At 42.5% G+C, this 57,671-nt stretch carries 55 protein-coding genes, 1 pseudogene, 1 riboswitch and 1 other annotated feature (1 of these 58 only partly in view); of the genes and pseudogenes, 22 read left to right on the forward strand and 34 right to left on the reverse strand.

What is annotated here, in order from left to right; genetic code table 11:
- Positions 1-75: 75 nt before the first annotated feature.
- Both gltD and gltB read right to left on the reverse strand, forming a co-directional pair.
- Positions 76-1,557 carry a glutamate synthase small subunit gene (gene gltD / locus LQ188_RS23055; protein WP_230178473.1) on the reverse strand — a complete coding sequence of 494 codons (1,482 nt, stop codon included), beginning with the start codon at positions 1,555-1,557 and terminating at the stop codon, positions 76-78.
- 16 nt (positions 1,558-1,573) lie between these two features.
- Complete coding sequence (gltB, locus tag LQ188_RS23060; protein ID WP_230178475.1) at positions 1,574-6,124, reverse strand: glutamate synthase large subunit; 4,551 nt, start codon at positions 6,122-6,124, stop codon at positions 1,574-1,576.
- 133 nt (positions 6,125-6,257) lie between these two features.
- On the opposite strand from gltB, the gene LQ188_RS23065 reads away from it, so the two are divergent.
- The 3 genes from LQ188_RS23065 (at position 6,258) to LQ188_RS23075 (ending at position 8,514) form a co-directional block, all read left to right on the forward strand.
- The gene (locus LQ188_RS23065) at positions 6,258-7,160 is read left to right on the forward strand and encodes a LysR family transcriptional regulator (RefSeq protein ID WP_076370054.1); all 903 of its coding nucleotides are present in this window, start codon (positions 6,258-6,260) and stop codon (positions 7,158-7,160) included.
- A gap of 131 nt (positions 7,161-7,291) precedes the next feature.
- Complete coding sequence (locus tag LQ188_RS23070) at positions 7,292-7,786, forward strand: spore coat protein (RefSeq protein ID WP_230178477.1); 495 nt, start codon at positions 7,292-7,294, stop codon at positions 7,784-7,786.
- A 128-nt stretch (positions 7,787-7,914) separates the two neighbouring features.
- Entirely contained in the window at positions 7,915-8,514 is a 600-nt protein-coding gene (locus tag LQ188_RS23075; protein WP_230178478.1) for a hypothetical protein, read from the forward strand.
- Positions 8,515-9,060: 546 nt separating this feature from the next.
- Here LQ188_RS23075 and LQ188_RS23080 read toward each other — a convergent pair.
- From LQ188_RS23080 to LQ188_RS23130, 11 genes are all read right to left on the reverse strand, one after another.
- A complete protein-coding gene (locus LQ188_RS23080; protein WP_230178480.1) occupies positions 9,061-9,702 on the reverse strand; it encodes a hypothetical protein in 642 nt (213 codons plus the stop codon).
- 48 nt (positions 9,703-9,750) lie between these two features.
- Positions 9,751-10,398 (reverse strand): hypothetical protein, encoded by a 648-nt coding sequence (locus LQ188_RS23085; RefSeq protein WP_230178482.1) that lies wholly within the window; start codon positions 10,396-10,398, stop codon positions 9,751-9,753.
- Positions 10,385-11,026: an ABC transporter ATP-binding protein gene (locus LQ188_RS23090; RefSeq protein ID WP_230178483.1), complete on the reverse strand. Its 642-nt coding sequence runs from the start codon at positions 11,024-11,026 to the stop codon at positions 10,385-10,387. The genes LQ188_RS23085 and LQ188_RS23090 overlap by 14 nt, the downstream gene beginning before the upstream one ends.
- 11 nt (positions 11,027-11,037) lie before the next feature.
- Complete coding sequence (locus LQ188_RS23095) at positions 11,038-11,760, reverse strand: DUF2705 family protein (RefSeq protein WP_230178485.1); 723 nt, start codon at positions 11,758-11,760, stop codon at positions 11,038-11,040.
- Positions 11,753-12,484 carry a WxPxxD family membrane protein gene (locus LQ188_RS23100; protein ID WP_101225552.1) on the reverse strand — a complete coding sequence of 244 codons (732 nt, stop codon included), beginning with the start codon at positions 12,482-12,484 and terminating at the stop codon, positions 11,753-11,755. Before LQ188_RS23100 ends, LQ188_RS23095 begins: the two co-directional genes overlap by 8 nt.
- Positions 12,474-13,238 carry a DUF2705 family protein gene (locus tag LQ188_RS23105; RefSeq protein ID WP_101225553.1) on the reverse strand — a complete coding sequence of 255 codons (765 nt, stop codon included), beginning with the start codon at positions 13,236-13,238 and terminating at the stop codon, positions 12,474-12,476. The genes LQ188_RS23100 and LQ188_RS23105 overlap by 11 nt, the downstream gene beginning before the upstream one ends.
- Before the next feature lie 70 nt (positions 13,239-13,308).
- Positions 13,309-13,800, reverse strand: coding sequence for a DUF2712 domain-containing protein (locus tag LQ188_RS23110; RefSeq protein WP_230178487.1), 492 nt, complete (start codon positions 13,798-13,800; stop codon positions 13,309-13,311).
- A 257-nt stretch (positions 13,801-14,057) separates the two neighbouring features.
- Positions 14,058-17,225 (reverse strand): Ig-like domain-containing protein, encoded by a 3,168-nt coding sequence (locus LQ188_RS23115; RefSeq protein WP_230178489.1) that lies wholly within the window; start codon positions 17,223-17,225, stop codon positions 14,058-14,060.
- A gap of 333 nt (positions 17,226-17,558) precedes the next feature.
- Positions 17,559-19,973, reverse strand: coding sequence for a leucine--tRNA ligase (leuS, locus tag LQ188_RS23120; protein ID WP_101225555.1), 2,415 nt, complete (start codon positions 19,971-19,973; stop codon positions 17,559-17,561).
- 53 nt (positions 19,974-20,026) lie between these two features.
- Positions 20,027-20,257 (reverse strand) — a binding site (T-box leader).
- A 153-nt stretch (positions 20,258-20,410) separates the two neighbouring features.
- Complete coding sequence (locus tag LQ188_RS23125) at positions 20,411-20,674, reverse strand: DUF2524 family protein (protein WP_101225556.1); 264 nt, start codon at positions 20,672-20,674, stop codon at positions 20,411-20,413.
- A gap of 95 nt (positions 20,675-20,769) precedes the next feature.
- Entirely contained in the window at positions 20,770-21,276 is a 507-nt protein-coding gene (locus LQ188_RS23130) for an SMI1/KNR4 family protein (protein WP_063234889.1), read from the reverse strand.
- Between the two features lie 168 nt (positions 21,277-21,444).
- On the opposite strand from LQ188_RS23130, the gene LQ188_RS23135 reads away from it, so the two are divergent.
- The 3 genes from LQ188_RS23135 to LQ188_RS23145 all read left to right on the forward strand — a co-directional run bounded on the left by LQ188_RS23135 (position 21,445) and on the right by LQ188_RS23145 (position 23,504).
- The gene (locus LQ188_RS23135) at positions 21,445-22,404 is read left to right on the forward strand and encodes a TIGR01212 family radical SAM protein (protein ID WP_230178490.1); all 960 of its coding nucleotides are present in this window, start codon (positions 21,445-21,447) and stop codon (positions 22,402-22,404) included.
- Positions 22,401-22,973, forward strand: a complete 573-nt coding sequence (locus LQ188_RS23140; RefSeq protein WP_230178491.1) for a class I SAM-dependent methyltransferase — start codon at positions 22,401-22,403, stop codon at positions 22,971-22,973. Before LQ188_RS23135 ends, LQ188_RS23140 begins: the two co-directional genes overlap by 4 nt.
- A 135-nt stretch (positions 22,974-23,108) precedes the next feature.
- Complete coding sequence (locus LQ188_RS23145; protein WP_230178492.1) at positions 23,109-23,504, forward strand: hypothetical protein; 396 nt, start codon at positions 23,109-23,111, stop codon at positions 23,502-23,504.
- 66 nt (positions 23,505-23,570) lie between these two features.
- On the opposite strand, the gene LQ188_RS23150 is transcribed toward LQ188_RS23145, so the two are convergent.
- Entirely contained in the window at positions 23,571-24,374 is an 804-nt protein-coding gene (locus LQ188_RS23150) for an alpha/beta hydrolase (RefSeq protein WP_101225561.1), read from the reverse strand.
- 210 nt (positions 24,375-24,584) lie between these two features.
- Here LQ188_RS23150 and LQ188_RS23155 point away from each other — a divergent pair, with 210 nt between their 5' ends.
- Positions 24,585-25,103, forward strand: a complete 519-nt coding sequence (locus tag LQ188_RS23155; RefSeq protein WP_230178523.1) for a gamma carbonic anhydrase family protein — start codon at positions 24,585-24,587, stop codon at positions 25,101-25,103.
- 405 nt (positions 25,104-25,508) lie between these two features.
- Here the strand turns inward: LQ188_RS23155 and metK are convergent, their stop codons facing one another.
- Entirely contained in the window at positions 25,509-26,702 is a 1,194-nt protein-coding gene (gene metK, locus LQ188_RS23160; protein ID WP_101225562.1) for a methionine adenosyltransferase, read from the reverse strand.
- 163 nt (positions 26,703-26,865) lie between these two features.
- A riboswitch (SAM riboswitch) is annotated at positions 26,866-27,027 on the reverse strand.
- Positions 27,028-27,444: 417 nt separating this feature from the next.
- On the opposite strand from metK, the gene pckA reads away from it, so the two are divergent.
- The gene (gene pckA, locus LQ188_RS23165) at positions 27,445-29,031 is read left to right on the forward strand and encodes a phosphoenolpyruvate carboxykinase (ATP) (protein WP_101225563.1); all 1,587 of its coding nucleotides are present in this window, start codon (positions 27,445-27,447) and stop codon (positions 29,029-29,031) included.
- 858 nt (positions 29,032-29,889) lie between these two features.
- Here pckA and LQ188_RS23170 read toward each other — a convergent pair.
- Genes LQ188_RS23170 through LQ188_RS23180 form a run of 3 tightly spaced genes read right to left on the reverse strand, consistent with a single transcriptional unit; the run spans position 29,890 to position 33,778 of the window.
- The gene (locus tag LQ188_RS23170) at positions 29,890-31,191 is read right to left on the reverse strand and encodes a nucleotide sugar dehydrogenase (RefSeq protein WP_101225564.1); all 1,302 of its coding nucleotides are present in this window, start codon (positions 31,189-31,191) and stop codon (positions 29,890-29,892) included.
- Positions 31,192-31,232: 41 nt separating this feature from the next.
- Positions 31,233-32,549, reverse strand: a complete 1,317-nt coding sequence (locus LQ188_RS23175) for a glycosyltransferase (RefSeq protein WP_101225565.1) — start codon at positions 32,547-32,549, stop codon at positions 31,233-31,235.
- Positions 32,550-32,572: 23 nt separating this feature from the next.
- On the reverse strand, positions 32,573-33,778 hold the full coding sequence (locus tag LQ188_RS23180; RefSeq protein ID WP_363320614.1) for a glycosyltransferase family 4 protein: 1,206 nt from the start codon (positions 33,776-33,778) through the stop codon (positions 32,573-32,575).
- A 189-nt stretch (positions 33,779-33,967) separates the two neighbouring features.
- Here LQ188_RS23180 and wecB point away from each other — a divergent pair, with 189 nt between their 5' ends.
- The gene (wecB, locus tag LQ188_RS23185; protein ID WP_290370145.1) at positions 33,968-35,110 is read left to right on the forward strand and encodes a UDP-N-acetylglucosamine 2-epimerase (non-hydrolyzing); all 1,143 of its coding nucleotides are present in this window, start codon (positions 33,968-33,970) and stop codon (positions 35,108-35,110) included.
- Positions 35,111-35,379: 269 nt separating this feature from the next.
- A complete protein-coding gene (locus LQ188_RS23190; protein ID WP_101225568.1) occupies positions 35,380-35,787 on the forward strand; it encodes a VOC family protein in 408 nt (135 codons plus the stop codon).
- Between the two features lie 72 nt (positions 35,788-35,859).
- On the opposite strand, the gene LQ188_RS23195 is transcribed toward LQ188_RS23190, so the two are convergent.
- Positions 35,860-36,630, reverse strand: coding sequence for a TSUP family transporter (locus LQ188_RS23195; protein ID WP_230178494.1), 771 nt, complete (start codon positions 36,628-36,630; stop codon positions 35,860-35,862).
- Positions 36,631-36,668: 38 nt separating this feature from the next.
- Positions 36,669-37,124: pseudogene (locus tag LQ188_RS23200) on the reverse strand (DUF523 domain-containing protein).
- A 115-nt stretch (positions 37,125-37,239) separates the two neighbouring features.
- Here LQ188_RS23200 and LQ188_RS23205 point away from each other — a divergent pair.
- Together LQ188_RS23205 and LQ188_RS23210 are read left to right on the forward strand one after the other, a co-directional pair.
- Positions 37,240-37,431 carry a hypothetical protein gene (locus LQ188_RS23205; RefSeq protein ID WP_230178495.1) on the forward strand — a complete coding sequence of 64 codons (192 nt, stop codon included), beginning with the start codon at positions 37,240-37,242 and terminating at the stop codon, positions 37,429-37,431.
- A gap of 101 nt (positions 37,432-37,532) precedes the next feature.
- Positions 37,533-37,796, forward strand: coding sequence for a hypothetical protein (locus tag LQ188_RS23210; protein ID WP_230178497.1), 264 nt, complete (start codon positions 37,533-37,535; stop codon positions 37,794-37,796).
- Positions 37,797-37,881: 85 nt separating this feature from the next.
- On the opposite strand, the gene LQ188_RS23215 is transcribed toward LQ188_RS23210, so the two are convergent.
- Positions 37,882-38,124, reverse strand: coding sequence for a DUF2584 domain-containing protein (locus tag LQ188_RS23215; protein ID WP_101225571.1), 243 nt, complete (start codon positions 38,122-38,124; stop codon positions 37,882-37,884).
- A gap of 48 nt (positions 38,125-38,172) precedes the next feature.
- The gene (locus tag LQ188_RS23220; protein ID WP_230178498.1) at positions 38,173-38,961 is read right to left on the reverse strand and encodes a prolyl oligopeptidase family serine peptidase; all 789 of its coding nucleotides are present in this window, start codon (positions 38,959-38,961) and stop codon (positions 38,173-38,175) included.
- Positions 38,962-39,141: 180 nt separating this feature from the next.
- On the opposite strand from LQ188_RS23220, the gene LQ188_RS23225 reads away from it, so the two are divergent.
- From LQ188_RS23225 to LQ188_RS23235, 3 genes are read left to right on the forward strand one after another with little or no spacing between them, the layout of a single operon-like run.
- Positions 39,142-40,098, forward strand: a complete 957-nt coding sequence (locus LQ188_RS23225; RefSeq protein WP_101225594.1) for an ABC transporter substrate-binding protein — start codon at positions 39,142-39,144, stop codon at positions 40,096-40,098.
- A gap of 27 nt (positions 40,099-40,125) precedes the next feature.
- Entirely contained in the window at positions 40,126-40,896 is a 771-nt protein-coding gene (locus tag LQ188_RS23230) for an ABC transporter ATP-binding protein (protein ID WP_101225573.1), read from the forward strand.
- On the forward strand, positions 40,886-41,677 hold the full coding sequence (locus LQ188_RS23235; RefSeq protein WP_230178500.1) for an ABC transporter permease: 792 nt from the start codon (positions 40,886-40,888) through the stop codon (positions 41,675-41,677). The genes LQ188_RS23230 and LQ188_RS23235 overlap by 11 nt, the downstream gene beginning before the upstream one ends.
- A gap of 140 nt (positions 41,678-41,817) precedes the next feature.
- Here the strand turns inward: LQ188_RS23235 and ytkD are convergent, their stop codons facing one another.
- The gene (gene ytkD, locus LQ188_RS23240) at positions 41,818-42,288 is read right to left on the reverse strand and encodes an RNA deprotection pyrophosphohydrolase (protein ID WP_101225575.1); all 471 of its coding nucleotides are present in this window, start codon (positions 42,286-42,288) and stop codon (positions 41,818-41,820) included.
- 105 nt (positions 42,289-42,393) lie between these two features.
- Positions 42,394-42,738: a hydrolase gene (locus LQ188_RS23245; RefSeq protein ID WP_101225576.1), complete on the reverse strand. Its 345-nt coding sequence runs from the start codon at positions 42,736-42,738 to the stop codon at positions 42,394-42,396.
- A 241-nt stretch (positions 42,739-42,979) separates the two neighbouring features.
- Here LQ188_RS23245 and LQ188_RS23250 point away from each other — a divergent pair, with 241 nt between their 5' ends.
- On the forward strand, positions 42,980-43,237 hold the full coding sequence (locus tag LQ188_RS23250) for a DUF6154 family protein (RefSeq protein ID WP_034310524.1): 258 nt from the start codon (positions 42,980-42,982) through the stop codon (positions 43,235-43,237).
- Between the two features lie 96 nt (positions 43,238-43,333).
- Here LQ188_RS23250 and LQ188_RS23255 read toward each other — a convergent pair whose 3' ends face one another.
- Complete coding sequence (locus tag LQ188_RS23255; RefSeq protein WP_048686502.1) at positions 43,334-43,774, reverse strand: DNA starvation/stationary phase protection protein; 441 nt, start codon at positions 43,772-43,774, stop codon at positions 43,334-43,336.
- A gap of 124 nt (positions 43,775-43,898) precedes the next feature.
- Here LQ188_RS23255 and ytzI point away from each other — a divergent pair, with 124 nt between their 5' ends.
- The gene (gene ytzI, locus LQ188_RS23260; RefSeq protein ID WP_230178502.1) at positions 43,899-44,054 is read left to right on the forward strand and encodes a YtzI protein; all 156 of its coding nucleotides are present in this window, start codon (positions 43,899-43,901) and stop codon (positions 44,052-44,054) included.
- A 36-nt stretch (positions 44,055-44,090) separates the two neighbouring features.
- Here ytzI and LQ188_RS23265 read toward each other — a convergent pair whose 3' ends face one another.
- On the reverse strand, positions 44,091-44,564 hold the full coding sequence (locus tag LQ188_RS23265) for an S-ribosylhomocysteine lyase (RefSeq protein ID WP_034310515.1): 474 nt from the start codon (positions 44,562-44,564) through the stop codon (positions 44,091-44,093).
- A gap of 191 nt (positions 44,565-44,755) precedes the next feature.
- Here LQ188_RS23265 and yidD point away from each other — a divergent pair, with 191 nt between their 5' ends.
- The 3 genes from yidD to LQ188_RS23280 all read left to right on the forward strand — a co-directional run bounded on the left by yidD (position 44,756) and on the right by LQ188_RS23280 (position 46,603).
- Positions 44,756-44,995: a membrane protein insertion efficiency factor YidD gene (gene yidD / locus LQ188_RS23270; RefSeq protein WP_101225578.1), complete on the forward strand. Its 240-nt coding sequence runs from the start codon at positions 44,756-44,758 to the stop codon at positions 44,993-44,995.
- A 121-nt stretch (positions 44,996-45,116) separates the two neighbouring features.
- Positions 45,117-46,076 carry a zinc ABC transporter substrate-binding protein gene (locus tag LQ188_RS23275; protein WP_230178504.1) on the forward strand — a complete coding sequence of 320 codons (960 nt, stop codon included), beginning with the start codon at positions 45,117-45,119 and terminating at the stop codon, positions 46,074-46,076.
- A 359-nt stretch (positions 46,077-46,435) separates the two neighbouring features.
- Positions 46,436-46,603 (forward strand): hypothetical protein, encoded by a 168-nt coding sequence (locus LQ188_RS23280; RefSeq protein WP_230178506.1) that lies wholly within the window; start codon positions 46,436-46,438, stop codon positions 46,601-46,603.
- A 59-nt stretch (positions 46,604-46,662) separates the two neighbouring features.
- On the opposite strand, the gene LQ188_RS23285 is transcribed toward LQ188_RS23280, so the two are convergent.
- Positions 46,663-47,727, reverse strand: a complete 1,065-nt coding sequence (locus LQ188_RS23285; protein WP_230178508.1) for a DctP family TRAP transporter solute-binding subunit — start codon at positions 47,725-47,727, stop codon at positions 46,663-46,665.
- A 140-nt stretch (positions 47,728-47,867) separates the two neighbouring features.
- On the opposite strand from LQ188_RS23285, the gene LQ188_RS23290 reads away from it, so the two are divergent.
- Positions 47,868-49,478, forward strand: a complete 1,611-nt coding sequence (locus LQ188_RS23290; RefSeq protein WP_230178509.1) for a sensor histidine kinase — start codon at positions 47,868-47,870, stop codon at positions 49,476-49,478.
- Positions 49,471-50,166: a response regulator gene (locus tag LQ188_RS23295; RefSeq protein ID WP_230178511.1), complete on the forward strand. Its 696-nt coding sequence runs from the start codon at positions 49,471-49,473 to the stop codon at positions 50,164-50,166. Before LQ188_RS23290 ends, LQ188_RS23295 begins: the two co-directional genes overlap by 8 nt.
- Positions 50,167-50,214: 48 nt before the next feature.
- On the opposite strand, the gene LQ188_RS23300 is transcribed toward LQ188_RS23295, so the two are convergent.
- The 7 genes from LQ188_RS23300 to LQ188_RS23330 form a co-directional block, all read right to left on the reverse strand.
- Positions 50,215-50,364, reverse strand: coding sequence for a hypothetical protein (locus LQ188_RS23300; RefSeq protein WP_230178513.1), 150 nt, complete (start codon positions 50,362-50,364; stop codon positions 50,215-50,217).
- A 477-nt stretch (positions 50,365-50,841) separates the two neighbouring features.
- Positions 50,842-51,945 (reverse strand): o-succinylbenzoate synthase, encoded by a 1,104-nt coding sequence (gene menC, locus LQ188_RS23305; RefSeq protein WP_230178514.1) that lies wholly within the window; start codon positions 51,943-51,945, stop codon positions 50,842-50,844.
- On the reverse strand, positions 51,942-53,423 hold the full coding sequence (locus LQ188_RS23310) for an o-succinylbenzoate--CoA ligase (RefSeq protein WP_230178515.1): 1,482 nt from the start codon (positions 53,421-53,423) through the stop codon (positions 51,942-51,944). The genes menC and LQ188_RS23310 overlap by 4 nt, the downstream gene beginning before the upstream one ends.
- A gap of 86 nt (positions 53,424-53,509) precedes the next feature.
- Positions 53,510-54,328, reverse strand: a complete 819-nt coding sequence (menB, locus tag LQ188_RS23315; protein ID WP_053347924.1) for a 1,4-dihydroxy-2-naphthoyl-CoA synthase — start codon at positions 54,326-54,328, stop codon at positions 53,510-53,512.
- A 1-nt stretch (position 54,329) separates the two neighbouring features.
- A complete protein-coding gene (gene menH, locus LQ188_RS23320) occupies positions 54,330-55,151 on the reverse strand; it encodes a 2-succinyl-6-hydroxy-2,4-cyclohexadiene-1-carboxylate synthase (protein ID WP_230178516.1) in 822 nt (273 codons plus the stop codon).
- A complete protein-coding gene (menD, locus tag LQ188_RS23325; protein ID WP_230178517.1) occupies positions 55,148-56,899 on the reverse strand; it encodes a 2-succinyl-5-enolpyruvyl-6-hydroxy-3-cyclohexene-1-carboxylic-acid synthase in 1,752 nt (583 codons plus the stop codon). The genes menH and menD overlap by 4 nt, the downstream gene beginning before the upstream one ends.
- Positions 56,892-57,671: the 3' portion of an isochorismate synthase gene (locus LQ188_RS23330; RefSeq protein WP_101225586.1), read on the reverse strand. The gene runs 630 nt beyond the window's last position; the window shows 780 of its 1,410 coding nt (coding positions 631-1,410); its start codon lies beyond the right edge, outside the window — the gene reads right to left on this strand; its stop codon occupies positions 56,892-56,894. The genes menD and LQ188_RS23330 overlap by 8 nt, the downstream gene beginning before the upstream one ends.

Genomic DNA, 57,671 nt, shown 5'->3' on the forward strand with positions numbered 1-57,671 from the left:
GCGCTTTTACTCGTAAGCACATTTTTCCCACCACACAAAAAAAGAAGCGCCATAATGGCACTTCTTTTTTTGAAATTAAGGCAATACCGATGCGCCCATCAAGTAGCGGTCCACTTCCCGCGCTACTTCACGGCCTTCATTGATGGCCCAAACGATGAGGCTTTGCCCTCTCCTTGCATCTCCGGCAGCGAAAACTCCTTCGACATTCGTTCTGTAATCGCCATAAATGGCATCAATTTTTTGATGCACTGTTTCTACGCCAAATTGAGTTAATAGCGGCATTTCCGTTCCTTCAAATCCGATTGCGATGAAAACGAATTGTGCAGGCCATACTCTTTCAGTTCCTGGTACTTCCCGGAAAATGTACATTCCGTCATCGCCTTTGATTTTTTCCATTGAGATTGTGTGCAGTTCTTTAACGTTGCCATTTTCATCGGCTACGATTTTTTTTGTTTGGATTGAATATTGACGCGGATCTGCACCGAATTTCGCTTCCGCTTCCTCATATGCATAATCAAGGGAAAACACATTCGGGTAGGCTGGCCACATATTATCAGATGTACGGGCTGTCGGAAGGATTGGATGCTTCCCGAATTGTACGACGCTCTTACATTCCTGGCGAAGGGCAGTCGCGACACAGTCAGCTCCTGTATCCCCGCCGCCGATGACGATGACGTCCTTCCCCTTAGTGTCTAAAAACTTGCCGTCTTCAAAATTGGAGTCCAGCAGGCTTTTAGTCGAAGTCGTCAAGTAATCCATTGCAAGGTGAATGCCTGTTGCTTCACGTCCTTCAATTTTCAGGTCACGCTGCTTTTGGGCACCTGTGCAAAGGATGACTGCATCATACTGATCTTGCAGTTCTTCAGCTGTTATATCTTTGCCTACTTCTGTATTGGTAATGAAATCAATGCCTTCCTGGGTCAATAATTTGATCCGGCGTGCAACGACATCTTTTTCAAGCTTCATGTTCGGGATGCCGTATGTCAACAGCCCGCCTGCACGGTCTGAACGCTCATAAACCGTGACCGAATGACCTGCTTGATTCAACTGGTCGGCACTCGCCAATCCTGCCGGCCCTGAACCGATGATGGCAATTTTCTTGCCGGTCCTGCTTTCAGGGATGCGAGGCGTGATCCAGCCATTTTCAAATCCTTTATCGATGATGGTCCGTTCAATGTTCTTGATGGTAACGGCAGGATCGCTTATCGCTACCGTACAAGACCCTTCACAAGGGGCCGGGCAGACGCGCCCGGTGAATTCAGGGAAATTATTCGTTTTCGATAAACGGTCCAATGCTTCTTTCCATCTGCCGCGATACACCAAATCATTCCACTCCGGAATCAGATTATGAATCGGACAGCCCGTTGTGACTCGGTTCAATTCCATGCCCATATGGCAGAAAGGGGTGGCGCAGTCCATACACCGCGCTCCCTGTGTACTTAACTTTTCATCAGAGAAAGGAGCTGTATACTCTCTCCAGTCGTTTAAACGAGTGAGAGGATTCCGGTCTTTTGGTTTTTCTCGCGGATAATCCATAAATCCTGTTGCTTTTCCCATCTTTCTCTCCCCTTCCTTACTGCATCACAGCTTGTTTAGTGATTTTTTTATCTTGAACGGCATTTGCTTGAAATGCACTCATGATCGCTTCTTCATCCGTCAGCCCTGCACGCTTCTGCTCATTGATGCTTTTGATCATCCGTTTGTAATCTTTCGGAATGACTTTTACGAATTTCTTAGCGAAATCCTCCCAGTTCTCCAGTACATACGATGCTTTGGCACTTTCTGTATAATGAAAGTGGCTGTAAAGCATTTCTTTTACCTCGTTGGCATCATCCATATTATCAAGCGTCTCGAATTCTATCATTTCACCATTGCATAATGCCTTGAATTCTTCTGCATCATCAGCAAGTACATAAGCGATGCCGCCTGACATGCCTGCCGCAAAGTTTTTGCCGACGTCGCCCAGGATGACCACGCGTCCGCCTGTCATATACTCACAGCCATGGTCTCCAATTCCTTCAACGACGACATTGACTCCACTGTTCCGTACGGCAAATCGTTCCCCTGCACGGCCATTAATGTAGGCCTCGCCGCTTGTTGCACCATATAAGGCGATATTTCCGGCAATTACATTGTCCCCGGCCTCGATCTGATTGCCAGAAGGTGCCGTGACAATGATCTTCCCGCCAGATAAGCCTTTCCCAACATAGTCATTGACATCACCTGTCAAATACATCGACATCCCTTTTGGAATGAACGCTCCGAAGCTCTGGCCCGCCGATCCCGTAAAACGAAGTGTGATCGTATCTTCAGGCAACCCTTCCTCACCGTAGCGTTTGGATACTTCACTGCCGACAATCGTTCCGACCACACGGTTCACGTTGGTAATCGGGAAGCTGACATCCACCTGGGTTTGGTCATTTAAAGCAGGCTCCACAACAGGTAAAATCTCACGGATATCCAAGGATTCTTCTATTTTATGGTTTTGAGGAAGTTGATACGTACGAATCCCCTCCGGTTGGAAAAGAAGTGTCGTCAAGTCCAGATGCTTCGCTTTCCAATGGTTTTGCGCCCGCTCGCTCACTTGTAAAACATCAGTGCGGCCGACCATTTCTTCCAATGTTCTAAAACCAAGCTCAGCCATCGTTTCCCGGACTTCCTCAGCGATGAAGCGCATGAAATTCACGACATGATCGGGATCTCCAGTGAATTTGCTGCGAAGCTCAGGGTTTTGAGTAGCTACCCCGACAGGACATGTATCCAAATGGCAAGCACGCATCATGACACAGCCAAGGACCACAAGCGGTGCTGTAGCGAAGCCGAATTCTTCCGCTCCAAGGATAGCTGCCATGACCACATCGCGTCCCGTCATTAATTTTCCATCCGTTTCAAGGACTACACGGCTGCGCAGGCCATTCAGCATCAATGTTTGGTGTGCTTCGGCAAGGCCCAGCTCCCAAGGAAGACCAGTATGTTTGATACTCGTTTTTGGTGATGCGCCCGTACCGCCATCATACCCGCTGATAACGATGACATCTGCGGCTCCTTTGGCCACACCGGCTGCAATCGTGCCTACTCCTGCTTTTGACACAAGCTTGACGCTGATTCTGGCATCACGGTTCGCATTTTTTAAATCATGTATCAGTTGTGCCAGATCTTCAATCGAATAGATATCATGATGCGGAGGCGGTGAAATAAGGCCGACGCCCGGTGTGGAACCACGGACCTCTGCGACCCAAGGGTATACTTTGTTTCCAGGCAGCTGGCCGCCTTCACCCGGCTTTGCACCTTGCGCCATTTTGATTTGAAGTTCATCGGCATTAACAAGGTAATGGCTTTTCACTCCAAAACGACCGGACGCAATTTGTTTAATTCCGCTGCGGCGGTCATCGCCGTTTTCATCCAGTTGGTAACGGCTAGGGTGCTCCCCGCCTTCACCGCTATTGCTTTTTCCGCCTAAACGGTTCATCGCAATCGCTAATGTTTCATGTGCTTCCTGACTCAATGAACCGAATGACATCGCGCCCGTTTTGAATCGGCTGACGATGGATTCCACGGATTCAACTTCATCTATAGAAATGCTTTGGCGTTTTTGGTCGAACGAGAATAAATTCCGTAAAAAACCGAGTCTCTCTTCATTTGCCAAGTTTGAATATTGCTTAAATAAATTATAATCGCCTTTCCGGCAGGCCCATTGCAGTGTATGGATCGTTTTCGGATTGAAAGCATGATGTTCCCCTGTTTTTCTCCATTGAAAATCACTTCCGCTTTCAAGTGTTTGGTCAAGGGAATCAGCTGCAGCTTTTCTATGACGAATCAACGCTTCATCTGCGATCGTTTCCAAATCGATCCCACTAAGCTGCGATGCCGTACCGCTGAAATAGCGTTCAATCACATCAGCACCGATTCCGACCGCTTCGAAAATTTGCGCTCCGCGATAACTTTGAATCGTTGAAATCCCCATTTTCGACATTACTTTTACGATGCCTTCCGTCAACGAGCGTACATATTTCCTCACCGTTTCTTCGTAGCTGATGGCCAAACTGCCTTCCAATACGGCCTGCTTATATGTTTCATAAGCAAGGTACGGGTAAATCGCATCCACTCCATACCCGATCAGGGACGCATAATGATGGACTTCCCTCGCTTCCCCGGATTCAACGATAATGCTCACTTTTGTACGGTTCCCATGACGGATCAGCTCCTGATGAAGGGCGCTCGCAGCCAGCAGGGAAGGTATCGCAGCCTTTTCCTTGCTCATATCCTTGTCAGATAAAATCAAAAGGCTTACTCCATCAGCGATTGCTTGTTCCGCTTCACGACAGATGCGATCAAGTTCACTCTCTAAATCTTCTGAAAATAAAGTGTGAATGACTTTGCTCCTGAATTCAGGATAGGCGTTTCCTTTCAACTGCTGCATTTGACCTGGCGTCAAAACAGGTGAATCCAATTGAATGCGGCGGCTGTTCGTTTCATCCGGTTTCAACAAATCTCCTTCCGCACCGAGGAATGTCATCGTTGACGTGACGATCTGTTCACGAAGCGAATCGATTGGCGGGTTGGTTACCTGTGCAAAGGATTGCTTGAAATAGTTGAATAGCGATTGCGGGCGATCTGATAAGACCGCTAACGGAATGTCATTCCCCATGCTGCCCAGTGGATCTTTGCCTTCGTTAATGACCGGCAGTAAATATTTTTGGACATCTTCATACGTGTATCCAAACGCTTTTTGCCTGAATAACAAATCACTCAATGGCTCCCCTTCGAGCACAGGTTCTTCGTCACTTAATTGTACAAGCTGTTCGTCCAACCATTGCTGGTATGGGTTTTCCTGAGCCATTTCCGACTTGATCTCTTCATCGGAAACAATACGGCCTTCCTCTAAATCTATTAAAAGCATTCTGCCTGGGCTTAAACGATCTTTATATAATACATTCTCCGGCTCCACATCGATCACGCCGACTTCAGAGGAGAAAATGATGTAATCATCTTTTGTCACATAATACCTTGCAGGCCTTAAACCATTTCGATCCAGGATGGCACCGATTTGCTTGCCATTCGTAAAGGATATGGCCGTCGGCCCATCCCATGGCTCCATGAGCATGCTATGATATTCGTAAAATGCCTTCTTTTCCTTCGTCATATGCGGATTTTCCGTCCACGGTTCAGGGATCAGCATCATCGCCGCATGTGCCGGTTTACGCCCGGCAAGCACGAAGAATTCAAGTGCATTATCAAGAATCGAGGAATCACTGCCGTCTATATCAAGAATAGGCAGCACCTTTTGCAGGTCATCCCCGAATGCTTCCGAAACAAACTGCTGCTCACGAGCTTTCATCCAATTCACATTACCTCTAAGCGTATTGATTTCGCCATTATGGATCAGGTAACGGTTTGGATGTGCCCGTTCCCAACTAGGAAATGTATTCGTGCTGAAGCGGGAATGCACTAAAGCGAAAGCCGAAACGAAGGACTCCTGTTGAAGGTCAAGATAAAAAGCATCCACCTGCTCAGGCGTCAACAATCCTTTGTATACGATCGTAGCACTTGAAAGGCTGGCAAAATAAAAACGATTGCCGCGTTCACGAGCCCAGTTTTCAGCTTGTTTTCTGATAATGAACAATTTACGCTCAAAAGCTAAATCATCAGTCATCCCTTCGCTTGCCCCGATGAATACTTGGCGAATCGTCGGACATGTCTCCTTGCCGACCTCTCCGATTTTCGTTGCATCAACAGGAACCGTTCTCCAGCCTAATAACGTTTGGCCTTCTTGTTCGATAAATGCATTCAAACGAGCTTCGATTTCATTCCGTTCATCATCATTGTTAGAGAAAAAGAGCATGCCTACACCATAGCGTCCTTTTGCCGGCAAATTCATTTCCGGGCATGCCAGCCTGAAATATTCATCAGGAATCTGTACCATTAATCCTGCGCCATCTCCTGTAAGCGGATCGCTGCCTTGTCCGCCGCGATGATCTAATTGGCACAGCATATTCAGTCCTTGTTTGACGATGTCATGTGTAGCAAGCCCTTTTAAATGAGCATATAAACCGATCCCACATGCATCATGTTCAAATTCAGGATGGTAGAGCCCTTGTGCTTTTGGTATTTGATTGTATGTCATATTAATCGCCCCCATCGTATTCTTACACCGTTATGTCACTTACATTTATTCTAGGTTTTCAAATCGATATAAACAATATATAATTCTAGTAGAATCCATCTCAATTTGAGATGAATGGCAGGAGGATGAATAAATGGAACTACGACAATTACGTTATTTTGTTGAAGTCGCCGAGAGAGAACACGTCTCAGAAGCCGCAGAGCACCTGCATATCGCACAATCTGCAATCAGCCGGCAAATATCCAGATTGGAAGATGAACTTGGCGTTCTGTTATTCGAGAAAATCGGCCGGAATATCCAATTAACTCCAATTGGTAAAATTTTCTTAATCCATGCCAAAACGGCGATACAGGCGATTGAATATGCTAAATATCAAATTGAGGAGTTTTTGGACCCTGAACACGGAAGCATTAAAATCGGGTTCCCGACCAGCCTTTCCACCCATTTACTTCCTACCGTCATTTCCGCTTTTAAAGATGAGCAGCCAAATATCGGCTTCCACTTAAGACAGGGATCTTATTCCTCTTTAAAGGAAGCTGTCAAAAATCGCGAAATCGGATTAGCCTTTCTTGGGCCGATTCCGACAAACGATCCAGATATTGAAGGTCATATCCTGTTCACGGAAAACATATCGGCTTTACTTCCCATCACTCACCCTTTGGCTGAAAGAAAGAGTCTGCGCCTAAGTGATTTAAGAAATGATCCCTTCGTCTTGTTTCCCAAAGGATACATCTTTCACACTATTGCACTCGAGGCGTGCAAAGCAGCCGGTTTCGCACCGAATATCGCCTCGGAAGGTGAAGACATGGATTCCATAAAAGGGCTCGTTTCTGCCGGAATCGGAGTCAGTCTGCTCCCTGACAGTACTTTTTATGAAGTCATTCCAAGACTGACTGTCAAGATCCCGATCGATACACCCGAAGTCAAACGGACTGTCGGCATCATCACTCCTAAAAACAGGGACTTGGCTCCATCAGAAAAACTTTTTTACCAATTTGCCAAAAAGTTCTTCTCTGTTCTCGAGCAATATCAATAAAATATGGCCTTCTAAACGGTTAATGGTAATCGTAGATGGGACCAGTTCTTCCCATAAATATTTCTAGACAACTTGCCTATAGCCCACTGAACGAATAATGTATCAAGATTATTCGTTCAGGAGGAATTTAAATGCAACCCACCTATCCACATCTTGCTTGGCATGAAACACTCGAGCTTCATGAGTTGGTTGCCGCTCAGTCCAATGCCCTTATGAAATTTAAAAAAGCTTACCCAAAAATAAAAGACCCAATTCTAAAAACGATTTATAAGCAAACGATCGATACCCTTACCCAAAACATCATGGAGCTGCTGCAATTTTACCCATTGACGCCTAAAGCGCACCGGGATGACGATGTATCAAGAGATGACGCATCGGCAGCTGCTGCCGGGGAATTGCTGGGCTTTGCCAAATCATCGATCAAAGATTACGCACTGGCGATTACGGAAACAGCCACCCCTTCCCTTCGAAAGGTATTTAAGAGACATTTAAATGGAGCCATCGATACCCATGCCAAGATATTTAACTACCTATATGAAAGAAACCTCTATCCTGCTTACGACTTGAACCAATTGCTTCAAAATGACGTCGATGTTGCCAATAAGGCTCTTTCCCAACCTTTCTAAATGCAAAAAAGGCAAGCATACCGATCGCTCGCCTTTTTTGCCGCGTTCCGATTCCGTTTTTCAATATAATGTTATAATATATAAGAATTGGATTTAATTAGGTCCTCAGTATTCAAGAGGTGATAATCATGAAAAAGATCTATTTATCCATCATCCTATCCCTGCTCTCATTTTCTTTAGTTGCCTGTAAGGCCGATGAGCCAAAATCCGAGAATATCCTTTCAGTACCTGAGCTGACAGCAAGGGAAAAGGCCATCCTGGAGAATTCAAGTGAACATTCCTTTCTTATCGATTTCAGTGTGGATGATACATACAAGGAGATGTCCGTCTGGGTCGAAAAATATGAATTTGGCAAACTTGTCGAAGAGGAAAAAGGCCGTATGACAACTGGGGTTGAAAAGAATGGGACAATCATCTTCACCACATCCAAAACGGATGCTGATCAAAAACGATCGATGTTCACCGTCAGCATTCAAAACGATGATGGTACGGATACGTTTACTTATCCTGAAGCCATTGATGAAATGGATTCCAGCGTATGGGGCAGTGCTGGCAAACTCAAAATAAACAGCATAAACAAGCTTGCATTGGCGAGTATATGTTACTCAAGCGGAAATGAAGGCATACGTTCACTTTCCACTGATTTTTATGGTGATATGGAAGGACATATGGACGAGTTGAAGGAATACGATGTAGTCTACCTCCTGAGAAGTGAATTCACTAAATGAGCTGACAAATGCAGGGACAAGTTTGTTTTAGCACGATACTATTGCAAAAGTGAACGTTAAACTCTATGAATTCGAGAAAGTAAATGAGGCGTTTGAAGAATCAAAAAAGGGTTGTCATCTAATGGTTGATGATGAAAAAACCATTGGATGACTGATTTTGCTCATTTGATAGATGAGTAAGTCCAAGTTATAGGATGGATGTAAATTTTTCTACATTTAAAAAAGGGGTTGAAGGAAGAGGAATTTGGGTGTAATCTTTAAAAATAATAAAACGGAAAGAAGATCATTAATTTGAAGAAAATCATCCTCCTCTTTGCAGCAGTAGTCATCGCGAGCTCTCTCGGACATCAAATAACCGGCGGATATAATGACCCTCGAAAATCCCGCCCTAGGTATATACATTTGAAATAAGGAATCCGCTTTTGAGCTTGATTCCTTATCATTTCGGTAGGCAATAAATATTAATATTTTAGGAAGCGATCATGGAATTTGAATCTAAGAAAACTTATCACTCAATTAAGCTGGTATTAAATCCCCTTAAATTCCTCAGTCCTCATTATTTCTCTCCAATATTAGATCACCTTCATTCGATATATAACCATCTTTTCCCGTTTTATCGATATATACGTTATAGCCCTTTTTCAGTTCGATCACGATTGGCTTTTTCACTTTTTCGTCGATATCCCATTGAATCGTTTGCAAGCTTTCGGTTTCCGTTTCATCTTTTATATCGACAAATACTCGGATTTTATCGGTTGTCCTTGATAGTACATAATTCCCCGCTGGGATTTCTGTACCGACCACATAATGACCAGGATCTTTCATGATGATTTGTTGATTTTTTTTCACTGTTTTTTTAAATTCAGAAGGCTTGAATTCAATCTTCCCTTTAATCGAGAATGTCACATTCATATGATATGGCTCTGCATGTAAAACAGCATTTTTGTGCATTTTATCGCTACCAACTACCGCTTCATTATCGAGGGCTTTAATATCATAATAGCCCTGATCGATATCCTTTCCGACAAGGATGTTTTGTGACTCCAACACCTTATAGGAGGCAGCATTATTTTCTGTATTTCTATTAGCGGCACTCATCGCTGATGGAACAATGTACATTTTATAGATAAGGAATCCGCCTACTAATATGAATAAACTAATCGCGGCTATTCTTTTATTTAAAGTCAAGGACGATCCCTCCAATCTATACTCAGCTGAAAATACTTTAATATATCCTTAATTACTTTCTTGATCATTTACCTCCAATATCAAATCACCTTCATTCGATATATATCCATCTTTTCCCGTTTTTTTGATATACACGTTATAGCCCTTTTTTAGTTCGATCTCGATTGGTTTTTTCACTTTTTCGTCGATATCCCATTGAATCGTTTGCAAGCTTCCAGATTTTGTTCCATGTCTAATATCGACAAACACTCCAATTTTATCGCTTGCTCTTGATAGTACATAATTCCCCGCTGGGATCTCTGTACCGACCACATAATGACCAGGATCTTTCATGATGATTTTTTGATTTTTTTTCACGACTTTTTCAAATTCAGAAGGCTTGAATTCAATCTTCCCTTTAATCGAGAAATTTTCATTCATATATGAAGGCTCTGCATGCAGTACAGCATTTTTGTGCATTTTATTGCCAGCAACTACAGCTTCATTATCGAGAGCTTTAATATCATAATAACCCTGATCGATATCTCTCCCGACAATGATGTTTTGTGATTCCAACACCTTATAGGAAGCAGCATTATTTTCCGTATTTCTATTAGCGGCACTCATCGCTGATGGAACAATGTACACTTTATAGATAAGGAATCCGCTTATCAATACGAGTAAAGTTAACGCGGCTATGCTTTTATTTAGAGTCAAGGACGATTCCTCCATTATCCATCTTTACATACTCATCGGCTAATTCCTCCAGGTCCTGTTTATGATGGCTTGTCAACAGAATGAGGGCGCCGCGCTCTTTTTCTTCCTTCAAGATCTGATAAACTAGCGTAACACCTTCTTCATCGATGGCATTTGTCGGTTCATCCAATAATAAAATGTCCGGTTTTTCAAATATCGCTTGGGCGACGCTTAGACGCTGCTTCATTCCTAACGAAAATTTTCCAACCTTCATTTTTGATTCCGGATCAAGGCCGACTCTTTTTATATTCAGTTTAATATCTTCATCAGTGGCGATATTCCTGATTTTTGCTAATATTTTCAGATTTGTATAAGCGTCAAATTGGTGCAGTAGGGAAGTGTTTTCAATAATGACACTACTATTAGCAGGAAAGGAAATATCTTTATGAAGGATTTTTTCGTCTATGGCAATTTCTCCTGAGCTTGGCATGATTAATCCTGCAATCGCTCTAAGCAGCATCGTTTTACCAGAGCCATTTCTTCCATACAAACCATAAATTTTCCCGCCGTTAAACTCATAATTGATATCATGCAAAAGTGTCTTCTTCCTCATCTTTTTATGTAAAGAGCTAATTCGTATTTTTGTCATTGTGCACCTCGTTAAATTAAATCGATTTTCTTTAATCGTCTATAGGTTAAAACAGTTAAAATGATCGTCATTACGGTTAAAACGATATAAGCATTTACTGTTGATATTCCGCCAGTTTCAAGTACATCACTTCTTACATACATGCCGAAATTGGGAAGCAAAAAATATAAAATCCACGTCAGCTTTTGTGTAGATAATAGAACTCCGCCTAATGTAACCGAAAAAAGCACATAAACATTTATCAGCAATAAAGATACTTCCTCCGTAAAATGAAGTTCGAGTGCCATTTGAATGAAAATCAGGACAATATTGGACATCATATAAAGACCCGCTATACAAATCAATGATGGCAAATCATGATAAAAAAAGGTCTGATCGACATTATTTATAAAAGCGAATACGATCGAGATAAGAAATTGAATTAAAGATAATCCAGATATAAGGATCATTAAGTTCCCGATTCTTCTAAACCCAAGTTTCACCCTGCTTTTTTCCCTGATCATCAGGTAGACCCCATAACCGGAAATATATTGCCGCAAATAACCTAACGACAAAAAACTCAATCCAGAAAAGAACATATACCATGTTCCCAATACAACAAACTTATTACTGATCGGAACTCCGCTAACGATCATATATTCCGTAAGATCGGCTTTAGAGCCATCGAAATAATCAAATAGTAAAATTTGTAACAAAATGACGATCAACATCGTTAAGAAGATTCGTTTAGTCATCAGAAACACCAAACATGAAATCTTTTTTCTCGATTGCGAAAAGCCCAAGTAAAACCATCACGAGAGATAGAAATAATTCTTTTCCAATCATGATTAGCGAATAATATCCTGTAATTCCGCTGCTTAATATAGGATCGATAACATTTGCGGAGCTGGCAGGACCCCAATGAATATTCAGCTGACTCTTCATCACATATAAGAGAAAACAGATACAAAAGGTTGCTGCCGTCGCTATGATTGAATTGGAATAATCAAAAATGAAATAATAAAGCAGGCCAATCGAGAAATATATACACGTCAATAGGGCTAAATTAAGAAGAGATAAGTTCCAATATTTTGATGATATAAAGTGAAATCTATCGAATATGAAAACAGCTGCGAAATTAATCAATAAAATGATGAACGCAAAGATAAACGAACTTATAAAAACTTGGATGGTCCGTCTCCGATACATGTCGATTCTTGATTGTAAGCGAACGATAATGTGTGGATGCTCATCTTCAATAAAAAAACGATAAAATAGTAACAAAGGAACAATATATGTGATCAATAAATTTTTAACCGAGAGATAGCCTTCTACACTCGCACTTACATCACTGATCAATTGATACGCTGGGTCTAGCTGCTTTATTTTTAAATAATGAATATTATAGGTCATCCATAAACATCCAAATAAAAGAACAAGCAGCAGTGATACATATACTTTTTTTTGATTAGACTTCATCACTTTTCACCTTATAAATGAACCCAATAATGATGATCGCTAAAAAAAGGATGGTCGATCTAAAGGAAATCAAAATGAAAGCTTCTAAGGTCACTTCGTTAAAAGGCTGGATGATCATTGCTAATGAATAATTCAGTCCTAAAATTTGTGAAAACCAAATAACAAAGCTTAACGGATACGTATACTTTATATCCGGGAAACACCAACTAAGGACAGTCGCCATCCCTGCGCATAAACTAGTGTAAAACCCAAAAATGATGATATAAACCACATTGGTGACAGCAGGCATTTTGTTGGCGAGTGTATATAAAAGATTTTCCGGGGATAAATCTGGTGTCAACCCTGTATCAAATTCACCATTCATGAATACAAAATATGCAATAATCATGTTTAATAGCAAGCAACCAACCATCACTAAAAAGGCAAATGACATATTTCCCAATAACATCGTTTTATAATAAGAGTATCGCCCTTTTTTGGTCGCTACGATATAACGGTAGCCTGTTTTATAGTCTTGGATATAGCTGTCGGCACACAAGATTAATAGAAAAATAGGCAAAAACCAAATAAGTAGTATTTGCATCATATGACCTAATGAACTTCCCGCTAAAAAAGTGGCTAGATGGGGAATGATCCATGACTCTGAAACATTGCCGATCAAGATAAATATGTCAATAATAACAATTGCCATTATACATAACACGATGAACTTTGTTTTTTTATTATTTGTTAATCGATAATAATAACTATTCATTTTGTCTCCCTTTAGAAAGCCACCATGAATAGAGAATCATCCAAGGTGGCTTCACCATATTCACCATTTTTTATTTATTATATTCCGTGGTGTAAGATTCTTTATACTGTCCAGGTAATATTCTCCCTGTCTCTTCATCCCAATATCCGTCTACGGAATAGGTATTAGAGCTATAATTATTATTTTCTGCCGTTAATCGTACCTCGGTGGCATTGGCACCTGCATTGCCTTTAACATAATGATTGCGCCCACTATTTAAACCGCCGCTACCGGCTTTCACTTTCGCTGAAGGAGATACATTCGTCCCAGTGCTTTTCTCCAGCCAATACGTGGTATAAGTATTCGTACCTTCTTGTGAATGATACATTCTCACCTTCCATGTATTCCGTTCCGTAGTCGTTTGGCGATACTTTGTACGTGTATATTCGTTGTCTTGCTCTTTCTTAATCTTAAAGGAATATACCGAATTCTCATTCCCAGCTTCAACTGAAAGCGTTCCTAACCCGATTGAGCAAGCTAAAATAGTACCTAATGCTATTACTCTTCCCTTTCTTTTTTTCATCATATTTTCTCCTGAAATTTATTTTTGAACAGATTAATGATATATGAACGGCGAGTATGTGAAGTTTCATAATTAAAATGGGACATGCCAAATCTGACATCATGAAGAAAATGCACATGACAAATCATTTTCTAGCATCACAGCTCGGAAAAGGCATGCTTATAGCAAAAACACCGCCGATGAGGAGCAGTGTTTTGATTCGTTTCCACACAAAAAAAGGCCGTTTAACATTTAAGTTAAACGGCCTTCCCCTGTTGCTATTTAGCTTTCTTTACGGTTACTTTTGCTGCTTTTCCTGTATTGCCCGCTTTGTCTTTTGCTGAAACATATAATGCGGACCCAGCTTTTTTCTTGCTGATTTTGATGGAGAAGTTCCCCTTACTATCAGCTTTTGCCGTTCCGATGTTTTTATTGCTGTACTTCACGGTAACGGTTGAACCGATTTCCGCTTTACCAGTTACTTTTGTTGCTTTATCGTTTACTTCATTCACTTTCGGTGTACCTGGAGCGGTTTTATCTTTAACCGTTACTTTTGCTGCTTTTCCTGTATTGCCCGCTTTGTCTTTTGCTGAGACGTATAATGCGGAGCCAGCTTTTTTCTTGCTGATTTTAATGGAGAAGTTCCCCTTACTATCAGCTTTTGCCGTTCCGATGTTTTTATTGCTGTGCTTCACGGTAACGGTTGAACCGATTTCCGCTTTACCAGTTACTGAAGTAGCTTTATCGCTTACTTCATTCACTTTCGGTGCATCTGGGGCGGTTTTATCAAGAACCGTGACGCTTGCCGCCTTGCTTTCACGCTTTGCTAAGTCTGTAGCCGTGACTGAAAGTTTAGTTCCGGCCTTTTGCTTGCTGATTTTCACTTTGAAATTCCCTTTGCTGTCCGTGTTACCTGAACCAATCACTTTTTTGGCACTATTTTTGATCGAGATTTTCATGTCCGCTTGCGATTGACCCGTTACATACGTATCTTTGTCACTTAAAGCTTTGACAGTTGGCTTGTTAGGGGTTGCACCCTTATTCACGAATATTTTGATTGAAGATACTGCTAGTTTGGAAGAATCAGAGATATTCACAGTAAGCAGCTGCGCAGCTTTTTGGACCGGAATCGTAACGCTGAACGTTCCGTTGGCTGACGCCGTTCCTTTACCGAGCGTTTTGCCTCCGCTTTTCACTTCGATTACTGACCCTTTTTTAGCTGAACCAGTCAGTTTTGTTTGCGTATCCATCACAAGATTGACTTTAGCATTCAAGTCCACTGCACTAAGCGCACTGTACGCATTCAATCTTCCGTATCCTGATACTAAATCTTTTCCGACAGGAAGTTCTTCTTCCGGTATGATGATTTCGCCATCTTCCGGTACATAGTCCTCATAAGGGTCAACATTATCTTCTTCTTCAAAAGCGACATATTCCGATGTCTCATGAAGGATTTCCCTTACTTCATTCACTTTCAACCCAGGGTTTCCGGATAATAACAAGGCTGTAGCTGCCGCAACATGGGGAGCTGCCATTGATGTACCATCCATGTAAGTAACATTCCCGTTAGGCACAAGGCTTGGGATGGCTGTCCCTGGTGCGACCATGTCCAACTTCGATCCATAATTGGAATAATCGGATACTAAATCAAGGGCATTGGTTGCACCGACGGATATGGCGTATTTTGATGATGCAGGATAAGAAAGACCTTCCATCCCATCATTACCGCTTGCCACGACAACCATTACATTCTTGGCAGCGGCATGTTTCAAGGCATATTCAATCGTCCTGCTATATTCTCCGCCCAAGCTAAGGTTTATGACCTTTGCACCATGATCCACGGCATATTTAATGCCTAGTGCAATTTTCTCATTGTCTCCAAATCCTGAAGAGTCCAAGACCTTCACAGGCATGATTTTAGCTACTGGATTGATTCCTTGCATGGAATAACCGTTATCTGCTTTGGCAGCGATGATTCCGGATACATGTGTACCATGGCCATTGTCATCGATTGCTTTTTCTTTCTTATCGATGAAATTCTTACCTGACTCCATTTCAACGACACTCTGTAGATCCGCAAGTGAATCATCGACACCTGTGTCGATAACCGCTACCAACGTATCTTTTAAATTGCGTTTCTTAATAAGGTTCTGCAGTTTTTCGTTATCGATGTCCGCTCCCTTAATGCCTTCTTCCCCACCGGCGTTATTCAAAGACCATTGATACGGTGATTGAATGTCGGCAGAAAGTGCTTTGTACGTTTTTACCGCTTCGATATATTCCACTTCTGGAAGTTTTTCGATACCGGAAAGAGCTGCTGTGCTCATTTTAGCTTGGTTCTTTAACTCGACGACATACATATCATCATACAGAACCTCTTGTTGCTTAGGTGCCGATAATGTTCCATATCCTTTTCCGCTTATTTTGGATTGGACAGCGCTTAATGACTTCCCTGGTTTAAGTTTGACGATATATTTGTTCTTTACATTTTTCGAAGCAGGAAGTTCGATTCCCGCTTTGCTTGCGATATCGACGATTCTCTCACCCGCAAGTTTATCAAGATTGATTTTCTTTGCAATGGCGTCCATATCCTTTTTCAATCCCGCCGGAGCGACGTCTGCCGATTTATTGAATAAGGCCTTAATCGCCTCTTGCTGCTTGTTGCTAATGACTGCCGTACTGCTTGCTCCATTTTCATTAAGATCCTCGATAAGGGGCTTAATCTCGACTAAGTGATTATAAACGGCTTCCCTTGCCGTTTTATTACCAGCCAGATGAAGGGCCAGGAATGGCGAAGCTTTATAGTATAAAGAGGAAAGGGTACGTCCCTCAGACGACTTCGTGAGAACTTCATCTCTAAAAACGCGGAGTGTTTTCAACATGGATTCTCCCGTTTTCTTATCGTTTACACTCACTTCAACCGGGCAAGATTCCAGCTCCTCCCCTTCGTCCCCGGCAGATGGCGGCAATGTCACTGAATGCGCATTGATGGAGTATTCAGCTACATTTTCCGCATCCGGGATGGGATTTCCCTCATCATCCGTATCGCCGAAATATTCAACTTTAACATAATATGTGCCTTCCCAAGCATATGGGAAATCGACTACGGCTTTTTCATCAGGATAAGAAGAGACAATATAATTGCTCTCATCTTTTTCTGCTTTTTCTTTATCTTGATAAACGGAGATATTCAAGATTTTGTCCGAATTGACTTCGAACTCAATATGGGAGAACTTTTGTACTTCTTCTGTTGTGGGGCTGATTTGGTACCATTGGACATCCGGTTTTTCAAACTTTCCGTCCAGAGTGTCCCCATTTTTAATCGTTTTTACATTTTCAATAGGTGTTGCAGCTGCAGCTTGAGAATTTAGCGGAACCATCAAGCTGAATATCAGTGCAAAAATAAGTGCACACGCCGTAATTCGACTCACATTCTTAAATTTCACGGTTTTCCCTCCAATAATTGGTTAAAAAATAACAGTACTATACCAAACTATCACACTGTAAAATTTTATCAACCAATTTTTTCCCTTTTTTATGTCAAATGCTTAATTTATTTGGCCATAGAGCTGAAAAATGATTCGCATGAACCAATTAAGCAAGATATTTGCGTTCCGATGTTCCTCTCATGACGATAGTAGCCTAATTGGTAGATTGATCGCTAATAGATTTAAATCGGTGAGAATCCTAACATGACCTAATTCCTATGGTCAGCCAATGCCACGAAAAAAAGCTGTCCCAGCAGAAAAATATGCGGGACAGCTTCCAATCATTTTTATTTAGTTTGCGACGATATTGACTAATTTGCCTGGTACGGCAATCACTTTACGAATGGTTTTCCCATCGATTTGTTCTTTGATGGAATCATCACCCATCGCGATTTCTTCCAGTTTTTCTCTCGTAGTGTCAGTCGGCACCATTAATTTCGCTTTGACTTTTCCGTTGATTTGGATGACGATTTCGACTTCGTTATCCACTAACTTAGCTTCGTCGAACGCCGGCCATGTACCGTACGTGATGCTCTCGGAATGGCCCAGTTTAGACCAAAGCTCCTCGGCAATGTGAGGTGCAACTGGTGCAAGCAGCTTTACGAAGCCTTCGATATATACTTTAGGAAGCGAATCCGCTTTATAAGCATCATTAATGAATACCATCAATTGTGATATCGCCGTATTGAATTTCAATTCCTCATAGTTCTCGGTCACTTTTTTAACCGTTTGATGATAGACTTTTTCAAGCTTGCCCGTGTCATCCGTTTCGGTCATCTTATCTGTGATCGTACCGTCATCGTTGACTAATAAACGCCAGATACGGTCAAGGAATCGGCGGGAACCGTCCAATCCGTTTGTGGACCAGGCAATCGAAGCATCCAATGGCCCCATGAACATTTCGTACATGCGAAGTGTATCGGCACCATGGCTTTCAACGATATCATCCGGGTTCACGACATTCCCTTTTGATTTACTCATTTTTTCATTATTCTCGCCAAGGATCATTCCTTGGTTAAATAGGTTTTGGAATGGCTCCTTCGTTGGCACGACACCGATATCATACAAGAATTTATGCCAGAAACGAGCGTAAAGCAAGTGAAGCACCGCATGCTCAGCGCCGCCAATATAAATGTCGACCGGCATCCATTCTTTTAATTTTTCAGGATCTGCAAGTGCTTCCTTGTTGTCCGGATCGATATAACGAAGGAAGTACCAGCTGCTGCCTGCCCACTGTGGCATCGTGTTTGTCTCACGGCGCCCTTTTCGTCCATTTTCATCCGTTACATTCACCCATTCCGATATGTTTGCAAGTGGTGATTCGCCTGTACCTGAAGGCTTAATGTCCGTAGCTTTCGGTAAAATCAATGGAAGATCTTCTTCCTTCACTGCAGACATCGTGCCGTCTTCCCAATGGATGATCGGAATCGGTTCACCCCAGTAACGCTGACGGCTGAATAACCAGTCGCGAAGACGGTATGTTATTTTCTTCGTACCGATTTCTTTTTCTTCCAGCCATTTGATCATCGTCGAAATGCCTTCTTCTTTATTCAATCCATCAAGGAATTCCGAATTCACATGAAGTCCATCGCCTGTATATGCTTCACTTGTCACATCTCCGCCAGCTACGACTTCCTTGATCGGCAAGTCGAACTTGACTGCAAATTCATAATCACGCTCATCATGGGCAGGAACCGCCATGATCGCACCCGTTCCATAGCTGATCAACACGTAATCGGCTATCCAGATCGGCATTTTTTCGCCGTTTACCGGGTTAATGGCATAAGCCCCCGTGAACACGCCTGATTTATCCTTGGCCAAGTCTGTTCTTTCTAAGTCGCTTTTATGTTTCACTTCATCTAAGTAAGCTTCAACTGCTGCCCTTTGGTCAGCCGTGGTAATTTTATCGACAAACGGATGTTCAGGTGCCAATACGGCATATGTTGCACCAAATAACGTATCCGGACGAGTCGTGAACACCGTGAATGTATCATCAAAGCCATCAATATTGAAAGTAACCTCCGCTCCCTCGGAACGGCCAATCCAGTTACGCTGCATATCCTTGATGTTTTCCGGCCAATCCACATCGTTCAGATCGTCAATCAAGCGGTCTGCATACGCAGTGATACGAAGCATCCACTGTTTCATCGGGCGACGCTCAACCGGATGGCCCCCACGCTCACTTTTCCCATCGATGACTTCTTCATTAGCCAATACCGTGCCAAGTGCCGGACACCAGTTAACTGCAACTTCATCAATATATGCAAGGCCCTTTTCATATAATTTCAAGAAAATCCATTGCGTCCATTTGTAATAGTCGGGATCTGTCGTGTTTATTTCACGATCCCAGTCATAAGAAAAACCTAGGGCTTTGATTTGGCGGCGGAACGTGTTGATGTTGTGCTCCGTGAATTCGGCTGGATCATTTCCCGTATCGATCGCATATTGCTCTGCCGGAAGTCCAAAAGCGTCCCAGCCGATCGGATGCAATACATTATACCCCTGCGCCCGTTTCATCCGTGCCAGGATATCGCTTGCCGTATAACCTTCCGGGTGCCCCACATGAAGACCTGCCCCTGAAGGATATGGGAACATATCCAGCGCGTAGAATTTGCGTTTGCCGCTTTCTTCACCCGTTTTGAATGTCTTATTGCCTTCCCAATACTTTTGCCATTTCGTTTCTATGCTTCTATGGTCAAAACTCATATGATTTCCTCCTAATTTCCGTATAAAAAACAATAAAAAACCCCTCATCCCAAAATAGGGACGAGAGGATTATGTATATCTTCCCGCGGTACCACCCACATTGGCGATAGCTAAAATCCGCCCAGCTTAAAACATCCGTAACATGGATTAAAACGCCAGGCATTACTTATTAATTCACACCCGGGACTCCAAGGCGAGTTCGCGACCGTCCCAGGTTGACTTGCACCACCCGTCAACTCTCTTTACTGGTTTAAACCGCTACTATTCCTCATCATAGTCTTTATGAGAATATTGATTTTATTTCATTCTAGTCAATTTCACCGATAATTGCAATAGCCGTACATAAACATTATCGACAGGTTTTTCATTATATATGCGAATTCAGGAAAATTCGTGCAAAAAAGGGAGCTATTCATTCATAGCTCCCTTGCTTCCATTTAATGTCGCAGTAAAGTCATTTCATTCCTCAATTGATTCAACTGCTGCTTCATCCGCGAAAGCATTTCTCGTTGCTGGTCATTCGAACTGGCATACAATCGTTCCATGTCCGTCAAAGCCTCTTCGATATACCTTTGCGAATTTTGAAATTGTTCATCATCGTAATGCTCCTGCCGTGAAGCCTCGTTAAATTCAAACTCTGCAAAATGGAGAGCACCTTCACATTGCTCTAAAAAATGATCGACGGATTGTCTGGTTGCCATTTCAAACCCTCTCCTTCGCGTCTCATTTGGATGATTCGGAATCATCTTGTCTAGTTTGAGCAAATAACGGGTGGATTATCATTTTTTTTGAGCAATCAACCTTTATCCCAAAACTTCTCACCTTGATGGGAAATGAATTGCTCGATCCATTCGGCAAAACCCATGTGGAGTTTCTCGCCTTCTTCAAAATCATCGATATGGCCTTTTACCATTAAATACTCTTTATCGCCTTTAGCGACGGCTTCCCCATCAATGACGATATTATCTTGATAAATGCAGGCCACTTTATAGCATCCCTCATAGGAATTTTCATATGTGTAATTAATAATATCATCCAGGCTGTATAAATCATTTTCCCCGCCCGATTCCACATTATCGAACAGACGGCATCCATTGGTTATTTTTAAAAACTCCTTATAATCCTCGGGCAGAAGCAGTCCGGTTTTCTTTTCAAAGGAATGAATTTGTTCATCCGAAGCAGGTGAATTGAAGGTGCAAGTGGCTTTGTATATGAATCCATCTTCATTTACTTCGATCACCTGATTATTTTCGGCTAATTTCTTTTTCATTTGATTAATCGCTTCTTCAACTTGACCGGTCATGTCCATCAGCTCCCGATTGGATATAGTCATTCAAAGATATACTGGAAATAGCAGCAAAATGTTTAGCCCTCAAGTATACAGTATACGCTTATTTTTCAAAAAAAGACCTAGCTGCGAGAATGTTGTATAATATATGTTGCGATTTAATTTATTTAGGAGGTTGCTGATTTGAATCAGGCAAACCCGTTTATATATGCAACGGATAACAAACGATATCATACATGGAATTATCACCTGAGGGAACATTTTGGACATAAGGTTTTTAAAGTTGCCCTGGATGGCGGTTTTGACTGCCCGAACCGTGATGGCACCGTCGCGCATGGCGGCTGTACCTTCTGCAGTGCCTCAGGCTCTGGTGACTTTGCGGGCAGCAGGGTTGAACCCCTCGACGTTCAGTTTCAGAAGATCAGCGAACGGATGCATCATAAATGGAAAGATGGAAAATATATGGCCTATTTCCAAGCGTTCACGAATACGCATGCCCCAGTGGAAGAACTTCGCGAGAAATATGAAAGTGTATTGACCCAGGAGGGTGTCGTCGGGCTCTCCATTGCGACACGTCCGGATTGCCTTCCAGATGATGTAGTCGAGTATTTAGCCGAATTGAACGAACGGACCTACCTTTGGGTGGAGTTGGGTCTCCAGACGGTCCATGAAAAGACCGCGACGATGATCAACCGTGCCCATGATTTCGATTGCTACAAAGAAGGCGTCGATAAACTGCGGAAACACGGCATCCGCATATGCTCCCATATCATCAATGGCCTTCCTCAGGAAGATTACGGCATGATGCTGGAAACAGCCCGGGAAGTTGCCAAACTCGATGTGCAGGGGATAAAGATCCATTTACTTCATTTATTAAAAGGGACACCGATGGTCAAACAATACGAAAAAGGCCTGCTCGAGTTTCTTGACCGTGACGATTATGTCAGCCTGGTATGCGACCAGCTGGAAATAATCCCTCCAGAAATGATCATTCACCGCATTACGGGTGACGGTCCGATCGATTTGATGATCGGTCCAATGTGGAGCGTCAATAAATGGGATGTCTTGAATGCCATTGATGCCGAATTGAAACGCCGTAACAGCTGGCAGGGAAAAAATCATCATACGGAGGTACAATCATGAAGCTTGACCGAATTTTGCCATTCGCCAGGATTCTGCTGGAAAAAGCGGTCCATCCCGGGGATATAACCATTGATTGCACGATGGGCAACGGTTTTGATACGGTCTTTCTTGCAGGACTTACAGGTGAAAACGGGCATGTCTATAGTTTTGATATTCAAAAAGAAGCAATTCAAACCACAGCGGCGAAACTAAAGGCCGAGAATTTACAAGAGTGCTGCACCCTCATTCACGATGGGCATCAACATTTGAGCAAATACGTCAGGAAAGAGCATTCCGGAAAGGTCACGGGTGCCATATTCAACCTGGGCTACCTTCCTGGCGGTGACAAATCAATCATCACCCAAGCCGATACGACGATATCAGCCATTGAACAGCTATTCGAATTGCTGGCGCCTGAAGGCATCATCATCCTCGTCATTTACCATGGTCATCCAGGGGGATTGGCAGAACGGGATGCATTGATGGATTATGTACAGAACTTCCCTCAACAGAAAGCCCATATCCTGAAATACGGGTTCATCAACCAATCAAACAATCCGCCATTCATTGTCGCGATTGAAAAAAGATGATGACTTTTGACACCGTTCGAACGAACGGTGTTTTTTCAATCCCAACTCGCAGAAGCAGAATTACCAATCACAACATTTTGAATTTTGCGTCTATAATGATTATAATGATAGAAAATAGATAAGAGGGTGCAGAAAATGGAACATTTGCCTACTTCATTACTGACGGATATATTAACTGAAAAAATCAAAAGGGATTCAAGTGAACAATACGGGGAGTTTGTCAGCTCGCTTAACTCGTTGACAGAAAACCAAAAAACCATGGAGGACCTCAAACAATTCGATCACCATTTTGATAGGTTCCTGCCACAACTCGATTTAATGATTTCCACTCAAAACCATGAAGCGATCATGAATATGAAAGCGACGCTTTTGGACCTATTCGCCAATGACTTAACCTTCAAATCCATCTATCTTCTATCCACCGCATTATCGAATAAAAAAGAACTTACACACTTGAACCAATTTATGTACCCGGTTACTTACTGGGCCCCGGTGATCAAGTCAAACGAATTGATTAAAAACGCAGGCTGATTCAAATAAAAAACTGCCAAAGGTCTAACCTCGGCAGTTTTTTATTTATCCTTAAGTATGTACTGATCAAACGACATACCCTAATATTTTTAAACGGTTCTCAACAAAACTCAGCGCATATTGAAATACATCATCACGTTCTGGTTCATTGAAGATTTCATGATATAGCTTTGGCCATTCCTTATATTGCTTTTCACTGGCCAAGTTATAATTAAACCACTCACGAACCGCCTTCTTGTTCACGACTCGGTCATCTCCGCCCTGCATGACCAAAAGCGGCACATCCTGGAAATCAGGAATTTCTTCAAAAGCATCCTTCATAGCCTGTGCAAGCTCGCGATACCAGCGAACCGAAACCTTTGTGATATATAATGTATCGTTTCTATCGGATTCACGGATTTCCGCACTTCTCGTCGCCATTTCAGGTGTCAATCCGGATTCAACCCTGAACTTAGGCATCACGATATTCAAACCATGCGAGATGGTTGTCAGGAACTTCGGCGGCTTCGTCACGAGGCCCAAGCATGGAGAAGAAAGAATCACCCCTGCAATGTCCCATTCCTCTTCCTGAAGAAGGCGTATCGAAATCAAACCGCCCATGCTGTGTCCAAGTAAAAAGACCGGCAACGAATATTCGTAAGCCTCTTCTATCCAGCTTTTCACTTCGTCCAAATACTCATCAAAGGAATCGATATGTCCCCGGTAGGCGCGAGTTGTCATACCCTGCCCAGGAAGGTCGCCCATGACGACATGGTATCCAGCCGAAAGCCACATTTGTGTTACCCACTTATAACGTCCGTGATGTTCCATTGCCCCATGAATGATGACAATGACGCCCTTTGCGTCTCCTTCTGTCTCCCATTTCCACATTCGAAATCCCCCTTTCACTTTTCACTTGTTGTGTACGATCCATGATAGTTAAAATAATATATATAAATTATAACCATATTCGTGATTTTCGACAAAAAAGAAATCTAACAAGTTGTACATTGCTATTATAAATAGCCAAGTGTATTTGCATACGGTATATTAAAATAATACATAAAAACATTCACTTCGGAAAGGAAATGATTGAAAATGATTATTTATCCGTATAAAGGCAAAGAACCTGAAATCGCCGAAAGCGCTTATATTGCTGAGAATGCTGTCGTGACAGGTGATGTCAAAATTGGCGACGAAACATCAATTTGGTTCAATTCCGTCATTCGCGGTGATGTATCCCCAACCATCATCGGGAAAAAAGTCAGTATACAGGATAACAGCGTCCTGCACCAAAGCCCAAATAATCCATTGATCATCGAGGATGAAGTAACCATTGGCCATCAGGTCATTTTACATAGCTGTAAAATCCGTAAAGGAGCTCTGATCGGCATGGGATCGATTATACTTGATGAAGCTGAAATCGGCGAAGGAGCCTTCATCGGTGCCGGCAGCCTCGTTCCACAAGGTAAAGTCATTCCACCGAACATGCTGGCATTCGGACGGCCAGCTAAAGTCATTCGCGAAATCAACGAAGAAGATCGCCAGGATATGGAACGCATCGTTCGCGAATATGCCGAAAAAGGACAATACTATAAAACGGCGGAACGCATAAAGTGAATTGACTGAAAGTTACGAGTATTGTACTCAAACTCACGAGTATTTGCTACAAATTCACGAGTATTTACTCCAAACTCACGAGTATACGCTCTAAATTCATGAGTATATGCTCTAAACTCATGAGTATACGCTCTAAACTCTCGAGTATACGCTCTAAACTCTCGAGTATACGCTCTAAACTCTCGAGTATACGCTCTAAACTCTCGAGTACTTGCTACAAACTCTAGAGTAACGCTTCAACCTCACGATTTGATGACCCAAACAAACTTGTAAACGACTTTAACTCACGAGTTTTGCACGTATTTTATATTTCTTTGGGATTTCTTGAATTATTCCCGCTGACGGCAAAATTAATCCACAAAAAAAAGGTGTCCCGCAAATTGCGGGACACCTTTTTTATATGATTTACGCTTGTGCTTTTAATGTTTCTGCTTTGTCCGTGCGTTCCCATGGAAGATCGACATCTGTACGGCCAAAGTGTCCGTAAGCAGCTGTTTGTTTGTAGATCGGGCGACGAAGGTCAAGCATTTTGATGATGCCAGCTGGACGAAGGTCGAAGTTAGCACGAACTAGGTCAACAAGGACTTCTTCGCTAACTGTACCAGTTCCGAACGTATCAATTGAAATCGATACAGGCTCTGCCACACCGATTGCGTATGCCAATTGAACTTCCGCTTTGTCGGCAAGGCCGGCTGCCACGATGTTTTTCGCAACATAACGAGCAGCGTATGCAGCAGAACGGTCAACTTTAGTAGCATCCTTACCAGAGAATGCACCGCCGCCGTGACGAGCGTATCCGCCGTAAGTATCAACGATGATTTTACGTCCAGTAAGACCCGCATCCCCTTGAGGTCCGCCAATTACGAAACGGCCAGTCGGGTTGATGAAGTATTTAGTTTTAGCATCGATCAATTCAGCTGGAACGACCGCTTTGATCACATGTTCTTTTAGATCGGCTTGAATTTGTTCAAGCGTAATTTCAGCATCATGCTGTGTAGAGATAACGATCGTATCTACACGTACAGGACGGTTATTCTCATCATATTCCACAGTTACCTGTGTTTTACCATCAGGGCGTAAGTAAGCAAGAGTTTCATCTTTACGAACTTGAGCCAGGCGGAATGAAAGTTTATGCGCCAATGAAATCGGAAGCGGCATAAGCTCTTCTGTTTCATTACAAGCAAATCCGAACATAAGACCTTGGTCCCCTGCACCGATTGCATCGATTTCTTCCTCTGACATGTTTCCTTCACGAGCTTCCAATGCTTTATCGACTCCAGCTGCGATATCGGCAGACTGCTCATCAATGGAACTCAACACTGCACAAGTTTCAGCATCGAAACCGTATTTCGCACGTGTGTAGCCAATTCCTTTAATCGTATCACGAACGATACGCGGAATATCCACGTAAGCGGACGTTGTAATTTCACCAGCAACAAGTACAAGGCCTGTTGTTACACTAGTTTCACACGCAACACGTGCATTTGCATCCTTAGCTAGGATAGCATCTAAAATGGAATCTGAAATCTGATCACAAATTTTGTCCGGATGGCCCTCTGTAACAGATTCAGAAGTAAATAGACGTTTCTTTGACATCATATTTCCTCCTTGGAAGTTAGTATGTTGTAGGCATAAGCCTGATTTTTACGGAACTCGTTTCCCTCATTAGTTTCAACTATAGACACAGAATTACTTATGAAAAACACAAAAACCTTCCCTGGCAAATGAGGAAAGGTTTAAAATTCTGTCTTCTATCCTTTCACTCTTATCGTTCAAGGGTTTTTACCTTGCTCAGGTTAGCACCATCACCACTATTCCTTGAAGATCTTCGCTTTATTTTCGGCGATCGATCTTGGAGTCAAGTTCAATATGGCAGGTTGCTGGGTTTCAAAGGGCCTGTCCCTCCACCAACTCGGGATAAGAGAATCCGTACAATTTAAGATATTATCGTATCTAGTTGGAATTTGTCAATGCTTTTCTAAAAAGAACATTTCCGCCCAGTATGGCTTTCTTTTGAAAAAAGTGTTGATACAGCGTCTTAGAAGGGTTTACAATGCAAAATACGAATAGAAATGTTGGAAATTGCCATTAATAATAAGTATTAAGCATACGAAAAACGACTTCACCATTGGAAATATATTGCTTACTTACTTCCTATTAAAATAAAATTGACTTCATTAAAGTATATGTGATAATCCTGACTCGGTTCCTGCCGGAATAAAATGATTAACGCGGCCAGCTGAAAATAATCACAAATTAGAAGAAATAGTATAGACTATTTAAATGAATGTGTTATACTAATTGTAATCTAAAAACTTAAACAAAGGAAGGTACCTCATATATGAATTCTGTAGATGTTTCTAATGAGTTACACCAGTTATTAACAGGAAACAATGTGCAAACTCAACTTTCAGTTCCTCAATTGGTCGAAAAAGTATTAAGCAGAAATGAAGGCGTTTTAACATCAACCGGCGCAGTAAAAGCTGAAACTGGCAAATATACTGGTCGTTCACCTAAAGATAAATTTATCGTGGAAGAAGCATCCGTTAAAGATAAAATCGATTGGGGTTCAGTGAACCAGCCAATTTCCGAAGATGTGTTCAATAAACTATATAATAAAGTAGTTGACTACCTAAAAGCAAAAGAAGAGATTTTTGTTTTTAAAGGTTTCGCTGGTGCAGACGAATCATCTCGTCTTCCAATCCGTGTTGTTAATGAATATGCTTGGCATAACCTTTTCGCCCATACTTTGTTCATCCGTCCAAATGAAGAGGAACTAAGAGGTCACGAAGCTGAATTCACAATCCTTTCTGCACCTAACTTCAAAGCAGACCCAGAAGTGGACGGAACCACTTCCGAAACTTTCATCATCGTTTCATTTGAACGCCGTACCATCCTGATCGGCGGAACGGAATATGCAGGAGAAATGAAAAAATCGATCTTCTCGATCATGAACTACTTACTTCCAGAGGCTGGAATCCTTCCAATGCATTGCTCTGCTAACGTAGGACGTGAAGGGGACGTCGCTTTATTCTTCGGTCTGTCCGGTACAGGCAAAACAACTTTATCAGCAGACACTAGCCGTAAACTGATTGGCGATGACGAGCACGGCTGGTCTTCTAATGGCGTATTCAACATCGAAGGCGGCTGCTATGCGAAAACGATCAATCTTTCACGTGAAAAAGAACCACAAATTTTCGATGCAATCCGTTTCGGTGCCGTATTGGAAAATGTTGTTGTTGATCCGGATACACGTGAAGCGAACTATGATGACAGTTCATTGACTGAAAACACTCGTGCTGCTTACCAAATGCAAGCGATCGATAACATCGTGAACCCAAGTATTGCAGGACATCCAAATACAATCATTTTCTTAACAGCTGATGCTTCAGGCGTTCTGCCTCCAATCAGCAAGCTTTCCAAAGAACAGGCAATGTTCCACTTCCTAAGCGGATACACTAGTAAATTGGCTGGTACTGAAAGAGGCGTAACTTCACCGGAAGCTACATTCTCCACTTGCTTCGGATCTCCATTCTTACCTCTTCCAGCTCAACGCTATGCTGAGATGCTTGGTGATAAAATTGACGAGCACAATGCAAAGGTATACCTTGTCAACACTGGATGGACTGGCGGAGCATACGGAACTGGAAGCCGTATGAAACTTGCTTACACTCGTGCAATGGTACAAGCGGCACTTGAAGGTGAATTAGCGAACATCGAAACGATCAAAGATGATATCTTCGGCTTGGATATCCCGCTTCATGTTCCTGGTGTTCCTGATGAAGTGCTTCAGCCAATCAAGACTTGGGCAGATCCTGCCGCTTATAAAGAAGCAGCAACGGACCTTGCCGCACAATTCCGTGCTAACTTCAAGAAATTCGGCAGCGTTCCAAGTGAAATCGAAGAACTTGGCGGACCGACAGCTTAATAAATTGTACACAAAAGGACCAAGCTCTTGCTTGGTCCTTTCAGTTTGTCGACAAGAAATGTCTCATCCCGAACCATGATTTCAAAACATTTCTTCGTTATCCTTCATTCATTGTTTACTTTTTGAATGGAATCCTCAGAAATTTGCTACACTCCTGCCACTCGCTCTCCAAAACCCCGCTAGATACATCAGCGAGGAGTCTTGGCAGACAGTCGGCGGAAATGAAGCGGATATAATTCGTGGACCTTAAAAAAAAAATGCTTCGGAGTCCGAATAGTTAGGTGTAGATCGAATAAATTCGTGGACGGTCGAATTTAGTGCCGTGTTAGGTCGATTTTCTGCGACAACGGTCGAATAATGTGCCCTGTAGGTCGATTTTCTGCGGTGAACGGTCGAATTTAGTGCCGTGTAGGTCGATTTTCTTCGATGAACGGTCGAATTTAGTGCCGTGTAGGTCGATTTTCTGCGACTACGGTCGAATACAGTGCCGTGTAGGTCGATTTTCTGCGACAACGGTCGAATACAGTGCCGTGTAGGTCGATTTTCTTCGATGAACGGTCGAATTTAGTGCCGTGTAGGTCGATTTTCTGCGACAACGGTCGGATATAGTACCCTGTAGGTCGATTTTCTGCGGTGAACGGCCGCATAATGTGCCCTGTACGTCCAATAACGGCGTCTTAGGTCAATAAGTACGGTTTAGGCCGAATAATGGCGGCAACGGCCTAATATATGGCTAGCCAAGCCCCCGCCAGATTGTTTGGCGGGGGCTTGGCGGAAATGGGGCGAATTTAAACTGAAACGTGAAAGGACCAAGCTCTCGCTTGGTCCTTTTCTTCATATCGATGTTTGTCCAAGTTTTTAGATGATCGCTTTATTCCTGGCTTTTTTCATGGACATCGTTTTGTATTGATATATATTGCCCAGATTGGCCACCGGGACATCTGTTTTAGTTGCATCAATGCAATTGCGTGTATCCAAAATCAATTTATTTCTCATGAGATTTGATAGATTATCATAATCCATTTGTTTAAATTCATCATGGTCGGTCAGGACAAGTATCAAGTCGGCATCGTTTACAGCGTCTTCCACTGATACGACTGGCATCTTTCCAGATTGGACATGAGGGTCATGCAAGGATACATCCATGTTTTCCATCCCCATCAAGATATTGACGACATCAATGGCGGGACTTTCACGAATATCATCTACATTGCCTTTGTATGCAAGACCGAAAACAGCTACTTTTGGCTTCCGGATCCCCTCTAGCATCATCCTTACGGAATTAACGATATAATAAGGCATCGATACGTTGGTATCGCGGGCCAATTTAATGATTCTCGCTTGCTCTGGTGCCTTTGCAACGACGAAATACGGATCGACCGCTAAACAATGGCCGCCAACTCCTGGTCCTGGTTGGTGAATATTTACACGAGGGTGTTTGTTTGCCATCGATATGACATCCAAAACATTGATATCCAGCTCGAAACAGATTTTCGTCAGCTCATTCGCAAGGGCGATATTGACATCCCTGAAGGTGTTTTCCATCAGTTTGGACATTTCAGCCGTTTTCGCATCCGTCTGAATGATTTCTCCTTGAACGAAGGTTTTATAAACAAGGCTTCCTTTATATGAGCATGTTTCCGTGATGCCCCCGACGATACGGTTATTATGAACCAACTCTTCAAGAATCCTTCCAGGTAAAACACGTTCCGGACAATGAACTAGGAAAATGTCTTTTCCGATTGTAAGTCCAGACCTCTCGATCATCGGTCTAATATGATCATCCATGCTTCTTGGCGCAATCGTCGATTCAATAATGATGACATTCCCTTTTTTGATAAAAGGAAGAATGTTTGAGGTTGCATCCATGACATGAGTTAAATCACATGATTGATGCATGTCCTTTTTATTTGGAGTAGGAACTGCGATAATGAAAACATCCGCTTGTTCCGGGCTTAACGCAGCTCGGAACTTATTGGAATTAAGCACTTCTTGCAATACCTCCTCCAATCCAGGTTCTTCGATATGGAGCCTGCCGCTATTCAAATTGGAAATAATCTCAGGATGGATATCCACGCCGACAACATCGACACCGTGTTTCGCAAACATTAAAGAAGTCGGAAGTCCTATATAACCAAGTCCTATTGTACAAAGTTTCATATAAACCACTCCTATCTATTTTTCTGCTACACTCAAATTTGTTAGGCTGTTTGATAGATTTCGATAAAGATTTCCTTCTCTTGTTTCCAATTGTATTTCTGCCGCGCCTTCAGGCAGTTATTGCTCATTTCCGCCCTTTTTTCAGGATGTTTCAATAAGTAATTGACGCCTTCGGCAATTGATTTTGGATCATGTGAATCGACACATACACCGATTTTTTCCGTATCGACAACCTTTTGAATTTCAGGAAAGCTGCAGGCAACCACAGGCACACCGCTCATCATGTATTCAAACAATTTATTTGAAGAAGCGGAGTAGTGATTAAAGCAGACATTATTCAATATCTGAAAACCTAAATACGCATTTTTTGTATAATGGAGCAGCTCGTCGACCGGAACCTTCGGTAAGAACTTCACACGATGTTCCAGATTCATGTCGCTTACTTTTTTCATTAAATCATCCTTGATTCTTCCATCTCCGATAAAAACTACCGTCCCGCCCTCAATCATCGGTACAGCATCAACCAATTGCTCTAACCCTCTTCCCATTTGAACGCCGCCTTGGTATAGCAAAATCGGTTCATTCTCTGGCAAATCGAGCAGCTCATGCAAATTCACGGCCGTACTTTCCTCCGGATTGGTTGGAATCGGGTAGTTATGGACCACCTTGGGATACAGACCATATAAGTCTTCGTTATACTTAGCTCTCGTATGGTTTTCGGCAATCATTTCATCCACGAACATTAATAGGAATTTCTCCATCATCCCGTAAATTCGGCTATTATATCCCGTTCTGCTGGTTTGTACTTCATGCGAGTCATAAATCAGCTTTTTCCTTCTCAACCATTTACTGCTGATCGCTCCCTGCATGAGCGTATTCAAGTCATTTGAATGATAAAAATCATATTTCCTTTTCCGCCCATGATAGATCATTTGACCAAAAATGTAGCTCCTCGTTAATAGTGTCGGCAGCTTCGTTTTAGTGATCATCAGGGTGCCCATCGCAAGGAGTGCAAATGAGCCGAACAGTATTGCCGATCCCAACCAGCCGTTGATCAAGTTCAAGTTCCACAACGTATTCCAGACCAATAAGGCCAATAGAACGATTTCAAACTTCTTTTTCTTCAATTTGCCTACGATCCTGAGAATCCTATGAAGCGCATCCCAGCGATTATTCACCCTAGTGACAGTGAAACCATTTTCGTGTTTCTCCTTTTTGGGCAAACCCTCGATTTTCCAGTTATGAATGGCAATTAAATCGACTTCATAACCCGCTTCAGTAAGTGCTGTGCATTCTCTTAGAACCCTTGCATCGTTTGTAAAGTGATTCCACACGAACATACATACATTCTTCGCCATGTTGTCCTCCACTTCCGAATTTTTCAGCCTGACGCTTCCATCACATTGATGAGACCTTTAATATTTTTAGACCATTGAAAATGTTGTTTAGCATACCGATGACCGTTTTCCCCCAGTTCTTCACGAAGGGCTGGATCTGAGGCCATGGTCAAGATATGCTGACAGATTTCATCAACATTTCTGCTCTCTGCCACCAACCCGCATTTCGCCTCTGATAGCATCTTCTTGGCCCTGCCGTCCACATCACCGACAATGGGTATTCCGACACACATATAATCGATGATTTTACCAGGCAGCACCTTATTGAAGACTTCTTTTTCAACCAAGCTCACATAGGCAATATGGGACGTTGAAACTTCATGAAGAGTCACTCTTCGATTCATCGCATTAATCATCTTAATATTTGTCAGCCCTCTAGAGCTTATCTCCTTCTCCACTTCGGATATCCGATATCCATATCCAATCATCGAGAACTCGATTTGTTTATGTTCCCTTAGCTTTTCAGCTACGGCTATCAGCTTTTTCAAGTCCTGGGCCAGTCCGATATTCCCCGCATAAACGACCTTGATCACCTTTTCCGATACAGGTGTAAGCAAGTTCTTTAACGTCAGCTCATCCGCAGTAAGCGAATTGGGGATGTATTGGATGGCCTCTTCCTTGACTCCCTTTGCAACGATATAATCCCTGAAACCAGGACTATTGATGATAATGAAATCTGAAAGCCGATATAGCTTCCTTTCCAGAAAGAAAGCGATTTTCAAAACCCACTTATTATTAAATACTCCCACTCCTATCAACGATTCCGGCCATAGATCCCTGACATCGGTAATGAGTTTCGCCTTCATCTTTTTCTTGGCGATCAACGCCGCCAGTGTCGGGAAGATTGGCGGAGTCGTGGCAAACACGTAATCATATTTTTTTTCGAGACGGATGATTGTATAAATGAAAAGCCACATCGCTTCAAGATAATGAAGCAACCGCTTCCCCATATTGCTTGTATACCTCTTCACTTTGTCCGGTTTAATCCTGATGACATCTTCTTCAATGCTTTCTTCATCCCAAAACTTTGTATCTTGATATAAACTTTGATTAGGATAACTCGGCTTCAATGTGATGACCGTTACCTCAAATCCGTTTCTTTTCAAATGGAGATATATATTTTTCATTCTATTTCCCGCACTTCCGATTTCCGGATAAAAGTTTTGCACGATCATCAGGACACTTTTCATATTCGCCTATCACCTCTATTCTGCTTTGCTTACTTCCTGCTTTATATTGTAAATGCCAGATATTAACTGGAGGTTAAAGAAATATAAAGTCCCCATTAATATTGTAAAAATTCTGTTAATTATTGTTTCATTTTTATATTTCCCATGAACTTCCCGTTATAATGGGGGAGACATTCAGAAGGGGAGGAAATGAGCATGCCTAAACAACGTATTAAGGTCATGACCGTATTTGGTACAAGACCAGAGGCTATCAAAATGGCACCAGTCGTTTTGGAACTGAAAAAGCATCCAGAAGAAATAGAAACCATCGTGGTGGTCACCGCCCAGCATAGGGAAATGCTCGACCAAGTCTTGCAATGTTTTAAAATAAAGCCGGATCACGATTTGGATATGATGAAGGATAGACAAACATTAGAAGAGATTACAACTCGAGGGCTTGAAAAATTGAGTTCTCTCATGAAAGATATAAAACCGGATATCGTCCTCGTACACGGGGATACAACAACAACTTTCATCGCAAGCTTGGCCGCTTTCTATAATAAGATACAGATTGGTCACGTTGAAGCTGGTCTCCGGACTGGTAATAAGTATTCTCCATATCCTGAAGAAATGAATAGGCAGCTGACAGGTGTCCTGGCTGATTTGCACTTTGCGCCAACAAATCAGGCCGCAGAGAATCTAATTTTGGAAAATAAAAAGAGTGATTGTATTCATATTACTGGAAATACGGCAATCGATGCGTTGAAAACAACAGTACGGAAAGATTATGAACATCCGATTCTATCTGGTTTGAATGGGGATCGCATGTTATTGATGACAGCGCACAGACGAGAAAATATCGGAAAACCAATGGAAGAAATATTCCGTTCCGTCAAACGGCTGCTTGAAGATCACAAGGATATCCAAGTAGTTTTCCCGCTTCATAAAAACCCTGTAGTCCGTGAAATTGCTTACCGGATTTTTGGTGAAACGGAAAGACTCCACTTAATAGAGCCGCTTGAGGTGCTTGATTTTCATAATTTTGCGGCGCATGCCCATCTAATATTGACAGATTCCGGAGGTGTGCAAGAAGAAGCTCCCTCACTTGGTGTTCCTGTCCTTGTGTTACGCGATACAACAGAACGTCCGGAAGGAATCGATGCTGGTACCCTTTTATTGGCTGGAATTGAGGAAGAACGAATTTATGAATTAGCCACAAACTTACTTACAAATGAAGAAACCTATAAAAAAATGGCGACAGCCTCCAACCCATATGGAGATGGATTCGCTTCACAACGCATAGTTGAAATCCTATTGAAACATTGCGGAATGAAGTCCCCCCTTCCATTATGAAAGAAAAATATAGTAATGAAAAAATCCTGTCATGTAAGCGGCAGGATTTTTTCATTACAAGGTGGATTCGCTCCAGATTAAAAAGCATATTAAAAAAAGGAAGTTACATCTGCGAAGCTTGTTTTGACAAGAAAATTTGATTTTAATTTTTTGGATGAGGAAATGAACATGACTCACAATCGAAAATGCAGCTAAGCCCCCGTGAATATAAAGGAGGATAAGATCTCCCTGTCGAATTGATAGTCATGACATGAAACAGGAGGATTAGTATGAAAAATCAAGTTACCCCCTATTTAATCTTCGATGGACAAGCAAAAGACGCATTAGCCTTTTATGCAGAAGTATTTCAAGCAGAGATTACCGATATGCAAACCTACGGTGAAGCTGATTTCCCAACACCTGAAGAAGCGAATGAACTTGTTCTGCATGCAAAAATCAAAAAAGGCGATATGTTGATCATGGTATCCGATACTTTTCCAGGCAATCCCTTTGATGCCGGGAATAATGTAGCATTGGTCCTCGAATGTGAAAGCGACTCGGAAATCCAGCATTTATATGAGGTTATGTGTGAACAAGGATTATCCTTAATGGAACTGCAAGATACCTTTTGGGGAGCTAAGTATGGTAAGGTCAAGGATAAATTCGGCATTCACTGGGACTTGAATTTCACAAAATGAATGTAAAAATGGCCGAAAATACGATTTGTATCCCCGGCCATTTTTAATAGAATCATTCACGGAAACGATGCATCAAAATACATGAAAATAATTAAGGACATTTTTTCCAATCAATAAAATCGTGACGCAAATAAATAATATACGTACATAGGAAGCACCTTTTTTAATTGCGAAGTTCGTTCCTACCAGTGCTCCTGCAACCATTGCAAGACCCATCGGAATTCCATAGGCAAAATTAACGGTCCCCATAGATAAGAAAATGATAAGTGCGGCAATATTGCTTCCAAAATTCAATATTCTTGCATTCCCGGCAGCCCGGACAAAATCAAACCCAATGATCAAAAGTGAAAATAATAAAAAGGAACCTGTGCCTGGTCCTAGAAAACCATCATAAAAACCAATCGCAAATATTATGACTATTAAAAGAATCGTTTTCTTCCTTGTCAGCCCTTTATACTTTGCATCTTTACCCCAATCCTTTTTTACTAACGTATAAATCGCAACAACGATCAATAAAATCAAAATGAGGGGTTTCAGTATCTCTGCGGAAACGAAATGTACAACGTATGCTCCTAACGCCGCTCCAATCACAGTAATCGGAAACAGCTTGATAACGAATTTGAAATCCACTTTTTCAGCCCGAATGAATGAAATCGTACTCGTTAAAGATCCCATGGTACCCGCCAGCTTGTTAGTGGCAAGTGCCGCTGAAGGCGAAATCCCCGTGAACAATAAAGCCGGAATGGAAATTAAACCGCCCCCGCCCACGACGGAATCGATGAATGCGGCAATAAAACCCGCAAGTACTAAAAATAACAAAGTATAGAGATTGATATCCTCCATGTATTCCCCTTCTTTCAAAAGCACTATCTAAAATGCCATTACTCTTTTTCAATTAACCCTTCCTCTGAAATGACAGTGAATCCATGCCGCCTAAGCAAAGCCGCGGTCACTCCATTCCCGACCTTCTTCTCCCCCTTGAATTCCCCATTATAAATCGTGGCACTCCCACAGGATGGACTATTTTCTTTTAAAACGACTAACGTTGCCCCTACCTCCTGGGCTTTCAATAACGTAAGATTCGCTCCCTTTATGTACAATTCCGTTACATCCCGGCCCTACTTTTCGATGATCTTCGCTTTTCCATCAAGGACATCGCCACCTTCACCGCCGACTATCTCAGCAGGCTCCCTCGGTGTCGAAAAACCGCCAAGCAACTCAGGACAAACCGCTATAGCCTTTTTCTCCCTCATTAATTCCATAATTCCATCATCCAGGCTATGTGTACCATTGTATCTTACCTCAAGCCCCGCCAAACAAGCACTCACCAAAATCATCAAATCACCCCACCTCATGCGCTTTCCACCATTTTACCACCGTAGGTTGGATTATTGGTGCAGAGGTCGAATTATGAGCGGTTACGGTCGATTTTGTTGATGCGTGGGTCGATTTATGGGCGGTTACGGGCGAATTGTTGGTGCGTGGGTCGATTTATGGGCGGTTACGGTTGAATTGTTGATGCGTGAATCGAATTATGGGCGTGTATGGTCGATTTTGTTGATGCGTGGGTCGATTTATGAGTGTTTACAGTTGATTTTGTTGATGCGTGAATCGATTTATGGGCGTGTATGGTTGAATTGTTAATGCGTGAATCGAATTATGGGCGTGTACGGGCGAATTGTTGGTGCGTGGGTCGATTTATGGGCGTGTACGGGCGAATTGTTGGTGCGTGGGTCGATTTATGAGTGTGTACGGTCGAATCTATTGGTGCGTGGGTCGAATTATATGCGGTTACGGTCGAATCTATTGGTGCGTGGGTCGTATTATATGCGGTTACGGTCGAATCTATTGGTGCGTGGGTCGTATTATATGCGGTTACGGTCGAATCTATTGGTGCGTGGGTCGATTTTGTTGGTGCGTGGGTCGATTTATGGGCGGTTACGGTTGAATTGTTGGTGCGTGAATCGAATTTTGTGCGTGTATGGTCGAATTGTTGGTGTGCAGCCTGAATTTTTCGCACATCTGGTCGAATTCTGCCACACAATCAAAAAAAGCGCTTGCAGCGAAGAGGATTCCCGGCAAGCGCTTGTCTATTTAGTTAGTTGAGTTCAGTGATAGTAGTTGGTACGTAATGATGGTCTTTTCACTGGTCCATTCAATTTTTTGGATAACGGCTGTTCCGCTTGAGTCAGATTGAATGGTTTTACGGACATCGATTGGAATATCGATAGGGTATAACCTGTATCCAGCTTTCGACAGCCGAAAAATGTTTTCTTCTTCACGGGTTTCGTTCCCTTTTGTCACGATCATGGTATTTAGCTCCATAGGCATGCCCATGTGTATCTCCTCCTTGCCAATATACTTAGTATATACTTCATTCTATCATTATTCGGTTTTACTTTTCATCCAAGATGTTAAATCTTCGACTACTTTTCTGTTCACGGCCGGTGGGAAGTAATGTGTGAATTGAGGGAAATACCAGCTTTCGACCTCTTTGTCATGCATTTTCAATCTTTTTTCCAACCGGTACGCGTGTTCTATGGCGACATTGTCATCTTTTTCACCATGAATGATCAGTACGGGTACATTCAAATCTTCAATCACAAACAATGGCGTACGGTATTCATATTGATCGGGGCATTTTTTAGGTGTACCGCCGATGACCCGCTTCATCATCCGACGCATATCGACACGTTCGACATATGTTAAAAACATATCCGACACTCCACCCCATGTGACGATCGACGCTGCATTCCTACAGTATATCCCCGTCCAAAGCGCCATGATGCCCCCACGGGAAAATCCAAGGATATGAATGTGATCCTTATTCACTCGGGGATGCTGTTCAAGAAGATTGAATCCTGATATCGCATCGAATCGATCTTCGCCTCCAAAATCCTCATCTCCCTCTCCGCCTTGATTCCCACGGTAAAAAGGGGCAAAAACGATGAAACCTTCTACGGCATACTGCACGATCCTAGCGGGCCTCACCTTGCCGACATTTTTAATACCGCCGCGTAAATATAAGAAGGCATCATGTATTTCGCCATCAACAGGTTCAGCCAGCAACCCCTTTACCTTCAGGCCTTGTGATATGTACGTAACTGAATAAAGATGGATTCGTGGATGCGGTGATGGAAACCGCCGTTTTGAAATAATTGTTCCGTTCTCCAATTTCCACTCTCCTTTCTCATTAATCTTATTGTAAAACATCCGCTTGTTTTTATCCCCTGCGAGGCATTCACATTTTTTTCTTCAGTTCATACGATAATGTAGGCAAAATACCTATATATCAAGGAGGAAGGAATTTTGAAAAAATGGTGTAAAGCAGGTGTCGTATTTTTACTTCTGTGCATGCTGGTGGTCCCGCTTGGAGCATGCGGCAACAAGGAACAGGAAACAACGAAGGTCAGGGTTGCCGAAGTAACCCGCTCCCTTTTCTATACACCTCAATATGTAGCGATTGAAAAAGGATTTTTTAAAGATGAGGGTCTCAGCATTGATTTGAAAACGACGGCAGGCGGCGACAAGACGATGACCACGCTTCTGTCCGATGGGGCGGATATTGCTCTCGTTGGCTCTGAAACATCGATTTACGTTCAGGCACAAGGTTCGAACGACCCCGTCATCAACTTCGCTCAATTAACACAGACGGATGGAACGTTTCTTGTTTCACGTGAAAAAATTGACAACTTCAATTGGGATATGCTGAAAAACTCTACATTCCTAGGCCAGCGAAAAGGCGGGATGCCGCAAATGGCCGGCGAGTTCGTATTGAAAAAACATAACATAGACCCGAAAAAAGATTTGAACCTCATCCAGAACATTGATTTTGCGAACGTCGCAACTGCCTTCGCTTCAGGAACCGGCGATTTTGTTCAACTGTTCGAACCAACGGCCAGTGTTTTTGAAAAAGAAGGAAAAGGCTATATCGTCGCGTCTTTCGGCACAGAGTCCGGGCATCTTCCCTATACAGTTTATATGGCTAAGGAAAGCTATTTGAAAGAAGACAAAGAGACTGTCGAAAAATTCACGAGGGCATTGAAGAAAGCACAGGATTGGGTTCAGGAAAATGATGCTGCCGAAATTGCCGATGTCATTCAGCCGTATTTTGAAGATACCAATATCGAGACGATGGAAACAGTTATCAACCGCTACAAAGAACAAGGATCCTTTGCCACCGACCCCATTCTTGATGAAGAAGAATGGAACAATCTGCAAAACATCATGGATGAAGCAGGCGAGCTGCCTTCACGCATAAGCCATGAAGAGCTGGTCAATACAGATTTTGCTGAAGAAGTTACAAAATAGCATAGCTAAAGGTAAGGAGGATGTCAGTTGAGCTTTTTAAAAATCCAAGACATTCACCATACTTATTTTTCAAATCAGACGGCAGCGACCGCACTAGCGGACATTTCCCTCGACATTGAAAAAGGTGAATTCGTCTCTTTTCTAGGTCCGAGCGGCTGCGGAAAAACCACCCTACTTTCCATCATCGCCGGGCTATTTCCGCCCACTGCAGGAAAGATCCTGCTCGAAAACAAACCGCTGAAAGCCAACAGTGACCTTTCAATCGGCTATATGCTGCAGCAGGATTATCTATTTCCATGGAAGACAATTGAAGAAAATATATTATTAGGATTGAAACTGATTAAAAAGGATGAAGGCATTGAGAGAATAAAAACGCTGAAACTTTTAAGTGACGTTGGATTGGGAGGCACCGGAAAATTATATCCGCGCGAACTCTCTGGAGGAATGAGGCAAAGGGCTGCACTGGCACGGACACTGGCGGTCGACCCAAAAATCCTTTTGCTTGATGAACCGTTTTCGGCTCTTGATTACCAAACGAAGTTGAAGCTGGAAGACCTTGTTTTTGAAACTCTTAAATCCTTCGGAAAGACAGCTGTGCTCGTCACCCATGATATCGGTGAAGCCATTGCAATGAGTGACCGCATCTATCTGTTTTCTGCGAACCCGGGAAGCGTGCACAAAACCTTCAAGGTGCCCGATGAACTGCGGGAACTCTCACCTTTCCATGCACGCAACCATCCACAGTATCCGACGCTATTCCAAACGATCTGGAAGGAGCTTGAGAGCCTTGAATATTGAACAGCTTCATAACCAATATAAAACCTCATTAAAAAAAGAAAACAGGCTCATTCGCTTTTATCAGATCCTGATTTTCATCGTTTTTTTCAGCAGTTGGGAACTTTTATCCAGAATGGAAGTGATTGACCCGCTCATCTTCAGCTCCCCAACTAAAGTGTGGCATCTTTTCATACAGAAATTGGGTGATGGAACACTTCTATCCCATTCCGGAGTGACCCTATTCGAGACAGTTCTCGGCTTTATCATAGGGACACTGCTTGGAACGATCCTGGCATCCCTGCTATGGTGGTCGCCAAGATTATCCAAAACTCTTGACCCCTATCTCGTCATTTTAAATGCCATGCCGAAAGTGGCACTCGGCCCCATCATCATCGTAGCATTCGGCCCTGGCTTTCCATCCATCATCTCGATGGGGGCGATCATCTCCATCATCATCACCACCATCGTCGTCTACACCGCATTTCGCGAAGTGGACCCGAACTACCTGAAGGTGCTCCAAACTTTTGGCGCCACAAGAACACAAGCTTTTCGGGAAGCCATATTACCCGCCTCCTTCCCAACGATCATCTCAACATTGAAAGTGAATGTCGGCCTCTCCTGGGTCGGCGTCATCGTAGGGGAATTCCTTGTTTCAGCCAAAGGACTCGGCTACCTAATCATTTATGGCTTTCAAGTCTTCAACTTCACCCTCGTAATGCTTTCCTTAATGATCATTGCCGTATTTGCCACAATCATGTATCAACTAGTAGAACTGCTCGAGAGAAAATTAATCAAAGACTAACCAAACTGCCGATAAACCTCGGCAGTTTTTCATTCATGCTTGAGGTAAAAAATGAATTTAGTTGAGTTTCGGATGTTTTACTCGTGAGTTTCGGCGATTTACTCGTGAATTCCTCTAGTTTACTCGTGAATTCCGGCGATTCAATCGTTTCTCAGCAAATTGCCTTCACTCAATCTTGATAGGCTCAACGGTACAATTTCATCTTTCATGATGAAGCTAAACTCCTCACCGAGTACATCCGGCAATGCTTCCAAAAAGACCGGGCCGTCCGTTTCGAGGTAATTTTGTTTCTTTTCTAACCCACGCAATGCAGCATAGTATATCGATTTAACAAATGGCTTGACTGGATGATGTACCTTATATTGTCCCAAAAATTGCAGCTGGCCCACCAAGCCTCCTGTTTCTTCATACACTTCACGTATGGCTGTTTCTTCAATCGATTCCCCTGCTTCCCGTTTACCTCCAGGGAACTCCAATCCCCGTTCTCTGTGTTTGGTCAATACCCACCTGCCCTTATATCTGCTGAGTACAAAAACATGCCAAGATTCTCCAAAGACAGGATTCTCGGAGAATTCGACTTTATATCCGTTCATATCAAGAAAACGTTTCATTTTTCCCCTTCTCTCCGTATAAGAAATAATGCTATGCCCCTTCATTCATTATATGGGTAAAAAAAACTACTATCCAGCAAGAACCCATCAAAAAACGATGGCCCCTCAATATTCGAGGCCATCGTCTGTTGGTTTTGCCTGTAAAATCCCCATGCTTTCTATATGCCTTCTTCCTTCTTCAGTACCCAGGGCATAAATCATCTCATAAATTTTTTGGAGTGTTATATCCTGTTTATCATTTTCACGGTCAAAATGATATTGAAGGTATGGGACATGTGCCCGGTAAAAATTTTCTTCCCCTACTGAATAGTTATAATCAAATAATTCACGTAATTTTATGATTTCATTATCTGTCGCCTCGATCTCGAAATTCCATGGAGAACTTTCCTTATCTTGTGTTATCTGCCCATTTGGAAGCCAAATGTAATATTTTTTCCTGTTTTCAGACACATCCATCCACCCTTTCCATATATCCTACGCTTATTTTTCACGTATTTCCCCACTTCATACAATGGAAAATTTTGTTTACAGAAGAACAAAGATGTTAAATAATAGATTAAAGTATCTTTCAAAGGGTAAAACATATAATAAGCCCAAGCATCCCTTAAGATTTTTATATGCACCCAGAGTTTTTTTTGATAACCTACATATAAAGAGATAACGGATTTCTAATAAATGTGAGGTGAAAGTTTTGAAGTTAATTGAAGAATTATACAATATGTACCGTGATAAGATGACTGGTGATGAAGAAGATATTGATATGCTTACTTTTGCGGTTCTGGAACAGCTTGACCGCAAGGAAATTTTCGAATTGCTTCAAGAGATGGATGATCAAGAACTGACCAATTTGATGGGCCTTTACATTATTGAAACGTTAAAAGGGAAGTTCGCTCAAAATAGTATGAGCGACACGAAACCTACACATTTTCCGCCTAGGAATATTCATTAAATACATACCATGTCAGGTGTCCCTCTTTTGATGGATGCCTTTTTTATTGTTTTAACCAAAAAAAAAGCCCTACCGAAGCAGGGCTTTTCCTAAATCTTAATGTCCTAAATACGCACGCAGCATCCAAGCATGTTTGTTTAAGCTTTTCTTCATGCCTGTCAGCATATCAGCCGTAACCGGATCTTCTTGTTCGGCAACTTCGATGATTTCCAGGAACTCTTCGGAGAGCTTCTCAAAATCACTGATGACGCTTTGAACCATATCTTCTGTATTTTCATTTCCTGTCGCTTCTTCGATCGTCGTTAATTCCATGTACTCTTTAAGGGTAGCAACCGGCTTTTCACCAATGGCCAATAATCTTTCGGCCAATTCGTCATAGTTGGATGTCACTTCTTTGTATAATTCTTCCAGTTTTTGATGAAGTTCAAAGAAGTGCGGTCCATTCACGAACCAGTGGTAATTATGAATTTTCGTATAAAGAACACTGAAGTTTGCAATTTCCTTATTCACTAAAGTTCCTAATTTTTTCTGAGCCATAAATATCTACCTCCGTAAGTTGGTTATACCTTTATAATTCCCTCTATTCTAAAATTGAAACATTATCTAACTCGGTTCTTATGCTAAAATGAATCTAAATTGTGAACGTTAGGAGCTGTAAAGTATGATTACGGTTTTAGTTATCTCCATTATTGTGATTCTGATTGTATTGGCATTATCGGTCTTAACAATCGGAAAAGGTTATAGATACAAGCATACAGTGGATCCGGTCGAACCTTTGCCAGAGGATGAGGGAAAAAAAGAAGAACCCGAAAAATAAAAAAAGTTCCTGTCACAAAGGACAGGAACTTTTTTATTAACCGAAAACTTTATGAAGATCTTCTTTATCTTGTGCAAGCCAGAAATTCATTAATTTCTTAGCTCCTTCAAGATCATGCAATTTTGCTTGGCCGCATTGTTTTTCGTTTGCAGCAGGAATTTCAGTAATTGTAACAGCATCCTTGAAAGTATCTTCAAGAACATCGATGATTTCCGTCACTGTCGGCTCGCCGCTGACCACAAGGTAATATCCTGTTTGACATCCCATTGGCGAAATGTCGATGATATCAAAGTGATCGAAGCGCTCGGAATGCTTACGGATATTGAATGCAAGCAAGTGTTCCAGAGTATGGATCGTATCCGGCTTCATCGCTTGTTTATTTGGCTGACAAAAACGGATATCAAATTTATTAACAACACCGTCTGTTCCTACCTTATGGACACCGCAATGTCTAACATATGGGGCTTTAACAGCGTTATGATCTAATTCAAAGCTTTCAACTGAAGGCATTTAATTCACTCCTTAATTGTATGTCATCTCTATTTTACCTTGAATAACAATATATTTCATCCTTTAAAATTAATTCTCATTATATCAATCGGATTACCAATATGCTTATTCCTTTTTTACCCTTATTGGAAATTTAGAAAATATGCTATAATTGAGGGTAGTCAATTTACTCGAAAAGAGATGAAGGCATCGTGTTGAAAAAAATATTAATGGGAATCATCCGTTTTTACCAAGTTGCTCTTTCTCCATTAAAACCGCCCACCTGTCGTTTTTATCCAACTTGTTCCCATTATGGTTTGGAAGCGATCAATCGTTTCGGACCTATAAAAGGAAGCTGGTTATCACTCATCCGGATTCTTAAATGTCATCCGTTTCATCCAGGCGGCATTGACCTTGTTCCCGAAAAAAAAGAAAAAAGTGAGGACCAATAGAAAAAACCCTTGCTTTCTTTTGCAATCTTTTGTATCATACAGAAGTCAAATCGTAATCATTTCGTTTTTACCACATAAAATTCAAATCGTAATCAATACGAATTATAAAGGAGCATTTCATATGAAAATTCGAGCATTGCTCTCGCTTTTCCTTGTTACTGCGGTATTTCTGTCAGCCTGCGGCAACTCGAAGGGAGAATCGAGTAAAGAAGAAACCAAGGATGCCTTGGATATTTATACGACGGTTTATCCTTTACAATACTTCACTGAGGCCATTGGCGGGGAGTACGTAAACGTCGAGACGGTTTATCCTCCCGGAACGGATGAACACTCATTCGAACCCTCTCAAAAGGATATTGTGAAAATGGCTGAATCAGACCTGTTTTTCTATATTGGCTATAATCTTGAAGGCTTTGTAACCAAGGCTGAACCTATTCTAAGCAAAGAAGGCGTCAGCACAATTGCGGTGGGGGAAACGGTTCACCTCGATGAAGATGAGGAACATGCTCATGAAGATGAAGACGAACATGCTCATGAAGAAGACGGTCATGACCATGGGGACGTTAATCCGCATTTGTGGTTAGATCCCATCTATTCCATTGACATGGCTAAAACAATCAGGGACGAATTAACGAAAAAAATGCCGGAACAGGAAGAATATTTCAACAGCCAATTCAATGAGCTTTCCGAAAAGCTTGAAGCACTTGATGAAAAATTCTCGACGACGATCGAGTCAGGCCGTACCAATAAGATCATCGTTTCCCATTCTGCATATGGTTATTGGGAGGAACGCTACGGATTAGAACAAATTGGCGTGACAGGACTTACGTCTTCAAACGAACCTTCTCAAAAGGAACTGGGAAAAATCGTAACCATGGCTGAAGAAGAAGACTTGAACTACGTCATTTTTGAGCAGAATATCAGTTCTAAACTAACCGAAATCATCCAAAAGGAAATGGGAGCGAAATCACTTGAGCTCCATAATCTTTCAGTGTTGACGGATAAAGATATAGAAGCCGGCGAAGATTACTTTAGTTTAATGGAAAAGAACATCAAGACACTGCAAACTGCATTGCAATAGACGAGAAAGAAGCGGATCCCATTGGATCCGCTTCTTTTTGTACATCGGTACTATAAAGAGTTCTTTTCTTTTTGTCAGCTTTCGGCAAAAACACCTGCCCTTATTTGAGTTGGAGTTTCGATTCTTGACAAAGTAAATCGATTGCTGATAGCCTCCTGTTCTTAAGCAACCTATGATAAGCTTTAATTATTACAATTTATGAACCAATCAAATTTAAGCTTAGAGAGGGAGAATATGAAAAAGATGATTTCGCTAGAATTCATCCGCATCTTTTGCTTAGTGAGGGTCATAAGTATTCGCTCCAAGCCGTTGGAAAAGAAATTACATTTGATTTACTAGAAGAGTGTAATATAACCAATGTGGGCCCAATTACAAATGAAGTATCTTACAAGTCATTGAATGAGCAATATCCAAAACTTGAATTAAAGAAAGAACCTGTATTCATCGTGTTTGATGAAAATCGTTTGGTTTTAAAAACATATGATTATGAAGAGATGATGGATTTTTTACAAAATCAAGACGAGTAATTCTATCGGGAACTATAAAGAAGAAGGGAACCCCTTTCTATGGGATTCCCTTCCGTTAGTTATTCCTTTAAATGCTTCTCACGGATCTTTTCCATTTTCGTCATCAATTCGGTTCCAATCGTTGATTCGAAATCCGGATAAATGACAGTCATCTCATTCATCCATTCTTTCTTATCTTCATCTGACAGTGTATAGATGTCAATATTCGATTTTTGCTGGATTTCCCGAAGCTGCTCCTGATTCAATTCATTTGATTTGATCCATAGCCATTTCGTTGTATCATCCATCGCCCTTTGGATTTGCTGCTGAATATCCAAAGGGAGCTTGTTCCAAAACGGCTTGTTTATCATGACGACATACCCTAAATAACCGTGATCACTGATCGTTAAATAATTTTGCACCTCATATATTTTCTTGGAATAAATATTCGAAATCGTATTTTCCTGGCTGTCCGTTTCTTTAATTTCAAGGCTTTTATATGTTTCATTAAACTGCAGCTCAGCAGTTGTCGCCCCAAAATGCTTGAATTGAGTTTCCAGGACTGCACTTGGCATGATTCTAAAATTCTTTCCTGCAAAATCACTTGGATGCCGTATCGGTTTACTGCTTGTGATCTGTTTATAGTTATTCGACCAAAATGCGAGTCCCTCTATATCGATGGTATTCAGCTGCTTTAGCAGTTCTTCCCCCACTTCCCCATTCAACGCTTCCTGCAAGGCAGCGTCCGTTGGAAAAACGTAAGGGAGGTCCAATAGCATCCACTTCTTTGATATGCTCGTAATTTTAGATGTAGTCGGTGCAATCATCTGCACCTTGTTTTCTTGTAATGCTTCGATTTCTTCATGATCACTATATAATGATTGATTAGGATAAACTTCAATTTTGACACGATGATCGGTATATTCATCGACAAGTTGGGCAAATCGGTTCGCAGCAAGACCTTTAGGTGTATTTTCGGCAACGACATGACTGAACTTGATCACGATTTGATCCTTCATCCCGACCTGCTCCTCATCCTTCGGCAAATTGAAACCGAAGCTTGTAAAGAACGATTGAAACGATATATACACGGCTATCAACAGCCCCAAGCCAATTAATAAGAAGTACCCCCATAATGCACGCATTCCTACAACTCCTCACCGCTCACTTCACATTATCACTATTCTATCACAGCTTTTTGCTGTCGTAATACAATGCGCGAAAAATAGCGAAAAGTGATAGAAATTCTGTTACTATAAAGTATAGAAGTAATGGAGGAAAAACAATGGATAAATCCTTTCATATGCCCATTCAAATTAAAATCACCCTGCTATCATTCGTAATCGTCGCTTTTTCGATACTAATAGGCGGGATTTTTATATTCGGAAATATCGTTTCGGTCAGGGAAGATGAAATTGGCAAACGATCCATGATAACTGCCCATACCATTGCCGAACTCCCTGAAGTACAAAAATTGGTCCGTGAGCCCAAAGGATGGACACAGCTCAATCCGATTATTGAAAACTTAAGGAAAATCCATCAAGCAGATTATATAGTTGTGCTCAACAATCAGCATATACGTTATTCCCATCCGGTGTACAGCCAATTGGGGACCCCTTCGGAAAGCAGTGATGAAAGTGCTGCGTTCGCTGAGCACGAGTATCTTTCAAAGGCGGCTGGCGAACTTGGCATTTCCGTCCGCGCCTTTGTGCCGATCCTTGATAAAGATAGAGAACAAATCGGCGTCGTACTGGTTGGGAATATCTTGCCTACCATACCGGAATTAATCAAGGACTTGAAAGGCGAAATCGCGATTATCCTGGTCCTTACACTTCTATTCGGGGTATGCGGCTCATGGCTCATGGCAAAAAGGATAAAAAAAGAGACCTTCCAACTTGAACCCCATGAAATTACAAGGATGTTGGTTGAAAGGACAGCTGCTTTTAATGCCATGCATGAAGGGGTCATCGCCATAGATAATAATCAGACCATCACGATTTTCAATGAAAAGGCTAAGCAAATTTTCAATATCAATGGTGCGGTCATAGGCAAGAATATCAATGATATTATACACGATACCCGTCTCCCGGAAGTGCTTGACCGGACATCTCCCATCTTTAATCAGGAGATCTCCGTTCAAAACAGGAATATTGTAAGCAACCGGGTACCGATAAAGATTGCGGAAAAAACGATCGGTGCCGTGGCCATTTTCCAGGATCGCACCGATGTGACGAAGCTAGCTGAAGAGTTGACTAGTGTCAAAGCATTCGTTGAGGCTCTGCGCGTTCAAAACCATGAACATATGAACAAACTTCATACGATAGCAGGATTGATCCAGCTAGGCAATCTTGACGAAGCGCTGCATTACATTTTTCAGATTACGGAAGAACAAGAGGAATTGACCAGGTTTTTAACGAAGCACATTCACGATGATAATTTAGTGGGGCTTATATTAAGTAAGATCTCCTTGGGTAGGGAACTCGGAATCAAGCTCATCATGGACCAGCACACGAAATTGGACCGCTTCCCCGCTGATTTGGATCATCACGATTTTGTTTTGATAATCGGAAACCTGATCGAAAACTCATTCGCAGCGTTAAAGCATTGTTCAGAGGAAACAAAACAGGTTTATCTATCCATCTACCAGGATGAACTTCATTGTCAAATCGTGCTTGAGGATAACGGACCCGGCATTCCCAAGGACATTCATAAAGATATATTCGAGTATGGTTTTACAACAAAAGGTGCGGAAGGATCAGGAATTGGTCTTTATCTAATAGACCAAATTGTAAAAAAAGCGAACGGCGAAATGAAATTCACGACACGCCCTGACGAAGGAACAAGCTTTTTTCTTTCTTTTCCGATGCACGATATAGAGGAGAACCAAAATGACTAACAAAATTCGTGTACTTTTAATTGAAGATGACCCAATGGTCCAAGAGGTCAACAAACAGTTCATCGAGCGCCTGCCTGCCTTTAAAGTCGTTGATACAGCTTCAAATGGGCTTGAAGGTCTGGAAAAAATCAGGCAGTCTAAACCCGACCTTGTCATTTTGGACATCTTCATGCCATCTTTAAACGGGGTTGATACACTTTATCAAATCAGAAAAGAGCAAATGGATGTGGATGTCATCATCATTTCAGCGGCAAATGATCAGAAAACAATCAGAAAAATGATACAGAACGGGGCATTTGACTATTTAATCAAGCCATTTAAATTTGATAGGCTAAAACATACGCTGGAGCAATATTTTGCTTTTCGGATGGAGGTTGAACCTGACCATCAAATTTCTCAAAATCAACTCGACCGAATCCTCTTTCAAAATAAAAAACATTCTGTAGCGAGTCCGAAATATGATGTTCCCAAAGGATTGAATGGAGCGACTCTTGAGCAAGTGACGAAGTTCATTAAGACCCAGCCTGGGTCACTATCTGCAGAAGAAGTGGCTGATGGGATTGGAATCGCCAGAGTTACAGCAAGGCGCTATCTTGAATACTTGAATGGCGAAGAAGTCCTTCAGCTTGACGTACAATATGGCAGCATAGGCCGTCCAGTCAATAGATACCGGCTTCAAAAACCTTAAAAACGCATGGGGACCGGCTTGAAATGGTTCCCTTTTTACTTTTATTCTTTACGCACCTGTCTTCCGGTCATATAGGCCCCATTTTCTCTTCAAAAGAAACAGCTCGCACTCTTCCAATGATGTCACTTCTTTTATGACATAGTCAGGCATGCCCCTTCTTAGTAGAATCTCCGCAATAAGGTACGGTTTTTTCTTCATACACTCTCCCCTCCCTTTCCCTTGGTTGCTATTCTTTTAATTTCATTATACAAAATAATCCAGTAAAGAAAAAATAGACAAAGCCCCATTTTCCAAAAAAAATTATGATCTATCCGGCCAGTTTTTCTGATTTTTCTAAAATCTGGACAATAAAAAAAGTTCCTGGTTGATTTCAGTCATTCGTTCCCTTTCCGCCGACTGTCTGCCAAGCCTCATCGAATCAAGCATCCAGCGTGATCTTGGCTAGCCAGTTATCCGGCAGAAGTGTCGCAAATTTCTTCAATTTAGTAAGAGTTTTAACAGGAAAAGCAATGAATTGATTTGTTAGTATCCTATTAAAATCATTTTCCAAAAGGGTGGGGTTTCCGTCCAAGGAAATTTTAATTGGGTGAGTTATATAGACAGGGGGAGTGAGAGGAGTTAAAGGATTATCAATATTTGGTCAAAAGAGGTGGCAATGCACCTCCTTTGATGTTCTCACTTGTACAACTTACTATATGTAGTCAATTCCTTTAGCCGCTTTTCATTGATGGCAAAACCGATTCCAGCTTGATCGGGAACTTGGATCATGCCATTTTCGACAAGTACTTCAGGATATATTATATCTTCATCCCAATAACGGGATGAAGATGATATATCCCCGGGAATCGTGAATCCTTTTAATGTGGCAAGTGCAATATTATGTGCACGTGAAATGCCAAATTCAATCATACCGCCGCACCAAACTGGCACATCATTTCCCAGGCATAAATCATGGATTCTTACAGCTTCCATCCAGCCGCCGACTTTAGCCATCTTAATGTTGATCACTCCACAGCTCTGGAGCGACAGCGCACTTTTGGCATCATGAAATGAATTTATGCTTTCATCAAGGCAAATGGGTGTCTGCAGCTGTTTCTGCAAAAATGAATGTTCGACAATGTCGTCATGTCCCAGCGGCTGTTCAATCATCATCAGCTTAAACGCATCAAGCTTCTGAAGGTGTGTGATGTCATCAAGAGTGTACGCTGAATTGGCATCTGCCATGAGCGGGATATGAGGATAGGCCCGACGGATTTCCGCTAAAAACTCCAGATCATTTTGAGGATTGATTTTTATTTTATAACGCTGGTAACCAGATCCGGAAAAATCCTCGATCTGGCGCATCGCATCTTCAATATCATTGGATGCAACGACTACACCAGCGGCCACTTCACTTCGTTCGCCGCCAAACAGCCGTCCGAGGTAGACTCCTTTCTGCTTCGCATATAAATCGAGGATTGCCTGCTCTAAAGCTGACTTCGCCATCGCATTCCGCCGGATTCCGCTCCATAAGTTCGGCAGCTCATCAGGATGCTTGATCTGACTGCCCAATGTCAACGGAATTAAGAAGCCATCCAATATATGAAAGCATGTTTTGATCGTTTCCTCGGTATACCAAGGACTTGTAAAAGGGACAGCTTCACCGTATCCAATCAACCCATCCTTATCCATGGCTTCTACAATTATCACTTCCCGATCGCTTACCGTTTCGAGATGCGTCTTGAATGGCCGTTTTAAAGGGGCCTTAATGAGCTTTAGGGAAATGGAGGATAACTTCATTTCCCTTCCCCCATTTCCTTCTTCAGTTCCCGTCTCAGAAGCTTGCTTGCGCCATTACGGGGAAGTTCCTTACAAAAAATCACGTTCCTGGGAATCTTATAGGATGCTAAATATCCCCTGCAATATTCCAGCAGTTCGCTCTCATCAAGCTCTGCACCTTTATGCAAGACGACAAAAGCAAGCGGGACCTGCCCCCACTTTTCATCGTCAGTCCCCGTCACTCCCGCTTCGAAAACATCAGGATGCATACTGAGGACGTTTTCAATCTCGGCCGGATAGACATTTTCACCGCCGGAGATGATTAAATCCGAACGTCGGTCAAGCACATATAAAAAGCCTTCCTCATCAAGATAACCAAGATCCCCGGTATAAAGCCATCCATCGGTAATCGCTTGCTGTGTAGCGTCCATTCGATTAAAATAACCTTTCGTAACATTCGGACCTGAAACCACGATTTCACCCACTACACCCGGTTCACATATAGTGCCGTCTTTCTCTATCCGTAACTGCGAAGGAAACAAAGGCTTCCCAGCTGATCCGATTTTTGACATGCTATACTCCGGTGCCAGCGTCACAATCTGTGAAGACGTTTCGGTCATCCCATATGATTGATAGACGGGAATCCCTTTCTCCTTACAGGCTTCAAGTAAATGGACGGGTGCAGGGCCGCCGCCCAACAGGAAACAGCGAAAGGTTTTTGGATAGCTTGTTCCATTCAAATCCTGAACCATCCTATTCAGCATCGCCGTCACGACCGATATGATCGTCACGCCATTTTCCTGAATGCACCGGTTCGCCTCCCGTTCATCGAATCGTTCCGCCAAAACGACTTTCATGCCATAAATCACATTTTTCATCAGAATGGATAAACCGCTAATATGAAAGATCGGAACCGCACAATACCAAGAATCCTCCTCATGCAATCCAAGGTTCAGAACCGACCCTACTGCACTCCACCAATGGTTACCGAATGTTTGGATCACACCCTTTGGATTTCCTGTAGTACCTGATGTATACATGATCGTAGCGGTATCCTCAAGGTAAAACTCTTGAAGTATTTCCGCCGTGCCTTCATTCGGCAATTCCTCCATTAAATGAAGGTTCAATTCCGGGAGAATCTCACCAATATCAGAAAGTTTGTCGGAGAAGGCACCTTCTGAAACCAAATAGGCAGTCCCACTATCCTCGATCTGCCAGGACAGCTCTTTTGCCGTTAACTTATTATTCAGCATCACAATCTTCACACCGAGATAAAATAGTGCATGGATAACGACAACACCATCAATATGGTTACGGAGCAAAACCGCGCATGAATCACCGGAGCCCAGACCAATGCTTGCCAGCTTACCAGCCATCTTCTCCGATAATGTATGCAGTTCAAGAAAGCTATACGTATGACCTTCAAACTCAATTGCCGGGCGCCCAGGTGAAAGATGCGCCCGATTTTTCAGCCAGTTCGGCAACTTTTCTTCTGCCATTGCTGCTTACCCTCTTCCATTTTGATATAGAAAACAGCCCGGCGATTTTCCGCCAAGCTGTCAGTCTCATCGATTCACGCGTTTCATTAAGGGAAACGAGGGAATTGTCCAAAGTCCGGATTGCGTTTTTCTTTGAATGCATCGCGGCCTTCTTTTGCTTCTTCTGTTGTATAGTATAAAAGTGTAGCGTCACCAGCCAATTGTTGAAGACCTGCAAGGCCATCAGTATCAGCGTTCATTGCCGCTTTCAAGAAACGAAGTGCCGTTGGGCTCTTCTCAAGCATTTCCTCACACCATTTAACCGTTTCCGCTTCTAATTGGTCTAAAGGTACGACCGTGTTGACCAATCCCATATCCAATGCTTCCTGTGCATTGTATTGACGGCATAGGTACCAGATTTCACGTGCCTTTTTATGACCGACGATACGTGCAAGGTAGCCAGAACCATAACCAGCATCAAAGCTTCCAACATTCGGTCCAGTTTGTCCGAAGACTGCATTGTCAGCAGCAATCGTTAAGTCACAAACCACATTCAAGACATTACCGCCGCCAATTGCATAACCTGCGACCATGGCTACGACTGGTTTTGGAATAACGCGGATCAAGCGTTGTAAATCAAGAACGTTTAGACGTGGAATATTATCTTCACCAACATATCCGCCATTCCCACGTACTTTTTGGTCTCCGCCTGAACAGAATGCTTTGCCGCCTACACCCGTTAAAATAATGACACCGATGCTGGAATCATCACGCGCCCTTGCGAATGCATCAATCATTTCAGCAGTCGTTTTTGGTGTGAATGCATTATGTACATGTGGTCGATTGATGGACACTTTCGCAATCCCGTTATATTTTTCATACAAAATCTCATCATACTCACGTATCGTTTCCCATTGAATCGTCATCTTAATTCCTCCTTTTATTTCGCTTTAAAAACTCACTTATTATTTTACCAAACTTTTCTCCAACTTCCACATGAATCGCATGGCCCGCATCATTTATTATTTTCCATTCGGCGCGCTTCAGCTTTTTTTTCATCGAGTCCGCTATTCGACAAAACTTATGGTCGAGTTCACCGGTTATAAGGAGCACCGGGAAATCAATGGTTTGCAGTTGTTCCCAGTATGAAGCCTGATTGCCGGTCCCCATACCAAGAAGGCTATTGGAAAGGCCGGCAGGGTCATTTGCCAACCGCTGCTCCCGAATGGCTGACCTGGTTTTGGCCGACAACCGTTTTTGACTTTCAAACAGAGGGATGTTTTCCCATTGATCCACAAACGCTTCCATGCCATTTTCAAGAATACTTTCGGCAAGCTTCCGATCATTTTCCCTTCGGATTTCACGTTCCCCTTCTGTTAAAAGGCCCGGTGAAGCGCTCTCCAATATCAATGTATCAACATACTCAGGAAACAAACAGGCAAAACCCAACCCGAGCCTTCCGCCCATCGAGTAACCAAGGATATGGGCTTTCGGGAAATGCAACACATCCAAAATATACTTAATATCCTCAGCGACACGCTCCATTTCATACCTTCGATGATCGGCTGGTGACGCAGACATACCATGACCGATGATATCGACCATGATTAACGTATACCTGTCATTCAGTAGCGGAATGAGGAATTTCCATGTATCCCGATTTCCTGTAAATCCATGTAAAAGTACAAGAGGATCTCCATTTCCCGTTATTTCAACAGCATAATTGACATCCTTACTGACAATATTCATGATATTTCCCCGTCTAACACCATTTTTATTTCCTGGGAAACAAAGCTCCACAAATTTCGATGCTTTTGTAGATTGGACTCTCTTTCTGTCGGAACTTCAATGATTTTGAGTCCTTCGATTTCGAATGACTCTGTAAATACATTCTCTAACTCATCCCAATTTTGGACCTTGTTGTATTTACCGCCATAAAGCTCGGCAGTATGGGAAAAATCAAGCCCATGAGGCGTGCCGAATAGCGTTTCGAAATGTTCCCTCTCATTCGCCTGCGGCAAGAAGGAGAAAATGCCTCCTCCATCATTATTAACCAGCAATATCGTGATATTTTGTTTTTGAAGTTTTGCCGCAAGCAAGCCATTCATATCATGGAAAAAGCTTAAATCCCCGATTGCCAGCACTGTATTTTTTGATACCGTGCTTACGCCAAGCGCAGTGGAAACGACACCATCGATACCATTCGCCCCACGATTTGCAATGGTTTTGATTCCTTTTCCATTATTCAAAAAGAAAGTATCCAAATCACGTATGGGCATACTATTCCCGACAAATAACGTCGATTCCAACGGCATCATATCAGCAAGCAGGGCGAAAAGCTTGCCTTCGCTTAACTCCGCTTCATCTCTGACGGAGGCTAAGGCCTCCTTCGTCGCTCCGTTGACGGTTTGCCATAACCGAAGCCATTCATCATCAGGAGAGGGAGTAATGCTTTCAGCAATTCGCAAACAAAAATCTTTCTCTTCGCTGTAAATCATATTCGTTGCCAATCCGGCTGGTTCGCGCCAGCCTGCTCCGCCATCGACGACCAAAGTGATTGCCTGTTTTTGTTTTTTCATGAATAACAATAACGGTTTAGAAACAGGCATTGCCCCGAATCGCAAGATCACTTCCGGCCTGAAAGCCGCTTTTGCCGTTTCATCGCGTAGAAACGTATCATAAGAATCAATAATTACGGCTTTGTCATGACTTCCGCTCCTTAACTGTGAAAGGGGATCAGCCAGTACCGGAAAAGCAAGTTTTTCCGCTAATGCGACGATGGCTTCCTTCATCTCTGGATGAGGTAATTCGCCACATACAATCATACCTTGCTTAGCTTGTGACAATGTAGTTGCAACAGCTTCTATTTGTGATGATGACAGTGACAGTTCTCCACTTTCAATCAACACTGCAGGCGTCATTTTATTTTGCCTGCACTCCTTTGCTTGCTCCAAATCAGGAATCAGTGGTTCGCGAAGTGGGAAATTCAAATGCACAGGCCCTGCAGGTTCGGCTGCAGCTGTTGCCACTGCCCTTGCACCGACAGTTCTGGCATACCGCATCATCCCATCCGTGCTTTCAGGAAGTGCCATTTCGACAAACCATTTTACATGTCTCCCGTAAAGGTGTATCTGATCGATCGCCTGCGGGGCTCCGACATCACGCAATTCATGCGGGCGGTCAGCGGTAAGTACAATAAGCGGCACTCTTGAATAGAAAGCCTCAATGACGGCTGGGTAATAGTTTGCAGCGGCTGTACCTGACGTACAAAGAAGTCCGACTGGTTCTTTTAGGGCCTTAGCCAAACCAAGGGCAAAAAAAGCAGCCGAACGCTCATCCACATTAATATGAATTTCAATATCAGGATGTTCCACCAGCAACAAAGCCAGGGGTGTGGATCGTGAACCAGGGCTCACCACCACATGCTTCACCTTATTTTGTGCCAGCTCATCGACGAATGAAGCAGCATAAGCTGTCAATGCATCTCGGTCATTCATTAAGATTTCCTCCTAAAGCACTTAACATCGGATTGAATTTAATCCCCGTTTCCCGGTATTCACTTTCGGGAGTCGAATCTTCCACTACTCCGCAACCGGCAAAGAGCGATGCCTCATTATTCTGTATTAGTGCAGAACGTATCCCAACAGCGAATTCCCCGTTTCCATACGTATCCACCCAACCTAAGGGACCCGCATAAAAGCCACGTTCCAGACCTTCCATTTCCCGAATTCGGACAACGGCCTTTTCTTTGGGAAGTCCGCCCATAGCAGGTGTTGGGTGGAGATTCTCGACAAATTCAAAAATCGTGACACCTTCCTTTGATATACCCCGGACCGGTGTGTACAAATGCTGGATATGACGGTTTTTCATAAGTGTCGGTCGGGCCGGGACCACCACCTTTTCGCATACTGAATCAAAGGCATTGGATATCATCGAAACGACATATTGATGTTCTTGTAAATTCTTTTCGTCATGAAGCAATTCTTCACCAAGACAAACATCTTCCTGCTCATCTTTCCCTCGTCCCATCGATCCAGCAAGACAGGTAGAAAAAACTTCATTTCCCTGTTTCTTAATCAAACGTTCAGGGGTGGCACCCACAAAACAGTCACCACCAGCCTCCAAACTGAAAATATAACTCAATGGCTGCTCAGCAATCAATTGTTCAAGCACTTTCCCTGAATCGATGGAACGTTCAAAACCAAGTCGAAGCTCCCTTGCCAAAACGATTTTGTCGAGATCTGTCGTCTTGATTTCCTGAACAGCCTC

The sequence above is a fragment of the Peribacillus sp. Bi134 genome, from assembly GCF_918698065.1.
In the GTDB taxonomy this organism is placed as follows: Bacteria; Bacillota; Bacilli; order Bacillales; family DSM-1321; genus Peribacillus.

Excerpts from the sequence above, each read along its gene's own strand:
- LQ188_RS23175 (WP_101225565.1), bottom strand. The coding sequence starts at position 32,549 with ATGGCGAAGAATGTATGTATGTTCGTGTGGAATCACTTTACAAACGAT.
- menH (WP_230178516.1), bottom strand. The coding sequence starts at position 55,151 with ATGAATATTGTCAGTAAGGATGTCAATTATGCTGTTGAAATAACGGGA.
- LQ188_RS23295 (WP_230178511.1), top strand. The coding sequence starts at position 49,471 with ATGACTAACAAAATTCGTGTACTTTTAATTGAAGATGACCCAATGGTC.
- LQ188_RS23075 (WP_230178478.1), top strand. The coding sequence starts at position 7,915 with ATGAAAAAGATCTATTTATCCATCATCCTATCCCTGCTCTCATTTTCT.
- LQ188_RS23125 (WP_101225556.1), bottom strand. The coding sequence starts at position 20,674 with ATGGCAACCAGACAATCCGTCGATCATTTTTTAGAGCAATGTGAAGGT.
- LQ188_RS23105 (WP_101225553.1), bottom strand. The coding sequence starts at position 13,238 with ATGAATAGTTATTATTATCGATTAACAAATAATAAAAAAACAAAGTTC.
- ytkD (WP_101225575.1), bottom strand. The coding sequence starts at position 42,288 with ATGAAACGTTTTCTTGATATGAACGGATATAAAGTCGAATTCTCCGAG.
- LQ188_RS23265 (WP_034310515.1), bottom strand. The coding sequence starts at position 44,564 with ATGCCTTCAGTTGAAAGCTTTGAATTAGATCATAACGCTGTTAAAGCC.
- gltD (WP_230178473.1), bottom strand. The coding sequence starts at position 1,557 with ATGGGAAAAGCAACAGGATTTATGGATTATCCGCGAGAAAAACCAAAA.
- LQ188_RS23110 (WP_230178487.1), bottom strand. The coding sequence starts at position 13,800 with ATGAAAAAAAGAAAGGGAAGAGTAATAGCATTAGGTACTATTTTAGCT.
- LQ188_RS23170 (WP_101225564.1), bottom strand. The coding sequence starts at position 31,191 with ATGAAACTTTGTACAATAGGACTTGGTTATATAGGACTTCCGACTTCT.
- metK (WP_101225562.1), bottom strand. The coding sequence starts at position 26,702 with ATGATGTCAAAGAAACGTCTATTTACTTCTGAATCTGTTACAGAGGGC.
- menC (WP_230178514.1), bottom strand. The coding sequence starts at position 51,945 with ATGAAGTTATCCTCCATTTCCCTAAAGCTCATTAAGGCCCCTTTAAAA.
- LQ188_RS23225 (WP_101225594.1), top strand. The coding sequence starts at position 39,142 with ATGCTGGTGGTCCCGCTTGGAGCATGCGGCAACAAGGAACAGGAAACA.
- LQ188_RS23180 (WP_363320614.1), bottom strand. The coding sequence starts at position 33,778 with ATGAAAAGTGTCCTGATGATCGTGCAAAACTTTTATCCGGAAATCGGA.
- LQ188_RS23275 (WP_230178504.1), top strand. The coding sequence starts at position 45,117 with ATGAAAATTCGAGCATTGCTCTCGCTTTTCCTTGTTACTGCGGTATTT.
- LQ188_RS23255 (WP_048686502.1), bottom strand. The coding sequence starts at position 43,774 with ATGGCTCAGAAAAAATTAGGAACTTTAGTGAATAAGGAAATTGCAAAC.
- wecB (WP_290370145.1), top strand. The coding sequence starts at position 33,968 with ATGAGCATGCCTAAACAACGTATTAAGGTCATGACCGTATTTGGTACA.
- LQ188_RS23065 (WP_076370054.1), top strand. The coding sequence starts at position 6,258 with ATGGAACTACGACAATTACGTTATTTTGTTGAAGTCGCCGAGAGAGAA.
- LQ188_RS23090 (WP_230178483.1), bottom strand. The coding sequence starts at position 11,026 with ATGACAAAAATACGAATTAGCTCTTTACATAAAAAGATGAGGAAGAAG.
- LQ188_RS23290 (WP_230178509.1), top strand. The coding sequence starts at position 47,868 with ATGGATAAATCCTTTCATATGCCCATTCAAATTAAAATCACCCTGCTA.
- LQ188_RS23205 (WP_230178495.1), top strand. The coding sequence starts at position 37,240 with ATGGGCGGTTACGGGCGAATTGTTGGTGCGTGGGTCGATTTATGGGCG.
- LQ188_RS23300 (WP_230178513.1), bottom strand. The coding sequence starts at position 50,364 with ATGAAGAAAAAACCGTACCTTATTGCGGAGATTCTACTAAGAAGGGGC.
- LQ188_RS23070 (WP_230178477.1), top strand. The coding sequence starts at position 7,292 with ATGCAACCCACCTATCCACATCTTGCTTGGCATGAAACACTCGAGCTT.
- LQ188_RS23190 (WP_101225568.1), top strand. The coding sequence starts at position 35,380 with ATGAAAAATCAAGTTACCCCCTATTTAATCTTCGATGGACAAGCAAAA.
- leuS (WP_101225555.1), bottom strand. The coding sequence starts at position 19,973 with ATGAGTTTTGACCATAGAAGCATAGAAACGAAATGGCAAAAGTATTGG.
- LQ188_RS23140 (WP_230178491.1), top strand. The coding sequence starts at position 22,401 with ATGAAGCTTGACCGAATTTTGCCATTCGCCAGGATTCTGCTGGAAAAA.
- LQ188_RS23285 (WP_230178508.1), bottom strand. The coding sequence starts at position 47,727 with ATGCGTGCATTATGGGGGTACTTCTTATTAATTGGCTTGGGGCTGTTG.
- LQ188_RS23100 (WP_101225552.1), bottom strand. The coding sequence starts at position 12,484 with ATGAAGTCTAATCAAAAAAAAGTATATGTATCACTGCTGCTTGTTCTT.
- menB (WP_053347924.1), bottom strand. The coding sequence starts at position 54,328 with ATGACGATTCAATGGGAAACGATACGTGAGTATGATGAGATTTTGTAT.
- menD (WP_230178517.1), bottom strand. The coding sequence starts at position 56,899 with ATGAATGACCGAGATGCATTGACAGCTTATGCTGCTTCATTCGTCGAT.
- LQ188_RS23130 (WP_063234889.1), bottom strand. The coding sequence starts at position 21,276 with ATGACCGGTCAAGTTGAAGAAGCGATTAATCAAATGAAAAAGAAATTA.
- LQ188_RS23145 (WP_230178492.1), top strand. The coding sequence starts at position 23,109 with ATGGAACATTTGCCTACTTCATTACTGACGGATATATTAACTGAAAAA.
- ytzI (WP_230178502.1), top strand. The coding sequence starts at position 43,899 with ATGATTACGGTTTTAGTTATCTCCATTATTGTGATTCTGATTGTATTG.
- LQ188_RS23215 (WP_101225571.1), bottom strand. The coding sequence starts at position 38,124 with ATGGGCATGCCTATGGAGCTAAATACCATGATCGTGACAAAAGGGAAC.
- LQ188_RS23150 (WP_101225561.1), bottom strand. The coding sequence starts at position 24,374 with ATGTGGAAATGGGAGACAGAAGGAGACGCAAAGGGCGTCATTGTCATC.
- gltB (WP_230178475.1), bottom strand. The coding sequence starts at position 6,124 with ATGACATACAATCAAATACCAAAAGCACAAGGGCTCTACCATCCTGAA.
- LQ188_RS23095 (WP_230178485.1), bottom strand. The coding sequence starts at position 11,760 with ATGACTAAACGAATCTTCTTAACGATGTTGATCGTCATTTTGTTACAA.
- LQ188_RS23310 (WP_230178515.1), bottom strand. The coding sequence starts at position 53,423 with ATGGCAGAAGAAAAGTTGCCGAACTGGCTGAAAAATCGGGCGCATCTT.
- LQ188_RS23195 (WP_230178494.1), bottom strand. The coding sequence starts at position 36,630 with ATGGAGGATATCAATCTCTATACTTTGTTATTTTTAGTACTTGCGGGT.
- pckA (WP_101225563.1), top strand. The coding sequence starts at position 27,445 with ATGAATTCTGTAGATGTTTCTAATGAGTTACACCAGTTATTAACAGGA.